Origin of the sequence: Streptomyces kunmingensis, from assembly GCF_039533535.1 — a bacterium.
In the GTDB taxonomy this organism is placed as follows: Bacteria; Actinomycetota; Actinomycetes; order Streptomycetales; family Streptomycetaceae; genus Streptomyces; species Streptomyces kunmingensis.
The window spans coordinates 479017-522087 of record NZ_BAAATS010000030.1 but is presented as its reverse complement, the minus strand read 5'-3'; the positions used below and the strand labels follow the sequence as shown (position 1 = coordinate 522087).

Here is a 43071-nt window from a genome sequence, read left to right as displayed (position 1 = left end):
CGCCTCCCCCCCATCGGCGTACAGGCGGGCAGGCGAGGTGCGGCTAGCCGAGCGCCTTGCCAGGGAGTTCGACCTTCGCGCCGAGCTCGACGAGCTTCTCCATGAAGTTCTCGTAGCCGCGGTTGATCAGGTCGATGCCGTGCACCCGGGACGTACCCTGCGCCGCGAGCGCCGCGATCAGGTACGAGAAGCCGCCGCGCAGGTCGGGGATGACCAGGTCGGCACCCTCCAGCTTGGTGGGCCCGGAAACGACCGCCGAGTGCAGGAAGTTGCGCTGGCCGAAACGGCAGTCGGAGCCGCCCAGGCACTCACGGTAGAGCTGGATGTGCGCGCCCATCTGGTTCAGCGCGGAGGTGAAGCCGAGGCGGGACTCGTACACCGTCTCGTGCACGATCGACAGGCCCGTGGCCTGCGTGAGCGCCACGACGAGCGGCTGCTGCCAGTCGGTCTGGAAGCCCGGGTGGACGTCCGTCTCCAGCGCGATCGACTTCAGCTGGCCGCCGGGGTGCCAGAAGCGGATGCCCTCGTCGTCGATCTCGAAGGCGCCGCCGACCTTCCGGTACGTGTTGAGGAACGTCATCATCGAGCGCTGCTGGGCGCCGCGCACGTAGATGTTGCCCTCGGTCGCGAGCGCGGCGGAGGCCCAGGACGCCGCCTCCAGGCGGTCGGAGAGCGCACGGTGCGTGTAACCGCCGAGGCTGTCGACACCCGTGATGCGGATGGTGCGGTCGGTGTCCATCGCGATGATCGCGCCCATTTTCTGCAGGACGCAGATCAGGTCCTCGATCTCCGGCTCCACGGCCGCGTTCGAGAGCTCCGTCACGCCCTCGGCGAGCACCGCGGTGAGCAGCACCTGCTCGGTCGCGCCGACCGAGGGGTAAGGCAGGGTGATCTTGGTGCCGCGCAGCCGCTGCGGGGCCTCCAGGTACTGGCCGTCCGCGCGCTTCTCGATCGTCGCGCCGAACTGGCGGAGCACCTCGAAGTGGAAGTCGATCGGCCGGCCGCCGATGTCACAGCCGCCGAGCCCCGGGATGAACGCGTGCCCGAGCCGGTGCAGCAGCGGGCCGCACAGCAGGATCGGGATGCGGGAGGAGCCCGCGTGCGCGTCGATGTCCGCGACGTTCGCCGACTCCACGTGCGAGGGGTCCATCACCAGCTCGCCCGGCTCCTCACCGGGGCGGACCGTCACACCGTGCAGTTGCAGCAGGCCACGTACGACCCGGACGTCGCGGATGTCCGGGACATTGCGCAGCCGGCTCGGAGCGCTGCCGAGCAGCGCGGCGACCATGGCCTTCGGCACGAGGTTCTTCGCGCCTCGGACACGGATCTCGCCCTCCAGCGGGGTTCCGCCGTGGACAAGCAGTACGTCGTCAATGCCGGTGACGGTCATGGATCTCGCGTTCCGTGGAGGGGGGGCAGGGCCAAGGGACAAGGGTAAGGGCCGCCTCCCCCTGTTCTGTAAGCCCGAGGACACCTTGGACCGTCATGACTTCGCTACAACACGAACTGTTGCGAACCGGACACCTGGGGTGACGAGGGGGAGCGGGGATCGTGCGCCCCGGCGCGTTCTTTCGATCCGCGCTGAGCTGCGTTCTTCCCGTTCTTGCGCTTGCCTCCCCCCGCACGGGGAATGTGCGGGATCATGTCTGCCATGACCGAGGTGTCCTCGCTCACAGGGCGACTACTAGTGGCCACACCCGCCCTCGCGGACCCGAACTTCGACCGCGCGGTCGTGCTGCTCATCGACCACGACGCGAAGGGCTCGCTCGGTGTCGTCCTCAACCGGCCGACCCCGGTGGACGTCGGCGACATCCTGGAGGGCTGGGGCGACCTCGCCGGAGAGCCGGGGGTGGTCTTCCAGGGCGGCCCCGTCTCGCTCGATTCGGCGCTCGGCATCGGGGTGATCCCCGGCGAGGAAGGCCCGCTCGGCTGGCGCCGGGTGCACGGCGCGATCGGCCTCGTAGACCTGGAGACGCCGCCGGAGCTGCTCGCGGCGGCGCTCGGCTCGCTGCGGATCTTCGCCGGTTACTCGGGCTGGGGCCCCGGCCAGTTGGAGAACGAACTGTCCGAGGGGGCCTGGTACGTCGTCGAGTCGGAGCCCGGCGACGTCTCCGCCACGCGCCCCGAGGGCCTGTGGCGCGCGGTGCTGCGCCGCCAGCGCAGCGAGCTGGCGATGGTGGCGACGTATCCCGATGATCCCTCGCTCAACTGACGGCACCGACGGCCCTTCGCCCAGTGGTCGGGCTTCAGTACCCTTGGCTCTTATGAGCACTCTTGAGCCCGAGCGCGGGACAGGTACGGGGACCCTGGTAGAGCCGACGCCGCAGACGTCGCACGGTGACGGCGATCACGAGCGCTTCGCCCACTATGTCCAGAAGGACAAGATCATGGCGAGCGCTCTCGACGGCACGCCTGTCGTCGCGCTCTGCGGCAAGGTCTGGGTTCCGGGCCGTGACCCGAAGAAGTACCCGGTCTGTCCCATGTGCAAGGAGATCTACGAGTCCATGGGTGCCGGCGGCGACAAGGACAAGGACGGCGGCAAGGGCAAGTAGCAGCGCCCCTCTCCCGTCTCTCTCCCGCTCTTTCGAAACTCTCACGACGGCCCTCGGTGCGCGGTGGCGCGCGCCGGGGGCCGTCGTGCGTCCGTGCCCGTCTGCGGTTTTGGCTCCACGTAACCCATTGCGCCAACTGGTCCAGTCCTTTTAATCTCCGTCGTGTTGTGCACAGCGAAACAACCATTGCGTATGTTGCAACGACACTTCGGAGGCGTTTCCGATGAAGTTCCCAGCGAAGTCCCCGGCGAAGTCCCCAGTGCGGCTCTCTGTCCGAACTGCCGTTCCCCTCACGGCACTTGTGCTCGCAGCCACCGCCTGCGCCCCCGGCACCTCCGACAACAGCGGCTCGGCCAAGGACGAGAAGAGCGGCACGCTGCGCGTCTGGCTCTTCCAGGAGGTCAACAACGCGCCCAAGAAGAAGGCCGTCGACGCCGCGATCGCCGGCTTCCGAAGTGCGCACAAGGACGCGAAGGTCCAGGTCGAGTACATCCCCGTGGACACCCGCGCCGAGAAGATCAAGGCCGCGTTCAACGACCCGAAGAGCGCGCCCGACGTCATCGAGTACGGGAACACCGACACCGCCGGGTACGTGCGCGACGGCGGACTCGCCGACGTGAGCGAGGAGTTCGGCCGGTGGGCCGACGCCAAGGACACCGACCCGACCGCCAAGGAGTCCGTGACGGTCGACGGGAAGATCTACGGCGCCCCGTACTTCGTCGGCGTACGCGCCCTCTACTACCGGACCGACGTCTTCAAGGACCTGGGCATCGCCGTCCCCAAGACGCAGGACGAACTCGCCGCCACCGCCAAGAAGATCCACAAGGAGCGGCCCGAGCTGTACGGACTCGCCGTCGGCGGCGCGTACACGTACGGCGCGATGCCGTTCATCTGGGCCAACGGCGGCGAACTCGCCGAGAAGAAGGGCGAGTCCTACGTCTCCGCCCTCGACAGCCCCGCCGCCCAGAAGGGCATCAAGGCCTACACCTCGCTGTTCGGCGACGCCAACTGTCCCGCCGCCAAGTGCGCCGGCATGGGCGGCAACGACACCGTCACCGCCTTCGCCTCCGGCAAGGCCGCCATGGCGATCGGCGGCGACTTCAGCCACCAGGCCATGGAGGACGGCAAGGTCAAGGGCAAGTACGCCGTCGTACCGCTGCCGGGCGTCAAGACCGGCGACATCGCGCCCGCGTTCGCCGGCGGCAACAACATCGGCGTACTCAAGAGCACCTCGCACCGCACGCTCGCCGTCGACCTGATGCAGCGGCTCGCCGGAAAGGAAGCGCAGCGCGCCCTCTTCTCCGGGATGGGCTTCCTGCCGACCTACACCGACGTCCGCGCGGACGTCGCCCGCGAGGAGCCCTTCGTCGCCCCCTTCGTGAAGACCCTCGGCGCCGGAGCCAAGTTCGTGCCCGCCTCGCCCGCCTGGGCCAAGATCGACGCCTCGCTCGTCCTGCCGACGATGTTCCAGGAGGTCGTCAGCGGCCGTAAGGACGTCGAGGCGGCCTCCGGCGACGCGGCGAAGAAGATGGACGACGCGTTCGGAGCCGCCGGATGAGTTCCGTACGGGCCGACTCCGTACGCGCGAGACCCGTACGCAAGGGAACCGAACGAAAGGGATCCGAACGCAACGGATCCGGACGAACGGGATCCGTACGGGCCCGGGGCGGAGGATGGACGCCCTGGCTGTATCTCGCCCCCGCGCTCGTCCTCCTCGGCGGGCTGCTCGTCTACCCGATCTACCAGCTCGGCCTGATCTCCTTCCTGGAGTACACCCAGGCGCAGGTCAGCGGCGGCGAACCGACCACCTTCCAAGGACTCGGCAACTACCAGCGGCTCTTCGCCGACAGCCAGTTCTGGCAAGTACTGTTCGCCACCCTGCTGTTCGCGGCGGCCTGCGTCGTCAGCACCCTGCTGATCGGCTGCGCCCTCGCGGTGCTCCTCACCCGCGTACGGGCCGTGCCGCGCCTCGCACTGATGCTGGCCGCACTCGGCGCCTGGGCCACCCCCGCCATCACCGGCTCCACCGTCTGGGTGTTCCTCTTCGACCCCGACTTCGGGCCCGTCAACAAAGTGCTCGGACTCGGCGACTTCTCCTGGACGTACGGCAGATACAGCGCCTTCGCACTCGTCCTGCTCGAAGTGGTCTGGTGCTCCTTCCCGTTCGTCATGGTCACCGTGTACGCGGGCATCCGCGCGATCCCGGGCGAGGTGCTCGAAGCGGCGTCCCTCGACGGGGCCTCGCACTGGCGGACCTGGCGCTCCGTCATGGCACCGATGCTCCGCCCGATCCTCGTCGTCGTCACCATTCAGTCGATCATCTGGGACTTCAAGGTCTTCACGCAGATCTACGTCATGACGAACGGCGGCGGCATCGCCGGCCAGAACCTCGTCCTGAACGTGTACGCGTACCAAAAAGCGTTCGCCGGCAGCGAGTACAGCCTCGGCTCGGCGATCGGAGTCGTGATGCTCGTCATCCTCCTCGCCGTCACGCTCGTCTACCTGCGGATCATGCGCAGAGAGGGACGGGAACTGTGAGCTTTTCCGGTGTACGTGCTTCAGGCGCGGGGGCTTCCGGTCCACGGGCGGTGCGCACCCTGCGTATCCGAAAGCCCTGGCGGCTCGCCGCCGAGGCGTCCGCGCTGCTGATCGCCGTGGTCGTCGCCTTTCCCCTCTATTGGATGGTGCTCAGCGCCTTCAAACCGGCGGGCGAGATCGAATCGACCGAACCCCGGCCGTGGACGCTTTCACCGTCGCTCGAATCCTTCCGTCGCGTCTTCCAACAGGAGGAATTCGGCCGTTACTTCGTCAACAGTCTCATCGTGGCGGGCACCGTCGTCATCGTCTCGGCGCTCGTCGCGTTTCTCGCCGCGACGGCCGTGACCCGATTCCGCTTCCGGTTCCGGACGACGCTGCTCATCATGTTCCTCGTCGCGCAGATGGTGCCCGTGGAGGCCCTCACCATCCCGCTGTTCTTCCTGATGCGGGACTTCGGGCAGCTCAACACGCTCGGCTCACTGATCCTGCCGCACCTCGCCTTCTCCCTGCCGTTCGCCGTCTGGATGCTGCGCGGCTTCGTGAAAGCCGTACCGGAAGCACTGGAGGAAGCGGCGTATCTCGACGGCGCGAGCCGCTCCCGCTTCCTGTGGCAGATCCTCTTTCCGCTCGTCTTCCCCGGCCTCGTGGCGACGAGCGTCTTCTCCTTCATCTCCACCTGGAACGACTTCCTGTTCGCGAAGTCCTTCATCATCAGCGACACGTCCCAGTCGACGCTGCCGATGGCCCTGCTCGTCTTCTTCAAACCCGACGAGAACGACTGGGGCGGAATCATGGCAGCCTCGACAGTGATGACCATTCCGGTACTGGTTTTCTTCGTACTCGTACAGCGGCGCCTGGTGTCCGGGCTCGGCGGCGCGGTTAAGGACTGAAGTGTCTGACGCTCCCTTGGATCTCATTCCGGCGCCCCGCCGACTGACGCGGGACGGCGACGGCTCCTATCTGTTCGACAGCGGTACGGGCATCACGGCGGGGGAGGGCACCGAGTCCACCGCCCGCTGGCTGCGGGCCACTCTCGGCCCCGTCACCGGCCTCGCCCTTCCCCCGGGGGACGGCAGCGGCGGCATACGTCTCTCGCTCGACCCCTCCCTCGCACCGGAGAGCTACCGGCTGCGCTCCACCGGCACCGGCGTCGACATCGAGGGCGGCACCGCGGCCGGCGTCTTCTGGGGCGCCCAGACGCTGCGTCAACTCCTCGGCCCCGACGCCTACCGCCGTGCCCCCCTCGCCACCGGCCGGCAGTGGACCGTGCCGCACGTCACCGTCGAGGACAGTCCCCGCTTCCACTGGCGCGGCACCATGCTCGACGTCGCCCGGCACTTCATGCCGAAGGACGGCGTCCTGCGCTTCCTCGACCTGCTCGCCGCGCACAAGATCAACGTCTTCCACTTCCACCTCAGCGACGACCAGGGCTGGCGCGTCGAGATCAAGCGGTACCCGAAGCTGACCGAAGCCGGAGCATGGCGCGCACGCACCAAATCCGGCCACCGAGCCTCACCCCTGTGGGACGACAAACCGCACGGCGGCTTCTACACCCAGGACGACATCCGGGAGATCGTCGCCTACGCCGACGCACGGCATATCGCGGTCGTCCCCGAGATCGACCTGCCGGGCCACTCACAGGCCGCCATCCACGCGTATCCGGAACTCGGCAACACCGACGTCATCGACACGTCATCCCTCCCCGTCTGGGACACCTGGGGCATCAACGCGAACGTACTCGCCCCCACTGACAACACCCTCCGCTTCTACGAAGGCGTCTTCGAGGAACTGCTCGACCTCTTTCCGTCGACGTTCATCCACGTAGGCGGCGACGAATGCCCCAAGGACCAGTGGCGCCAGTCGCCGACCGCCCAGGCCCGCATCAAGGAGTTGGGCCTGAAGGACGAGGACGAGCTGCAGTCCTGGTTCATCCGGCACTTCGACACCTGGCTGAGCGAGCGCGGCCGGCGGCTCATCGGCTGGGACGAGATCCTCGAAGGCGGCCTCGCACCCGGCGCGGCCGTCTCCTCCTGGCGCGGCTACCAGGGCGGCATCACCGCCGCCAAGGCCGGCCACGACGTCGTCATGTGCCCGGAGCAGCAGGTCTACCTGGACCACCGGCAGGCCCCCGGCGAGGACGAGCCGGTCCCGATCGGCTTCGTGCGCACCCTGGAGGACGTCTACCGCTTCGAGCCGGTTCCGCCGCAGCTGACCGACGACGAGGCACGCCACGTCCTCGGCACCCAGGCCAACCTGTGGACCGAGGTGATGGAGAACCAGCAGCGCGTCGACTACCAGGCGTTCCCGCGCCTGTCCGCGTTCAGCGAAGTGGCCTGGAGCGAACTGCCCGCGTCCGCCGACCGCGACTACGCCGACTTCGAGCGCCGAATGACCACCCACTACCGGCGACTTGACGCGCTCGGCGTCGACTACCGCCGCCCGGGCGGCCCGTTGCCGTGGCAGCGCCGCCCCGGCATCCTCGGACGGCCGATCGAAGGAGCGCCCCCGAACGTGTGAGGGCGGCCCGTGTGTTGCCCGCCCCGGGAGCGCGGTCCCAGGATCGCGCCCCCGCGGGCGGCGCTCGGCCGACCGGGCCCCCATAGGTCACCGAAGAGCATCAATTCGCCCTCACCGGCGATCAACTGCCATATCGGTCATCTCCCAGGTAGAAGGGGTGAATGCCTCCTACCGGACCCCATCTCCGGGCGCCCGGGAAGATGTGCCAGAGTTGCCACGTCCGGCCTGTCAGCACGTACCGTACGGCGGAACAGGCGTAACGGCGGGAACGGCGGTCACGCGAGAGGCGGCAGCCCACGTGACGACCACCGTGGCCGCCGGGCGCGCGGCCGGGCATCGGGAAGGGGCAGCCGGTTTGACCACGCACGCACCGCAGGCGACACAGGCCGCGGTACTTCCGAGTTCGCTGGACGAGGCGGTCGCGGCGCTCGCGGCCATGCCCGCCGCCGTGCCCGTGGCCGGCGGCACCGACCTCATGGCCCAGGTCAACGCGGGTCAACTCCGCCCCGCCGCCCTCGTCGGACTCAACCGGATCAGCGAGATCCGCGGCTGGCAGTACCAGGACGGTCACGCGCTGCTCGGCGCCGGCCTCACCCACGCCCGGATCGGCCGCCCCGACTTCGCCGCCCTCATCCCGGCCCTCGCCGCCTCCGCGCGCGCCGCCGGCCCGCCGCAGATCCGCAACGCCGGCACTCTCGGCGGCAACATCGCCTCCGCCGCCCCCACCAACGACTCGCTGCCCGTACTGGCCGCCCTCGAAGCCACGCTGATCATCGCCGGGCCCCAGGGAGCGCGCCGGGAGGTACCCGTCTCGCACCTGCTGGCCGGCATGGAGATGCTGCGCCCGGGCGAACTCATCGGCTTCGTACGCGTCCCCCTGCTGCACGCGCCGCAGGTCTTCCTGAAGGCGACCGGCCGCACCGGCCCCGGGCGCGCCACGGCCTCCGTCGCCCTCGTCCTCGACCCCGCCCGGCGCACCGTGCGCTGCGCCGTCGGGGCCATCGCGCCGATGCCGCTGCGCCCGCTGGAGGCCGAGCAGTGGGTGGCGTCGCTCATCGACTGGGACGGCGACCGCGGCGCGCTCGTGCCCGAGGCCGTGCAGGCCTTCGGCGAGTACGTCGCCGCCGCCTGCGTCCCCGACCACGCCCCGGCCCCGGACGGCACCCAGGAGGCGCTGCCGCCCGCCGTTTTGCATCTGCGGCGCACTGTCGCCGCGCTGGCCCGACGTGCACTTGGGAGGGCGCTGTCGTGACGAACGAGTACAACGGACCCGATTCTGGCGCCGCACCGGACGCGGACGGCTGGCAGCCGCTGCCCCAGGGCGACTACGACTCGGACGTCACCGCCTTCGTGCAGCTGCCGCCGGACGGCTTCCCGGGCGCACCGCTCGCCGCGCCCGGCCACGGTTACGTACCGCCGCAGATAACGGTGAGCCCGGCCACGGGTGCCGCCGCGACAGACCCCGCGGCTACGGGCGTCTGGGTGCTGCCGCCGGACATCACGGGGATCGTGAGTGCGCCGGGTGCCCCGGGTGACGCGGGTGACTCTGCTGGTGCCGGGGGGCAGCAGGGGCAGCAGTTGGGCCACCAGGTGAGCTGGCCTGCGGCGAATCCTGAGGCAGGGGCGTATGGAGGGCCGGGGGCGTATGGGGAGCCGGGGTCTTATGCGGAGCGGGCTTCGTATGAGGAGCCGGGTTCGTATGCGGGGCCGGGTTCGTATGCGGGGCCGGGGGCGCGTGAGGCGACCGGTTCGCATAGTGTGACCGGTTCGCATGGTGTGACCGGTTCGCAGGATGTGTCCGGTTCACATGGTGTGTCCGGTTCTCGCGGTGTGCCTGATTCACATGAGGCGGCCGAGTCGTACGGCGGCGCGCACGGTGAGACGGGGCAGTGGTCGATCCCGGTCGCCGGTGGTGAACTCCCGGAGGAATCGGGGGAGTTCACGGCCTCCTCGCTGGCCGCCCAATGGGGCGACCGTACGCCTCCCGCGACGCTGCCGGGAGGCGCGCCCGCACCCTGGGCGTCGGAACCGTGGGCGCAGCAGGCACCGGCCGAGGTGGCGGAGCCCATGCCCGAGCCCATGCCTGAGCCCACGCCTGAGCCCCTGTCCCAGCTCACGTCTCCGCCCCATCTGGAGCTCGTACGGGAGCCGGAGCCTGTCGAGGTTGAGGTCGAGCCGGAAGCGGGCGTGGGCGCTGGTGCGGACGCGTACGCGGATGCGGATACGGATGTTGCGGGCGGGGCTGATGTTGTTGCTGAGCCTGCGCCCGAGCCCGAGCCTGCGCCCGAGCCCGAGCCCGAGCCTGAGGCTGAGCAGGCTGGGTCTGCGGCTGAGTCTGTAGTAGCCGCGGAGACGGAAGCAGAGGCTGCTCCGGAGGCGGTTCAGCCGGAGCCCGAGCCGGTTCAGCCGGAGCCCGAGCCCGAGGCGGTTCAGTCGGAGCCGGAGGCCGAGCGCCCGGCCTCCGAGCCTGCATCGGAGCCGGAAGCCGAGCTCCACCCGGCCCCCGACTCCGACCCCGGCTCCGACCAGGCCCCCGGCCCCGACGTGGACGCCGACCCCGCCCCGGAGGGCGAGGCGCAGGCCCCACGGACCACCGCCCCGCTCCACGACGACCACCCGGTCGCCAGCTACGTCCTGCGGGTCAACGGCACCGACCGCCCCGTCACCGACGCCTGGATCGGCGAGTCGCTGCTCTACGTACTGCGTGAGCGCCTGGGCCTGGCCGGCGCCAAGGACGGCTGCTCGCAGGGCGAGTGCGGCGCGTGCAACGTGCAGGTGGACGGCCGCCTCGTAGCCTCCTGCCTGGTTCCCGCGGCGACCACCGCCGGCAGCGAGGTGCGTACGGTCGAGGGCCTCGCCGACGACGGGCAGGCCTCCGACGTGCAGCGCGCGCTGGCCGCCTGTGGCGCGGTCCAGTGCGGGTTCTGCGTGCCCGGCATGGCGATGACCGTCCACGACCTGCTCGAAGGCAACCCGGACCCCACCGACCTGGAAGCCCGTCAGGCGCTGTGCGGCAACCTGTGCCGCTGCTCCGGCTACCGCGGCGTACTCGACGCGGTACGTCAGGTCGCCGACGAACGGCAGAACTCGCAGCAGACCTCGCCGCAGGCACCTGCGGAGGCGGCGGAGACGACCGCCGGGGACGGACCCCGCATCCCGCACCAGGGGGGTCCGGCCACCAGTGAGGACATCCGGGGCGACCGGGACACTCGGGACGGAGGCCGAGCGTGACCAACGAGACGACAGAGGCCCCCGCGGCCCCCGAGACCGAAGCGATCCCGCACGGACTCGGCACGAACCTCCCCGCGGTCGAGGCGCGCGCCAAGGCCGAGGGCACCTTCCCCTACGCCGCCGACCTGTGGGCCGAAGGGCTCCTGTGGGCGGCGGTCCTGCGCTCCCCGCACGCGCACGCACGCGTGGTCTCCATCGACACCACCCACGCGCGTGAGATGCCGGGCGTCCGCGCCGTCATCACGCACGAGGACGTCCCCGGCGGCCCGCTCGCCGGCCACCGCACGGCCGACCGCCCGGTCTTCGCCTCCGACGTCGTACGCCACCACGGCGAACCCCTCGCCGCGGTCGCCGCCGACCACCCGGACACGGCGCGGATGGCCGCCGCGGCGATCATCGTCGAGTACGAACTCCTCGACCCGGTCACCGACCCGGAGAAGGCCTTCGCGGCCGAGCCCCTGCACCCCGACGGCAACCTGGTCCGCCACATCCCGCTGCGCCACGGCGACCTCGAGGCGACGGGCGAGGTCATCGTCGAGGGCCTCTACCGCATCGGCCGCCAGGACCCGGCCCCGATCGGCGCGGAAGCGGGCCTCGCCGTGCCCCGCCCCGATGGCGGTGTGGAGCTGTACATCGCCTCGACCGACCCGCACGGCGACCGCGATGTGGCGGTCGCCCGTTACGGTCTGACGCCGGACCAGGTGAAGGTCGTGGTCACGGGCGTCCCGGGCGCGACGGCGGACCGCGAGGACCAGAGCTTCCAGCTCCCGCTGGGTCTGCTGGCGATGCGCACCGGCTGCCCGGTCAAGCTGACGGCGACCCGCGAGGAGTCCTTCCTGGGCCACCCGCACCGCCACCCGACCCTTCTGCGCTACCGCCACCACGCGGACGCGGACGGCAAGCTGGTGAAGGTGGAGGCGCAGATCCTCCTCGACTCGGGCGCCTACGCGGACACGTCGTCGGACGCGCTCGCCGCCGCCGTCGCCTTCGCCTGCGGCCCGTACGTCGTCCCGCACGCCTCGATCGAAGGCTGGGCGGTACGCACCAACAACCCGCCCTCCGGGCACGTACGAGGCGAGGGCGCGCTCCAGGTCTGCGCCGCATACGAAGCCCAGATGGACAAGCTGGCGAAGAAGCTGGGCGTCGACCCGGCGGAACTGCGGATGCGCAACGTCCTCGCGACCGGCGACGTACTCCCCACCGGCCAGACCGTCACCTGCCCGGCGCCGGTCGCCGAACTCCTCGACGCCGTACGGGACTTCCCGCTGCCGGAGCTGCCGAAGGACACCCCGGAAGAGGACTGGCTGCTGCCCGGCGGCCCCGAGGGCGCGGGCGAACCCGACGCGGTGCGCCGCGGCGTCGGCTACGGCATCGGCATGGTGCACATGCTGGGCGCCGAGGGCGCGGACGAGGTCTCCACGGCCACGGTCAAGGTCCACGACGGCGTGGCCACGGTCATCTGCGCCGCCGTCGAAACCGGCCAGGGTTTCACCACCCTCGCCCGCCAGATCGTCCAGGAGACGCTGGGCATCGACGAGGTGCACGTAGCGCCCGTGGACACCGACCAGCCACCGGCGGGTCCGGGCTGCCGCGGCCGCCACACGTGGGTCTCGGGCGGAGCGGTCGAGCGCGCGGCCAAGATGGTCCGCACGCAGCTCCTCCAGCCGCTGGCCCACAAGTTCGGCATGTCCACGGAGCTGCTCCAGATCGCCGACGGCAAGATCACGTCCTACGACGGTGTCCTGTCGACGACGGTCGAAGAGGCCATGGACGGCAAGGAACTCTGGGCCACGGCCCAGTGCCGCCCGCACCCCACGGAGCCGCTGGACGCCGCCGGCCAGGGCGACGCCTTCGTGGGCCTCGCCTTCTGCGCGATCCGCGCGGTCGTCGACGTCGACATCGAGATCGGCTCCGTACGGGTCGTGGAACTGGCAGTCGCCCAGGACGTCGGCCGGATCCTCAACCCCGGCCAGCTCGCGGCGCGCATCGAGGCCGGAGTCACCCAGGGCGTCGGCGCGGCCCTCACGGAGAACCTCCGCACCCCGAAGGGCGTCGTCCGCCGCCCGGACCTCACCGGCTACGCCCTGCCCACGGCCCTGGACACCCCCGACATCCGCATCGTCAAACTGGTCGAGGAACGCGACGTAGTGGCCCCCTTCGGCGCCAAGGCAGCCAGCGCGGTCCCAGTGGTCGCGTCTCCGGCAGCGATCGCCTCAGCGGTCCGAGCGGCAACGGGCCGCCCGGTCAACCGCCTCCCGATCCGGCCCCAGGCGGCGGTGGTGACGGATCCCGCCGCCTCCGCCATGGGGACCGCACCGGAGTCAACTGCCTGAGCACAGTGGCCAGTTCGGGCGACGCCGTCTCCCGGCGAGGGCGTACCCCACGACCCTTGTGAACTGTTACCGATCGTGTCGCCTTGTGACGTGATGTGAGTCGCCTCTGCCCTGTGGCGCCTGTGAACTGTCAGCGCGGGTGGCTAAAGTTGTCACCAGACCTAGTTGATGTAAAGGCATGTTCACGGGGGAACGGGGAGGGGCGTACGCGATGGCGGACGACAAAGGTGGCGGCGGCTCGGGGGGCCTGGGTGGCTGGGCGTTCAATGTGGTCGGGGCAGCGAAGGACGCAGTCGGGGACATTGTCACGGAGCTGGAGTCGTTCACGAAGTTCCAGCAGCGGGTGGACCAGCTGATCAAGGATCTCCAGGAATCCCAGGCCGGCCCCAAGAGGGTCGGGCAGGAGGCACTGGAGCGTACGAAGTTCGGCGGCGGCCACTCAGGCTGGTACGAAGCGCACGACGTGTTCTCCAAGTACGACACCGTCATCGCAGACCTGGAGAACCTCTCCAAGCTCCTCTCGGACTCGATAGAAGCCATGGGTATCGCCGTCATGGCCTCCCATAAGGGCTACGAGAACGTGGACGTGGATGTGCGTCGGCGCATGGCGGCGATCAGCGCGGAGACGACGGACCATTACGGCGGGGAGTACGTACCGCATGGTCCCAGGCACAAGGCTGGCGACGCCGCCGGGAAGGCCCGTGGTGACGGCGGAGAGGAGACGAGTCTCTGATGGCTGGGCAGAATAGGACGTCCTTCGACGGCATGACGCATGAGCAGATGCTGGCCTGGCTCGATGCGGCGGACGCCGGCACGGTGCAGGCGGCGGCGGACAAGCTTGCATCCGCGGCCAAGGAGATACACAGCATTGCCGATGAGCTCAGAGTCCGTCCTCAGTGGGTGAAGTGGAAGGGCGAGGGTGCCGACTCCTTCCGGGAATGGGCAGGCAAGCTGGCCAACGCGACCGTGGCGTTGGGCGACTACAGCCAGGACTCTTCGAAATGGCTCGGACACGCGGCCCAGGCGATCAGCACAGCGAAGACCTCGGTCCCGCGCGACAAGAACGTCGACGCCAACATCGACGCAGCTCGCTCCGCGCACAATGACCCGGATGCCCAGTCGATCCTCACGAAGAACATGGCCGCCCGGCAGCAGACCGCCGACGAGATGGAGAAGCTGGGGCAGGCCTATGCGCTCTCGTCTTCACAGATGGCGGCGGCACGAAAGCCGGACCTTCTGAAGTTCCCGCCGCCGCCGGTCGCCATCCAAGATCCGGATGCTGGAAAACTGCAGAGCGGAAGCGAGGACTTGGCGGCCGGTCAAGGCGTCTCGTCAGGAAAAGCTTCGTACAGTGGCGCCGCTCCGAGCCCCTCCGCCCACGCAACCCCTGTCACCTCAGCCGGCGCGACCAGTATCCACGCAACCTCCGAAGCGCCGCCGGCTCCTGCAGTCGACGACGTCGGCCGGGTCGCCCCAGTGGTGCCTGATGTTCCGACGCACATGAACGTCGACTCCGTCGAGACGCTTCCTCTGCCCGCCCAGGCTCCGCCGACCGGCACGCCGGTTGGGCAGGTGCCGCCCGGGCCTGCCGTCGGGGGACCTGCGAGTCCAGGCTTGGTGCCTCCCGCCTACGGGATCACAGGAACACCCAGGTCGGCTCCCCGGTTCACCGGCGCACCGGTGACCGGGCGGCCCAGCAGTGGTCCCGCCACCGGTGGTTCACCGGCTCGGCCCGTCGGCCCTTCGACTCCCGGCGCGAACGGTCGCCCGATGCCCGGCACACCGTCCGGGCAGGCCGGACCGAACGCAGGGGGCTCGACCGGTTCGGCGTCGGGGCGGGCACCTGCGCAGGGTGGAGTCAGCGGCGGGCGACCGCAACAGGCGACAGGAAGACCCGCGACCGGCGTACCCCGTGGCACTGTCATGGGATCCGAGGGCTCCGGTGGCGCCCGAGGCACTACAGGCGCACGAGCCACGGGCCAGCCGCAGGGAGGTGTCAGCGGCAGGCCGACCGCTACTGGTCCGACGTCACGTGGCGCGTCCGCGGGGCGACTGTCCGCGGGGGCCAGCGGTGATAAGGGTGTGGTCGGCGGGCGACCGAGTCAGCAATCGCGTGCGAACAGGAGGGCCTTCACCCAAGGCGGATCCGGCCTGCTTCGTTCCCAGGGCGTGCCGGGCACGACAGGCGAAGACCACCTTGGCGGCGGAGCGGGGCGCGGCAGCGCGACACGCAGCAGTTCACGGCCCGGCGCCCGCCAGGACGATCAGCAAGGTGAGCGACCCGACTACGTCACCGAGGACCAGGCCACGTGGCAGCCGGACAAGGATGGTCACGTGCCTCCGGTTGTCGGGGACGAGACCAAGAACGACGAGAGGTAGCCCTCATGCCCACCAACAGCATCCGCCGCAGAAGTCTGGGCGCGGCGGCCTCAGCGGCGCTCGGATTGCTCTTGGTGGGCACTGCGGTTTCGGTGCCTGCGTACGCAGATTCGTTCCGAGCCCAGCAATGGCATCTGGACGCTATGAAGGCAGACCAGATGTGGAGGACGAGCACAGGCAAGGGCATCACGGTGGCCGTGCTCGACACCGGAGTCGACGCCAACCACCCTGATCTGCGAGGACAGGTGCTGGCGGGCGAAGACCTGTCCAAGGGGCTGACCGGCAACGAGCACGCGGATTACGACGGACACGGGACAGGCATCGCCGGAGTGATCGCCGGGACCGGAGACGGCAATGGTGGAAACGGAGCTTTCGGCCTCGCCCCAGGCGCCAAAATTCTGCCCATTCGCTTGTCCGACGGCGAGAAGGCAGCCAACAGGGCAGAGTCGTCCGAGTGGCTCTTTCAGGAGGCCGCAGAAGGCATCAAGTACGCCGCGGACCACGGCGCGAAAGTGATCAATGTTTCGCAGGGCGGCACTGCAGCCAGTGAGCAGTTGAAGGATGACGTCGGACAGCTGTCGGCCGCGGTCGATTACGCCCTGAAGAAGGGGTCCCTGGTCTTCGCTGCCGTGGGTAACAGCGGAGACACGACGAACATCGTCGAGTATCCGGCCGCGACTCCCGGAGTCGTCGGGGTCGCAGCGATCGACAAGAACGGCCACCGCACAAGCGTGTCCGAGTACGGCCCGCAAGTTGACATCTCAGCCCCAGGCGAGGACATCGTCCACGCCTGCGGCGGAAAGACCGGCTACTGCAAGAGCGATGGCACCAGTGACGCGACCGCCCTGGCCTCCGCAAGCGCGGCCCTGATCTGGTCCAAGCACCCGGACTGGACGAACAACCAGGTCCTCCGAGTCATCCTGAACACCATCGGCGGCGTCAAGGACAACAACGGCAAGCGCAGCGACTACATCGGTTACGGGGCCGTCCGCCCGCGCATCGCCCTGACCGACCCCGGCAATCCAGGCCCGGCCGATAAGTTCCCCATGTCGGACTTTCCCGTAGCTGCCGAGTCCTCTCCGCCCGCGGCTTCGAAGGGCGCGGGAGCCGAGGCCGGCGATGACGCGAGCCCGGCCGCTTCGCCGGCTTCTGAGAGCAGTGACGGCGACACTCTGCTCTGGGTCGGCGTCGGTGTGGGCGCGGTGCTCGTGGTGACCGCGGCCATCGCGATTCCGGCAGCCCGGCGGCGCAGAAAGGCGAACATCCGTAACGCCTATCAGGCCGCCCCCCATGCAACCGGGCAACCCTATGGGCCAGTTGATCCTTCTCGGCACGGGGTGTACGGGGCACCACCGCGAAACGAAGGCGGGTCATAGGTGTGTGCCTTCCTCGCGGACAGGACCGGACACCTTGCGCCTGGGCGTTCTCCCGATGTGTCGACCTAAAACGGTTGAGGAGTAAGAAAGACCCATGACAGAGACAGACCGGAACGAGGGTCTCCCTGTAGGGGTGCGACTGAATCAGCTTCCTGCTGATGGTGGTGGCGCTCCCGCCGGCGGGCAGCAGCGTCTTGCGTCCACCCCGGCCGCGAAGCGAGCGGCGGCGCGAGCGATCGAAGACCACATCGAACCCGATACAAAGACGGCCGGCGACTGGGCGGACGAGGACACCTCAACGGCCGTCAAGGAGTTCGGCCCGAAGGACGGCCACGGATGGGACACGGCGACTGCGTTGAAGAGCGCGCACAAGACCTGGGGAGAGCAGGTCAATAACCTCATGCATCGACTGTCGGCGGAAAAGTCTTCACTGCGGAGCGCCAACAACATTCTGCAGGGAACTGATGCCGGCGTGCGCACGCAGGTTCGGTCGTCGTCTTCGCTCGACGGTTTCTGAGTGAGGCACCGTTCGTAAAACGGATCGCGCACCCTCCTTTCCCCTCGGTGGCCTGCTGGCCCTGTCCCTGTTGGAAGATAATGCCGACGTATCACGAGATTCTTACCACCGACCTCTCTGCACTCAACGATTCCGCTGACCGTTGGGAAAGCATGGCGGGAAAGTTCGAGAAGCAGGAAGGGGTGTATCGGGATAAAGTGTACGGAATTTCCATGGGGCAGACGTGGGAGGGGTTGAGTGCCGATGCGGCGAACGCTACTTTCAAAATCACGCTGAAAGAGTTCAAAAACGCACAAACTGAGGCCAAAGCAGTAGCTTCTTTGCTGAGAGATGCTCACACCCAGTTCGTGACGCTGAAGGGCAAGTTGCAAACTGCCCGGGACGAAGCGATTGCCGCGGACATGCAGGTGTCGGACCAAGGCCTGGTCAGGTACGACTACAGCAAACTCTCCGAGGGCGAGAAGACCGCGCTACGTCACGACCTCGACTATCAGGCCAGCATCAGTAAAGCGGTCCGCTCCTGGCAGGACCATATTGATCAGGCCGTGCGAGCCGTTACCGAGGCGGATGACGGCGTCAGGATCGCCCTCAAGGCCGTAGTCGTTGACTCCAACACGAACGATGGCACCGAAAAGGGCTTCAATGCCGACGCCAAGGGCGATATCGAGAAGTATGAAGCGGATGAGGTGCGAGATATTGCGCTGAGGATCAATCACGGCGAAAAAGTATCCGGTAAGGAACTTTCCGAATTGCAGCGGGCGTTCCGCGACAACGGTGATGACAAGGCTTTCGGGCGGACTCTGCTGGACGGTCTGGGTGCGCGCGGCACCATTCAGTTCACGAATCGTCTCAACGATCTTGCCCATGTGAGGGACACCAAGCACGCAGGCGATTACACGGCCATCGAGACGGGCCTTTCCAACTCGCTGGCGACAGCGACCAAGGACACCAAATCCAGTTGGTATAAAGACTGGCGTGCCGACATGCAGAAGGCGGGCGTGGCCCGATATGAAACCGATTCACAGGGAGCCAGGCTCGATAAGGCGCGGGGCTATCAGTCGTTGATCACGCTGATGCAGCACGGGGGCGGCTACGAGGGGCAAGTCCTGCAGGACCTCAGTGACGACATGATTGAAGCCGAGAAGAAGAATCCCGATATCTGGGATCTCAAGCATGAATATGCGGGAAAGCGGGATGGATGGTTCGCCAATGACCCGGTGGACGGGGCCCTTGGGCTGATGAGTCATGATCCCAAGACGGCCGCTGACTACCTCAGCGACGACCATCGCATGAAATACCTCATGCACGATCGTGACTGGAATGTCACGATCCATGGAACTGAGGCGGCTAAGGCCACGGTCTACAGCCAGGGGCTGGATGCTGATGACCGCGTAGGACTGGGAGCCGCACTGCAGGCGGGTGCCACAGGAATGGACCCGTCTGATGAGCATGCAAAGTATGTCGAGCACTCGGACGACAACAAGCATATTTTGAAGTCGTCCGTTAAATACCTCGCTGATGAAGGGGATAAATTCCCTCCTTCTTTGCGGGATCCGATGGCCAAGGTGTTTGCGAATCATGGCTCTACGATCCATGAAGCGATGAGTTCTGCCAATATGGCGCATTCGCCAGTGCCGCAGGATGAGCTGTACGAGGTGACGAAACAGATCTCCAAGAGCCAGGATTCTTACGCCGATCTAAATTCTGGGCTCAACCATGCCATGGTGAATGGGGTTCATGAGTCGGGCCAGCAGGATCCGAAAGATTCGCTGACCAGGGCCGGCAGGACGGTCGGTTTCCTTGAACAGGCCCGGGTAGACGCGGCAGGTGATCCAGAGGTGGCAGAATTCAAGAGCAAGTGGATCGTGGACAAAGCCGTCAGCTATATCCCTGTCGCCAGTGATGATGTTCAGGCCGGCGTGGACTACGTGACCGACAAGTGGCTCGCTGACGAGCAGCAGAAGCTGGACGACAAAGCTGCCGATGAAAATGTTGCGCATTATGAGAACAGAAATGAGCAATTGATGGCTCTCGCCGAGGAGTGGCGCAAGTCGCACGGGTCCGACTCGAGCTCCGAGTACGGTCCTGAAGACGCCATCGATCAAGCGGCAACGGCGGGCATTGAACGAGCGCGCGGAGTCTCGGGAGAGAGCGCCAAGTGATCATTCACCGAGCGAGGGTGTGTTCCCCGCTACTCGTGGGTGCACTGTCTATCCTTGCGCTCTCCAGCTGCAGCGACAAGGAGAGCGAAATCCCTCAGTCCATCTGCGGCGTCACCGTAGAAGAAAACGTGGTAGCTCCGCTGCTGAAAGCTGATGGAAAGGTCAGTGAATGGCGGACCGCCGATTGGGGAGGTAAGGGAACAGGTGTCTGTCGGGTTTCCGTCGATGACAAAGAGGCCATTCGAGTAAGGGTGTCTTGGCATGAGGATGCAATTGACCTCATGCAGTACTCGTCACCCGATAATTCCATCACGGGGCTCTGGGAGGCGACGCGCCTCTCTGGTCTTGCGGATGACGCGACCCTCGGGGACGACGGCGCTATGGCGACTGCCCGTTGCCACGGCCCGAGTGCCGAGTATCTTACGGTTGCGTTCCGTGTCAGGCATGACGGACAGGTTGTCCATCAGCGAGACGAGATCAAAAAGTTCGCCCGCTCCTTCGTTCCTGGAATGATCAAAGAATTCGGCTGCAAAAACACCGGCTGAAATTCTCGTTGCTTGCTCGGCTGCCGTAGGCGCGGGTTCGCTGGAAGATGCCGATGAGTCAGCGCGGGGCCAGGCCCGTGGTGCCGTCCAGGAGTTCGCGGGCTGTGTCGAGGTGGCCGAGGTGGCGGGCTGTTTCTTCGATCATGTGCAGGATGATTCAGCGCAGGTCCGTGATGTCGTCTTCGATGTCCTCACCGTGGCGGCCCAAGGGGCGGGCGTCCAGAGGGGTGGAGGCGAGGACGGCGTCGGACAGTTCGCACTGCGCGCGGTAGAAGGCCAGCACCTCCGCGGGGGCGAGTACGTCGGGTCCGGACAGGGGCACGGTTCTGCCCACGGCCACCTCCCGGAACCAGTGGTGTTCGGCATCGCCGAGATGTTGTACGAGTCCCAGCGGGGTCCATCCCGACGGTAGGACCGGTGTGCGCAGTTGGGCCTCTGTGAGGCCGTCGAGGATCGCCGGTACGCCGGCTCGTTGGGCTTTGAGGAAGTGGCGTAGGGCATCTGCTTCGCGAGGCATGGAGGGGGGACTTCCGGTCTGGCCCGAAGTCATCGACTGTGGGGTGGCCGAGCCGCCCGATGGTGCGAGACGTACGGTGATGTCGGATTTGCCGTCGTGGGAGAGGAAACCAAGGTGCCATCTTCCGAGTCCGACGAGTCGCGAGAGGCCGTGTCGCCGACCCGCGCCTACCAGCCCGCGCCCTCCGCCGGGAAGCTGCTGTTCTTTGCGCTCGCGTTCGTCGGCTTTGCCGTGCTCGTTGTCGGCGGAGGTGTCGTTCTGGTCGGCGCCGGGTGACGACGCCGAAGGGGTGTTCCGCGTGTGCGGAACACCCCTTCGTAAACGTGCAGCCCAGCGCCGTTGGGCTGCCAGAGGCCGTGACCGGAATCGAACCGGTGTGCTTCGCTTTGCAGGCGAATCCCTAAACCACTCGGGCACACGGCCAGGTCTTGTTCGTGTTCTTGCTTGCTGTTGTGTCGACCGTAGGGTGCCGGACGCGGGTCCTCAAGAGCCCGGGCCGGGACGCAATCCGACTGCCATACGCCGTTCATGATTCGGGCGGGCGCTCTCGTGAGGCGTACGACCAAGGGACCAGTGCGGTCCCGTCCTCCGACAGGGGTCAGGGTGCGCTATGCCCCTTACTCTGAAGCGCATGGCAGCCCTCGAAAACGACAGAGAGATTGATGAGAAGGACCTAGGGGTCGGGCCGGGGGTCGCTCCCGGGCCGGATCTTGCCGCGCTTGCGGAAGTCGAGGGTGTCCTCGGGCGTACCTATCGTGCGCTGAGCGTCGGCATTGTGACCGTCGTACTGCTTATTGCCTTTGAAGCGACTGCCGTCGGGACCGCGATGCCCGTCGCCGCACGGGAGTTGGACGGGGTGTCGCTGTACGCCTTCGCGTTCTCCGGGTACTTCACCACCAGCCTCTTCGGCATGGTGCTCGCCGGGCAGTGGGCCGACCGGCGGGGGCCGCTCGGGCCGCTCGCGGTCGGGATCGGCGCGTTCGCCGCGGGGCTGGTGGTGTCCGGGACCGCTGGTGGCATGTGGCTCTTCGTGGGCGGGCGGGCCGTGCAGGGGCTCGGCGGTGGGCTGGTCATCGTGGCGCTGTACGTCGTCGTCAGCCGGGCCTATCCGCAACGGTTGCGGCCCGCCATCATGGCCGCGTTCGCGGCGGGATGGGTCGTACCGTCGATCGTGGGGCCGCTGGCGGCCGGCGCCGTGACCGAGCACCTCGGGTGGCGCTGGGTGTTCCTGGGCATCCCCGTGCTCGTGCTGCTGCCGCTCGCGCTCGCGCTGCCGCAGATCCGGAGGCGGGCCGCCGGTCCCGCCCCGGGCGCCGTCGGTGAGGCCAGTGGCCGGGCCGGCGGCGGGGCCTTCGACCGGCGGCGGATCCGGCTCGCGTTCGCCATCTCTCTCGGCGCCGGGCTGCTGCAGTACGCCGCCCAGGACCTGCGGCCCCTCGCCCTGCTGCCCGGCGTCCTCGGCGTGATCCTTCTCGTGCCGTCCGTGCGCGGGCTGCTGCCCCGCGGCACGTACCGGGCCGTGCGCGGGCTGCCGTCGGTGGTGCTGCTGCGCGGGGTCGCGGCGGGGTCGTTCGTCGCCGCAGAGTCGTTCGTACCGCTGATGCTGGTCACCCAGCGGGGGCTGTCACCGACCCTCGCCGGGTCCTCGCTCGCCGCGGGCGGGGCGACCTGGGCCCTCGGCTCCTGGATCCAGTCCCGGCCCCGGCTCGACCCGTACCGCGAACGGCTCGTCGCCGGGGGCATGGTGCTCGTCGCCGCGGCCATCGCGGCCGCGCCGAGCGTGCTCATCGCCGCCGTGCCCGTGTGGGTGGTGGCCGTGGTCTGGGGCTTCGGGTGCCTCGGGATGGGGCTCGTCATCTCCTCCACCAGCGTGCTGCTGCTCCAGCTCTCCGCGCCCGAGGAGGCCGGGACGAACTCCGCGGCCCTCCAGATCTCCGACGGCCTCGCGAACGTCGTCCTGCTCGCCGCCGGCGGCGCCGCGTTCGCCGCGCTGGGCGGGGGAGCTGTGGGGCAGGGGCACGGCGTCGTCGACGGCGCGGGCGGCTCGCATCCGGCCGCCTTCGTCGCCGTGTTCCTGCCGATGGCGGGCGTCGCGTTGGCCGGGGCATGGGTGGGGACGCGGCTGCGGGAACGCTAGCGCCGGCGTCGCGGGGGAGCAGTGGGGGCGGGCGTGGTGCGTCCCGCCGGCCATCTGTGGATGTGGATGCGAATGCGGATGCGGGGGCGCGACGGGCGCGGTGGGCCGCGGGTCGGCTACGGCGGTGCCGGGCAGGCGCGGTGGGCCGCGGATCGGCTACGGCGGTGCCGGGCGGACGCGGTCGGCTACGGCGGGGCGGACGGGCGTGGTGCGTGCAGCCCGACACTCGCGGACCCGCATGTGGGTGCGGACCCGCATGTGGATGCGGAGGACCCTGCCCCCGGAGGCCTGCCCCCGGAGGCCCGGACCCGGAGGCCCGGACCCGGAAGCCCGGACCCGGAGGCCCGGAGGCCCGGACCCGGAGGCTCGGACCCGGAAGCCCGGACCCGGAGGCCCGGAGGCCCGGACCGGGAGGCTCGGACCCGGTAGTGGTCGGCCCAGCCGCGCTCCCGCCCCGCCCGCCCCCGGTGACGCACCCGCGACTCCCCGTACACGCAACGCCAGTTGATCTGTGACGCGCGTCCCACCGGACGGTCGCCCGGCCTCGTCCGACGGGTTCGTCAACTTCGTCACCGGTAGGGTGGCCCGGTTGTCATACGTAGCCGCGTACGTACGTAGCCGTGCCGTCGAATCTCGAGTAATCGGAGACCGTGACTACCACCGCCGCCACCAACTCCTCCTCCCACCACCTTTCCCCCGCCTTCCCCGGCCGCGCCCCCTGGGGCACCGCCAACAAGCTGCGTGCTTGGCAGGAAGGGGCGATGGAGAGGTACCTCCAGGAGCAGCCGCGCGACTTCCTCGCGGTCGCCACCCCGGGGGCCGGCAAGACGACCTTCGCGCTGACCCTCGCGTCGTGGCTGCTGCACCACCACGTCGTGCAGCAGGTGACCGTCGTCGCGCCGACCGAGCACCTGAAGAAGCAGTGGGCGGAGGCGGCCGCGCGCATAGGGATCAAGCTGGACCCGGAGTACAGCGCCGGTCCGCTCAGCAAGGAGTACCAGGGCGTCGCCGTGACGTACGCGGGTGTCGGCGTACGGCCGATGCTGCACCGCAACCGCAGCGAGCAGCGGAAGACGCTGGTCATTCTCGACGAGATTCACCACGCCGGTGACAGCAAATCGTGGGGCGAGGCCTGCCTGGAGGCGTTCGAGCCGGCCACGCGGCGGCTCGCGCTCACCGGTACGCCGTTCAGGTCCGACACCAATCCCATTCCCTTTGTGCAATATGAGGAAGGGAATGATGGGATTCGGCGGTCCTCCGCCGATTACACGTACGGGTATGGAAGCGCGCTCGGCGACGGTGTTGTGCGGCCCGTTATTTTCCTTTCCTACAGCGGCAATATGCGGTGGCGGACCAAGGCCGGTGACGAGATCGCCGCGCGGCTCGGCGAACCCATGACCAAGGACGCCGTCAGCCAGGCCTGGCGCACCGCTCTCGACCCGCGCGGCGAGTGGATGCCGAGCGTGCTGCGCGCCGCCGACGCCCGGCTCACCGAAGTCAGGAAGGGCATCCCGGACGCGGGCGCCCTCGTCATCGCCTCCGACCAGGAATCGGCGCGCGCGTACGCGAAGCTGATCCGGGAGATCACGGGCAGTAAGGCGACCCTCGTACTCTCCGACGACACCGGCGCCTCGAAGCGGATCGACGATTTCGCGGCGAGCGAGGACCGGTGGATGGTCGCCGTGCGCATGGTGTCGGAAGGTGTCGACGTGCCGCGGCTCGCGGTCGGGGTGTACGCGACCACCATTTCGACGCCGCTGTTCTTCGCTCAGGCCGTCGGGCGTTTTGTGCGCTCCCGGCGGCGCGGCGAGACCGCGTCCGTGTTCCTGCCCACCGTTCCCGACCTGCTCGGCTTCGCCAACGAGATGGAGGTCGAGCGCGACCACGTGCTCGACAAGCCGAAGAAGGAAGGGGAGGAGGACCCCTACGCCGAGTCCGAGAAGGAGATGGACGAGGCGAACAAGGAGCAGGACGAGGACACCGGCGAGCAGGAACAGTTCTCGTTCGAGGCGCTGGAGTCCGAGGCTGTTTTCGACCGGGTGCTCTACGACGGTGCCGAGTTCGGGATGCAGGCCCATCCGGGGAGCGAGGAAGAGCAGGATTACCTCGGGATTCCCGGACTTCTCGAACCCGATCAGGTGCAGTTGCTGCTCCAGAAGCGGCAGGCACGGCAGATCGCCCACAGCCGTAAGAAGCCCGACTCCGACGCCGATCTCCTCGAGCTGCCCGCCGAGCGGCGGCCCGTCGTCTCCCACAAGGAGATGATGGAGCTGAGGAAACAGCTCAATACACTCGTCGGCGCCTACGTTCACCAGAGCGGCAAGCCGCACGGCGTCCTCCACACCGAACTGCGGCGGGTGTGCGGGGGGCCGCCGAGCGCCGAGGCGACCGCGGGGCAGCTGCGGCAGCGCATCGAAAAGGTCAAGGAGTGGGCTACCCGCATGAAGTGACATGGGTACCAAGTGCGGGCAATCACCAATAACTCAGGCCACGGGCTGACCGGATTCTGGACGGAGTCTTCCGCTCAGCGGGACGACCTCGCTACATTCCCGGCAACGAACACGCCCCGTGGCAGCGCCGCCGCGGAGCGCAGCCGGTACGCACGAACACAGTCGTATGCAGCCGTATGCGGCCCAGCGCCTGATCACCGACCGGCGGCTCTGACGCGCGTCGCCCAAGGGACAGGTGGCGCAACCGCCGCGTAGAGACCGCCGACCCTCACTAATAAGGAGTGGGCGTCGTGACCGCGGAGACCTCCCAGACGCTCGACCGGGGACTGCGCGTCCTCAAACTGCTCGCCGACACCGACCACGGGCTGACCGTGACCGAGCTCTCCAACAAGCTCGGCGTCAACCGCACGGTCGTCTACCGACTGCTCGCCACGCTTGAGCAGCATGCGCTCGTACGCCGTGACCTGGGTGGCCGTGCCCGGGTCGGGCTCGGGGTGCTGCGGCTCGGCCGGCAGGTGCATCCGCTGGTGCGCGAGGCCGCGCTGCCCGCGTTGCGCTCGCTGGCCGAGGACATCGGGGCGACGGCGCATCTGACGCTGGTCGACGGGTCGGAGGCGCTGGCCGTGGCCGTCGTCGAACCGACCTGGACCGATTACCACGTGGCGTACCGGACCGGGTTCCGGCATCCGCTCGACAAGGGGGCCGCGGGGCGGGCCATTCTCGCCTCCCGGCGGGGGGTGCTGCCCGAGCCCGGGTACACGCTCACGCATGGCGAGCTCGAGGCCGGGGCGAGTGGGGCTGCGGCTCCTCTGCTCGGGGTGAGCGGGCTCGAGGGGAGCGTGGGTGTGGTGATGCTGGCCGATGCGGTTCCTGAGCGGGTGGGGCCTCGGGTTATGGATGCGGCTCGGGAGGTCGCCGACGCGTTGCGCTAGCCGCTGGGGGGATGGGAATGGGTGGGGCTGGGTTTGGGTGCCTGGGGTTGGCCGCGTCCCGTGGGGTCGGGTGATTGGGTGGGCGCGGCGCCGTCGTGGCTGGTCGCGCAGTTCCCCGCGCCCCTTCAGGGTCCGGCTTCGCCGTGGGGGTTCTGAGCGTCGCGGAGAGCGGCTTGCGTCGTGGTTGCTCGCGCAGTTCCCCGCGCCCCCGGAGCGTGCGGCTTCGCCGCAGCTCCATGGGGCGCGGTCCTGAGACGGCGCACGTAGTGCGCCTTTCAGGGGCGCGGGGAACTGCGCGAGAAGCCCCACCGGCCCGCAGCCGCGAGACAACCCATCCCGGCACACGCCGCCGCCAGCACGAAGCGCCCCCGGTGCACGCGGTCGCCGCGCGCGAAGCGCACCCGGTACATGCCGCCGCCGCGCGCGAAGCGCAACCGGCGCACACGCCGCCGCCAGCACGAAGCGCCCCCGGTGCACGCGGTCGCCGCGCGCGAAGCGCACCCGGTACATGCCGCCGCCGCGAGCGAAGCGCAACCGGCGCACACGCCGCCGCCAGCACGAAGCGCCCCCGGTACACGCGGTCGCCGCGCGCGAAGCGCACCCCGGTACATGCCGCCGCCCCGCGCGAAGCGCAACCGGCCCACACGTCGCCGCCAGCGCGAAGCGGATCGGCGCGGACGTGGCCGCCCCCCGGGTACAACCCCCGCCGCGTTAGATTGGCCCCGTGCTCAACCGTCTCAGCCGTCGCGCTGCCCTCGCCCTCTGCGCGCTTCCGGTGATCGCGCTGCTCGCGGTCGCGGGGTTCGCCCCGTTGCCGTTCTCGGTGGCGCAGCCGGGGCCCACCACGAACGTGCTCGGTGACGACGACGGGAAGCCCGTCATCGAGGTCACCGGCGCTCCCACCAGGGACACCAGCGGGCAGCTCCGCGCGGTGACCATCGTGGCGACGGGGCCCGAGGCGCCCGTACATCTCGGCGACGTACTCGACGGCTGGTTCGCGGAGGACCGGGCGGTCATGCCGCGCGACTCCGTCTACCCGTCGGGGAACTCCACCAAGGAGATCGAGGCGCACAACAAGAAGGAGATGAAGGGCTCCCAGGACGCCGCCACCGAGGCCGCTCTCGCCTACTTGAACGACGAGGGACGGACCACGGACAAGGTCCGGGTCTCCCTTCAGCTCGGGGACGTCGGCGGCCCCAGCGCGGGCCTGCTCTTCTCGCTGGGCATCATCGACCTGCTCGACGGCGACGGCAGCGGCGGTGAGCTGACCGGCGGGAAGTCGATCGCGGGCACCGGCACCATCGACGACGACGGCAAGGTCGGCGCTGTCGGCGGGGTCTCGCTCAAGGTGCAGGCCGCCGACCGTGACGGCGCCACCGTCTTCCTCGTACCGAAGGCGGAGTGCGCGGACGCGAAGGCGTCGGCGCCGAAGTCGATGCGGCTGATCCCGGTGAGCACGCTCCGGGGAACGGTGACCGCTCTGACGGACCTGGAGAAGGACTCCGGTTCCGTACCCTCCTGCTGAGCGCCACCCGAAGCCCCGCCCGGCGCCTCACTCCTTGACGAAGCCCTCCCGCACCAGCCAGTCCTTCGCGACGTCGTGCGGGTCCTGCCCGTCGACGTCCACCTTCGCGTTGAGTTCCTGTGCGACGGTGTTGTCGAGCTTCTTCGTGATGGGGTCCAGGACCTTCGCCATCTGCGGATACTTCTCCAGCGACTTCGTGTTGATCTCGGGCGCCGCGTTGTAGTTGGGGAAGAAGCGCCGGTCGTCCGCCATGACCTTCAGGTTCATCGCCTTGATGCGGCCGTCGGTCGTGTACACCTCGCCGTACGTGCAACTGCCCTTGGCGGCCTGCGTGTAGATGATGCCGCTGTCCATCTGCGTGATCTTCCCGGCCGCGATCTTCATCCCGTACGCCTTCTCCATACCGGGCAGCCCGTCCGCGCGGTTGGCGAACTCGCTCTCCACGCACAGGGTGACGGCGCCCGGGTCCGACTTGGACAGGGCGGCGACGTCGGAGAGCGACTTGGTGCCGTACTTCTTGAAGTTGGCCTTGTTCATGGCCAGTGCGTAGGTGTTGTTCAGCGCGGACGGCGCCAGCCAGGTGATGCCGTTCTTCCGGTCGGCGTCGCGCACCGCCTGCCACTGCTTGTGCGGGTCGGGGATCGGTTCGGAGTTGCCGAGGTACGTGATCCAGGCCGTGCCCGTGTACTCGTACATGGCGTCCGCGTCACCGGACTTGATGGCTTCTCGAGCGCCGACGGAACCCTGGATCCCGGTCCGGTCCAGGACGTCCGCACCGGCCGCCTTGAACGCGATGCCCATCATCGCGCCGAGGATCAGCTGCTCGGTGAACTCCTTCGACGCGACGGTGATGCTCGCGCCCTTCAGCGGCTCGCCCCGCCCGACCGTGCCGGGCCGTACGTCGTCGACCAGAGGGCTGCCGCTGGTCAGCCCGCACCCGGCGAGCAGTGCGAGCCCGCAGGCGAAGGCCGCCGCCGAGCGTGTCCGGTACCTCGCGAACCCCGCGTACCTCATGAGCGCACCTCCAGCCCGCGCGGCCGCAACAGGAGTTCGGCGAGCGAGGCCAGCCAGTCGACGAGCAGCGCGAGGGCGATGGTCAGGATGGAGCCGAGCATCAGGACCGGCATGCGCTGATTGGTGATCCCGGTGGTGATCAGGACGCCGAGGCCGCCGCCACCGCCGAACGTGGCGAGGGTGGCGGTGCCGACGTTGAGGACGAGCGCGGTCCGTACGCCGGCGAGGATCAGCGGGACGGCGAGGGGGAGTTCGACCTTCCGCAGTACGCCCATCGGTGACATGCCGATGCCGCGCGCGGCCTCCAGGAGTGTCGGGTCGTTGGCCTTCAGCCCCGCGATCGTGTTGGAGAGCACGGGCAGGATCGCGTAGATGATGATGCCGATCAGGGCGGTCTTCTGGCCGATGCCCAGCCAGATGACGAGCAGCGCGAGGAGACCGATCGCGGGTGTCGCCTGCCCCATGTTGGCGAGGGTGAGGGCGAACGGGGTCGCTTTGCGGAACGCCTTGCGGGTCAGCAGGATGCCCAGCGGGATCGCGATGATCAGCACGAAGAACGTCGAGATCACCGTCAGGGTGATGTGCTGGCGCAGCGCCTTCCACACCTGCCCGCCGGAGATGGCGTTCTCGGAGATCGAGTCGAGGTCGGCGCTGCGGAACCAGAGCCAGGTCACCAGCAGCAGCACCACCAGCACGACCGGCAGGAGCGTCGCCTTCTGCCAGGTGATGCGGCGCTCCTGCCGGGCGGCGGACCGTGACGGAGGCACTTCCGTCTCGCCCCCGCCCTCGTCGCGGAACGCGAGCCCTTTGACCTCGTGCTCACCCTCGGGCCGACCGCCATCACGCCTGCCATCGGTCCGGCCGCCGTCGCGCCTGCCCTCGGGCCGGCCGCCATCACGCCTACTCTCGCCCCGGCCGCCGCCGTGCCGTCCATCGGGCCGGTCACCTCTACGCTCTCCGTCGGGCCCGTCGGGTCCGTCGTCCCGCCTCAGGGGAGTGCTCACGCCTTCGCCCCTCCGTCGCCGGTCCCCGCGCCCTCCTGCTCCGCTTGCGTCTGCTGGGCCCGGTGCTCCTCCAGGTCGTGCTGGTGCTCGGCCGCTTCGAGCCGGTCGGCCTCGAGGAGTTCGTGCACGGAGTTCATCAGGGTCTCCATGTCGACGACGCCCTCGTACTCGCCGCGCCGGCCGGTGACCGCGACGCGGCCCGCGTTGTCGGTGAGGACCGCCTCGAGCGCGTCGCGCAGGGTCGCGTCGTAGGTGACGGTGTCGTGGACCAGGGTGCCCGCGCGGGCCAGCGAACCCTTGGCGCGCATCAGGTCGCCGCGGCGCAGCCACTTGTAGGGGCGGCGGCGCCGGTCGAGCAGCAGGAGCTCGTTCGTGCCGCCGGCCCGCAGCTTGTCGAAGATGTCCTGAAGCGGGTCGTCGACGCTCACCGTCGGATAGTCGGTGACCTCGACGTCGCGTACGCGGGTGAGGTTGAGCCGTTTGAGCGCGGCGCCGGCGCCCACGAAGCCGGAGACGAAATCGTCGGCGGGGTTGGTGAGGATGGCTTCCGGGGTGTCGAACTGGGCGATGTGAGAGCGCTCGCGGAGCACCGCGATCCGGTCGCCGAGCTTGATGGCCTCGTCGAAGTCGTGCGTGACGAAGACGATCGTCTTGTGCAGCTCGTGCTGGAGCCGGATCAGCTCGTCCTGGAGGTGGTCGCGGGTGATCGGGTCGACGGCGCCGAACGGCTCGTCCATCAGCAGCACGGGCGGATCGGCGGCCAGCGCCCGTGCCACGCCGACGCGCTGCTGCTGACCGCCGGAGAGCTGGCGCGGGTAGCGGTGGTGGAACTCGCCGGGGTCGAGCCCGACCAGGTCCAGCATCTCCTCGACCCGCGACCTGATCCTCGACTTCGGCCAGCCGACCATCTTCGGCACGAGGGCGATGTTCTGCGCGACCGTCATGTGCGGGAAGAGGCCCGAGGACTGGATCGCGTAGCCGACCTTGCGGCGCAGCTTCACCGGGTCCATGTCGGTGACGTCCTCGCCGTTGATGCGGATGCGGCCGCCTGTCGGCTCGATCAGCCGGTTGATCATCTTCAGGGTCGTCGACTTCCCGCAGCCCGACGGGCCGACGAAGACGATCAGCTCGCCCGCCTTGATCTCCATGTTGACGCTGTCCACGGCCGGGTCGGACGAGCCCGGATAGCGCTTGGTGAGGTTCTCCAGCTCGATGGTGGCGCCTGTGGTGCGCTCGTCCACGGGGACGGGCCCCGGCTCGGGCGTGGGCCTCGTGGTGGTCTCAGACACGGATCCCCCTCGGAATGGTCAGCCGTCCGATGACGACGTACGCGGCGTCGAAGAGCAGGGCGAGAATGATGATGCCGAGGGTGCCCGCGAGCACCTGGTTGAGCGCGTTGGCGCTGCCCAGCGAGGCGATGCCGCGGAAGATCTCGTTGCCGAGGCCGGGCCCCGAGGCGTACGCGGCGATGGCGGCGATCCCCATCAGCATCTGCGTGGAGACTCGGATCCCGGTCAGGATCGGCGGCCAGGCCAGCGGCAGCTCCACCCGGAACAGGCGGGCGGCGCGCGACATCCCGATGCCCTTCGCCGCGTCGATCAGGGTGGGGTCGACGCCGCGCAGGCCCACGATCGCGTTGCGCACGATCGGCAGCAGCCCGTACAGGGTCAGGGAGATCACGGTCGGTGCGACGCCGAGCCCGACCAGCGGGATCAGCAGGCCGATCATGGCGAGGGAGGGGATGGTGAGGATGGTCGAGGTGGCGGTGGTCGCCAGGTTTCCGGCCCAGTCGCTGCGGTAGGTGACGACGGCGATGACGATGCCGATGAGGGTGGCGACGACCATGCACTGGAAGACGGCGCTGGCGTGCTGGTAGGAGTCGGCGAGCAGTTGCTGGTGCCGGTTGACCAGGTAGTCCCAGAAGTTCATCGCACCTCGCTGCCGACGTGAGCTACCTGCCGGGCGTGAGCGCCCCACCGGCCCGGGGCCGGCGTCAGGTGCCGAATGTCAGACGTCAGGTGTCTCCCGACGCCTGTTCCACCAGCGGGATGATCCGCAGCGGAACCGGATTTTCCATGACGATCGCCGTGGAGGCCCGGACGATGCCATCAAAACCGACAACCAGGTCGATCACACGTTGAAGATCGGCGTTCGAGCGGGCCACGAGACGGCACAGCATGTCGCCGCCGCCGGTCGTCGTGTGCAGTTCCAGGACCTCGGGGACACCGGCCAAATGGGCTCTGACGTCGGCTCCTTGGCCCTGCCGGATCTGCAGCGTCGCGAACGCCGTGACCGGGTAGCCGAGCGCCGCCGGGTCCACCTGAGGGCCGAAGCCGCGGATGACTCCGTTCGAGGTAAGCCGGTCGAGACGGGCCTGCACGGTGCCGCGCGCGACCCCGAGCCGCCGCGACATCTCCAGGACTCCTATGCGCGGCTCGCGGGCCAGGAGCAGGATCAGCCGCCCGTCCAGATGATCGATCGGCATGCACGCCTCCGGGGTGGTCATCCTGTGCAATCAGTCTGCCGGAACCGGCGGGTCACTGATCAGATTGTCCAGCGGATACGCGAACTGTTGCGCACCTTGTGGAACGGCGGGAGCCTCCCCACATGACGCAGACCACACACTCGTCCTCGCAGAGCGCCCCTGACACCGCCCGGCAGGCAGACCCCTTCCCGGTCAAGGGGATGGACGCGGTCGTCTTCGCCGTGGGCAACGCCAAGCAGGCCGCGCACTACTACTCCACCGCCTTCGGCATGAAGCTCGTCGCCTACTCCGGACCGGAGAACGGCAGCCGCGAGACCGCCTCGTACGTCCTGACCAACGGCTCCGCCCGTTTCGTGTTCACCTCCGTCATCAAGGCGTCCACCGAGTGGGGCCACTTCCTCGCCGACCATGTCGCCGCCCACGGTGACGGCGTCGTCGACCTCGCCATCGAGGTGCCGGACGCGCGCGCCGCCTACGCCTACGCCGTAGAGCACGGCGCCCGGGGCGTCCAGGAGCCGTACGAGGTGAAGGACGAGCACGGCACCGTCGTCCTCGCGGCCATCGCGACGTACGGCAAGACCCGCCACACCCTGGTCGAACGCTCCGGATACGACGGCCCGTACCTGCCTGGCTTCGTGACCGCGGACCCGATCGTCGAGCCGCCCGCCAAGCGCACCTTCCAGGCCATCGACCACTGCGTCGGCAACGTCGAACTCGGCAAGATGAACGAGTGGGTCGCCTTCTACAACAAGGTCATGGGCTTCACGAACATGAAGGAGTTCGTGGGCGACGACATCGCGACCGAGTACAGCGCGCTGATGTCGAAGGTCGTCGCGGACGGCACGCTGAAGGTCAAGTTCCCGATCAACGAGCCCGCCGTCGCCAAGAAGAAGTCCCAGATCGACGAGTACCTGGAGTTCTACGGCGGCGCCGGCGTCCAGCACATCGCGCTCGCCACGAACGACATCGTCGCCTCCGTACGGGCCATGCGCGCGGCCGGCGTCCAGTTCCTCTCCACCCCCGACTCGTACTACGACACGCTCGGCGAGTGGGCGGGCGAGACCCGCGTGCCCGTCGAGACCCTGCGCGAACTGAAGATCCTCGTCGACCGCGACGAGGACGGATACCTCCTGCAGATCTTCACCAAGCCGGTCCAGGACAAGCCGACCGTCTTCTTCGAGATGATCGAACGGCACGGCTCCATGGGCTTCGGAAAGGGCAACTTCAAGGCCCTCTTCGAGGCGATCGAGCGGGAGCAGGAGAAGCGCGGAAACCTGTAGGCGAGCGGCCTGGCGGGGTTGTTCGCGCAGTTCCCCGCGCCCCATGGGGCTGCGGCGAAGCCGCATGCTCCAGGGGCGCGGGGAACTGCGCGAGAAGCCCCACCGGGCCCGCAGCCGACCACGCACCCAAAAACGCGGGGAACTGCGCGCTCAACCCCCGCCGGGTCGCAGCGTCACGTGTCGCTTCGGCGGGTCCGGGGTCACATCTGGGCGGGGCCGCCGGGCACTGGCTCTCCGAGTGCGGCCAGTTCCCTCCGAGCCCGTGGAGCGAACAGCGGGGAGAACGTCGGGTTGATACGCAGCGCCTCACCGAGATGCCGCCGCGCCGCCCCGGTGAGACCGAGCGCCCGCTCGACCTCACCCCGGTGATACATGATCAGGGCGCTGCGCAGAGACCCGCCCTTCGCCCGGTCCGTGGCCCGCCGCAAGAGCCCGATCGCCTCCGCGTCGTCCCCGGCCCGATGCAACGCCCAGCCGAGCGCGTCCGCGGCCTGGACACCCGGCGCCCGCCTCCACTCCGCCCGCAGCCGCGCCACCGCCGCCGCCGGGTCACCATGATCCGCCTCGTACCGGCCGAGCACGAGCGCGTCGTCCACTCCGTGCGCCCCCTGCGCGGCGGCCTGGGCCCGCAGCACGCCGTACTGGGCGCGGGCCGCCGCGTTCAGGGGCAGGGACTCGTACAACTCCCCGAGTTCCAAGGCGTACTCGGGCGCGGGCCGCTTGGCGAGAGCCCGCTCGTAGGCCCGTACCGCCTCCGACGTACGGCCGAGCGAGGCGAAGGCCCGGGCCTGACCCGCGAGCGCGGCGGGGTACTGCGGATCCGCGGCGAGCGCCGCGTCGAAGTGGCGCAGGGCGTCCGCCGCGTCGCCGCGCTCCCAGGCCAGTTCTCCGCTCCGGTGCAGCAGCGCCGCCCGTTCGGTGGGTGTTCCGGCGCGGGCCGCCGCGTCGCTGAGTACCGCAGCCGCGTCCTCCCGCCGGCCCCGGTCCCGGTACACGGCCGCGGTCCGCAGTGTCACCGCCGTGCCCGTCGCGAGCGTGGACAGCTTGTCCAGGGTCCGCCCGGCGGCCTTGTAGTCGCCGACGCCCTGGTAGGCGTCGACCAGTGCGGCGTACGCCGGCCAGCGGTCCGGCGCCAGTTTCACCGCGACCTCGCCCCACTTCCGGGCGCCGTGCCAGTCGCCCCGCGCGGCGGCAAGCGCGGCGAGTCCGTCGAGGGCCGCCACGTTCCCGTGCGGCCGCGCCCGGAGCGAACTGCGCAGTGCCTGCTCGGCCCTGGGGTAGTACGCCGAGTCGGCCGTGCGCGTACCGCGCTCCACGTAGGCGGCCCCGAGCGCCGCCCACGTCCGGTCGGACCCGGGGTTCTTGCGCAGCTCGGCCTCCCGCTCGCCGATCAGCGCGGTCAGGTCGGGCAGGGAGGCGGGCGCCCCGGCCGCGGCCGCGATCCCCGCCCGTCCGGCGGGCCCCGGCAGCGCGGGCGGCGCCGCCGGTCCGTCATCGTCCGGCCGCAGGACGAGCACCCCGCCGAGGAGCACGCACCCGGCGACGGACGAGATGACCGCGCGCCGCAGCTTGGGGGAGAGGCGGCGGCGCCTCGGCGCGGTGAAGGCGGGCGGCACACCGGGCCCCAGCGCACTCTCCGGGAAATCCGGCTCCGGGGAATCCATGGAGGTCCTCATGGCGCACACTGTGCGTCAATACGAAGAGCACATCCGTGCGCCATCCCGGCACGGGACCGACCCCGCAGACGGGTTCACACCGATGGCCCCGAGTGCCAGGCTGTGATCATGAGCCGCACCCTCATCGAACTGCTGGGCGACGAGCTGCCCGCCGAGGCGCTCGTCACCGATCCCGACGTCACAGCCTCCTACGCCCACGACATGGCGAGCTTCTGCGACGCGGGCACCCCGGCCGTCGTCGTCCTGCCCCGCACCGTCGAACAGGTCCAGCACGTCATGCGCACCGCCACCGCGCTGCGCGTTCCCGTCGTCCCCCAGGGCGCCCGCACCGGCCTGTCGGGCGGCGCCAACGCCACCGACGGCTGCGTCGTGCTCTCCCTCGTCAAGATGGACCGCATCCTGGAGATCAACCCGGTCGACCGGATCGCCGTCGTCGAACCGGGCGTCATCAACGCCACCCTCTCGCGCGCTGTCAACGAGAAGGGCCTGTACTACCCGCCCGACCCGTCGAGCTGGGAGATGTGCACCATCGGCGGCAACATCGGCACGGCCTCCGGCGGCCTGTGCTGCGTCAAGTACGGCGTCACCGCGGAGTACGTGCTCGGGCTCGACGTCGTCCTCGCCGACGGCCGCCTGCTGTCCACCGGCCGGCGCACGGCGAAGGGCGTCGCCGGCTACGACCTCACCCGCCTCTTCGTCGGCTCGGAGGGCAGCCTCGGCGTCGTCGTACGGGCGACGCTCGCGCTGAAACCGCAGCCGCCGCAGCAGCTCGTCCTGGCCGCCGAGTTCGCGTCCGCCGCCGCGGCCTGCGACGCCGTCTGCAAGATCATGGAGGGCGGCCACGTCCCCTCGCTCCTCGAGCTGATGGACCGGACGACCGTCAAGGCCGTCAACGACATGGCGCACATGGGCCTCCCCGAGACCACCGAGGCACTCCTCCTCGCCGCGTTCGACACCCCCGACCCGGCCCAGGACCTCGCCGCTGTCGGCGCCCTGTGCGAGGCCGCGGGCGCCACCCAGGTCGTGCCCGCCGAGGACGCCGCCGAGTCCGAACTGCTGCTCCAGGCGCGGCGGTTGTCCCTCACCGCCCTCGAAGCGGTCAAGGGCACCACGATGATCGACGATGTGTGCGTGCCCCGCTCCAGGCTCGGTGAACTCCTCGAAGGCGTCGAGCGCATCGCCGACAAGTACGCCCTCACCATCGGCGTCTGCGCCCACGCCGGCGACGGCAACACCCACCCCACCGTCTGCTTCGACGCCCAGGACGCCGACGAGGGCCGCCGCGCCCGCGAGTCCTTCGACGAGATCATGGCGCTCGGCCTGGAGCTCGGCGGCACCATCACCGGCGAGCACGGCGTCGGCGTCCTGAAGAAGGAGTGGCTGGCGCGCGAGCTCGGCCCGGTGGGTGTCGACGTACAGCGGGCGGTCAAGGCGACCTTCGACCCGCTGGGCCTGCTCAACCCCGGAAAACTGTTCTGAAGACCGCTGCCGGGGGTCACCGCTCGTCGGACGACGACGACTCGTCCGACGGCCACGGGTCGCGCAGGTAGAGGTCGTCGGCCGGGGTGGTGGCCAGCAGCTCGGCGAGGCCGTCGTCGATGCCGAGCTGCTCGGCCTCAGAGCCCGGAGGGACCACCCGCAGCGTCCGCTCCAGCCAGGCCGAGACCGGCACGGTCGGCGCTTCGAGCAGCGCGTCGCCGTCCGGTGAACTCAGCGCCATCAGGACGACACTGCGCCCGTCCGTCTTCGTCGGCCAGACCCGCACGTCCCCGTGCCCGCACGGCCGGAACACCCCCTCCACGAGCAGCTCGCGCGCGAACGTCCAGTGGACCGGGTGCTCCGAGCCGAGATGGAACGTGACGTGGACGGCGTACGGATCGTCGGTCCGGTAGGTCAGGCGGGCCGGTACGGGGATGCTCCGCTCCGGCGACAGCACCAGTTTCAACTCGAGTTCGCGTTCCACCACGGTGTGCATGACGTGCGCTTCCTTTCCTCTGTACGGGTCCCGGGAGCGGGCCCGTACAGGGAGAGAGCGCGATGTCCGGGCAGCATTACGCGAGTTCGCCGAAGTTTTTTCGCGGACTTGCGAAGCCGCCCATCTCGTCCGGCGTGTTGCCCGGAAAGTGGGGCGTACCGGCGGACCGGCGCGGGCGGGGGCGGCCGTCTGATAGATGTGGAGGCCACAACAAGACCCCCGAGCAGATACGGGACGACGGACATGAGCGCCCCAACCCCGGCCCCCGGTGACGACAGGCCCCGCGAAGGCTACTACCCCGACCCGTCCATTCCCGGATATGTCCGGTACTGGAACGGTGCCGCCTGGGTCCCCGGTACCAGCCGCCCCGCCCCGTCCGAGGGCGAGACCCTGCCGACCCCGGCCGGTTCGGCGCCCGCGACGCCGGCGCCCGCCTCCGCGGAGGAGACCGGACCGGTCTTCCTCGACGAGGAACCTTCCGTACGTACGGAGACGGGCCCCGACGAGCCGGTCTCGCCCGAGCCCGCCTCCGCCTGGGCCGCCGACACCGCCCACCAGACCGGCTTCGGCGGCGAGCAGGACCGCCGGGTCTCCTGGGGCGCGGACGCCTCCGGCGGTGACGCGGAGGAGCGCCCCGACGCCCCGGCCGCCGCCGCGCCCGAGGCGCCCGCCGCCCCCGAGCGCACGGACGGCACCGTCGCGATCCGCGCCGTGCGGCCCGGCGCCGGCACGTCCCCGCGCGCCGACGGCACGATGACGATCAGAGCCGTACCGCAGCAGGGCACCGCGCAGGGCACCGCTCAGCAGAGCGAACCGCAGCAGCCGCCCAGCCCGGCCCAGACCCCATCCCTGGCGCAGACCCCGGCCCAGACCCCCTCGCGAGCCCAGCCCCCGGCCCAGCAGCAGGGACCGGCACAGGCACAGCCCCCCGTTCAGCAGCAAGGGCCCGCACAGGCACAGCCCCCCGTTCAGCAGCAAGGGCCCGCGCAGGCACAGGCCCCGGCTCAACAGCAGAGGCCGGTACAGGCACAGGCACAAGCCCCGGCCCAGCCGCGGCCCGCGCCCAGCGCCCCCGCCCCGAACCAGCCCGGGTACGGGTACCCCCAACCCGCCGCGCAGCCGACGCCGGCCCCGGCACCCACCACAGCACCGAACCCGAGCCGGCCCGGATACGGATATCCGCAACCGGCCCAGCCCGCCCAGCCCGCGTACGGCTACCCCCAGTCCGCGCAACCCGCGACGCCCGCCGTGTCCACGCCCGTCACCCAGGGCCCCGGCGGCGGTTCGCCGTCCTGGGCGCAGCAGGTGCACCAGCTGGCGTCACCGCAGCAGGCCGCGGAGCCGGAGGGCCCGGTCACCCCGTTCAAGCCGGTGGCCGAGGACCCGTTCCTCGCCGCCGCGCAGGCGCAGGCCTCGGCGCGTCCGGCGGGCCTCGGCAAGAGGTTCGTGGCACGGCTCATCGACACGCTCGTCCTGGGCGCCGTCACCGCGGCGGTCGCCGTGCCGCTCGGCACCCGCGCGTTCGACCACATCGACGGCAAGATCGACGCGGCGAAGGCCTCGGGCCGGCAGGTCACGGTCTGGCTGCTCGACGGCACGACGGCGACGTACCTCGGCATCGTGCTCGCCGTGCTGCTCCTCTTCGGTGTCCTCTACGAGGCGCTGCCGACCGCCAAGTGGGGCCACACACTGGGCAAGAAGCTCATGGGCCTGAGCGTGCGGGAGATCGAGGGCAGCGACTCCCCGACGTTCGGCGCGGCCCTGCGCCGCTGGCTCGCCTACGCCGTGCTCCTCGTACTCGGCATCGGCGTCCTCGGCGTCCTGTGGGGCGCGATCGACCGCCCGTGGCGCCAGTGCCTGCACGACAAGGTGGCACGCACGTTCGTCGCGGGCTGACGGCACCGAGGACGGAACGGAACAGGGACGGGGCGGGGACGGAACGGGCACGGGGCGGGGCCCCGGCCGGATCATGGCCGGATGGCGCCGTCCCGGTCATCCGGACGGCGGCCCGCCGGGTGCGTGGTGACGGTGTTCGCGGTCCACTCGGGCCATGAGTACCGAACCGCCGCCCAACGGATCCGGCCGACCGCCGGACGACGACCCGTTCCGCAAGCCGCCCCCGGCCTCCCCGGGCGGCGGCTCCCCGTACGACGGTCCGCAGAACCCCCAGGGCTCCCCGGGCCAGAACCCGTACGACTCCCCGCAGAACCCCTACGGTTCGGCGCCCCCGCCGGGCGGCGGCACCCCGCCCCCCTACGGCGGCGGCACGCCCCCTCCGTACGGCGGTGACCCGTACGGACCCGGGGGTGGTTACGGCGGTCAGGACCCGCTGGCCGGGATGCCTCCGCTGGCCGACAGCGGCAAGCGCGTCCTGGCCCGCATCATCGACCTGGTCCTGGTCGGGATCGTCGTGGGCCTGCTGTCCTGGGCGTTCGGGACCTCCGAGTACGAGACCGACCCCGACAAGATCCAGTACGGCAGGCAGTTCGGGCAGTCGCTGCTCGCGGCCGTGCTCTACGTCGGCTACGACACGATCATGATGGCGAAGACCGGCCAGACACTCGGCAAGAAGCTGCTGAAGCTGCGCGTCGCGAACCTCGACAACGGGGCGACGCCCAGCGTCCAGGCCAATCTGATGCGCGCGCTCGTGCTGTGGATTCCCGCCGTGTTCTGCTGCGCCTGCATTTGGACGGCGATCTGCGGCGGCTGGAGCTTCTTCGACAAGCCGTACAAGCAGGGCCTGCACGACAAGGCCGCGAAGACGGTGGTGGTCAGCAGCGCCTGACCGAGCACGGCGCAGCTACAGCTACAGCTACAGCCGCAGCGAACATGGCTGCATCGGCGGGTCCGTGTCTCACGGGCCCGCCGGCTCGCGTTCCCGCACCCTGCGCGCCTTGCTCGCGTGTGCCGGGGTCCGGACGCCCTGCGCGGGCACCCGCTTCGCCGCTTCTCCGTCCGCGTGAGCCTGATCGTCCGCCTCCGCGGCCGTCGGTTTGCGTACGGGTACCCACAGCGCCACGAGGAGCCCCAGGCAGAGGGCCGACACGGCGATCACGCCCACTCCCGGGCCCGAACTCGTCTGTGACAGCAGCAGCATGGCGAGGGTGGAGAAGACGACGGTGGCGGCACCGTAGAGGAGCTGGGCGACAGTCGGGCGAGGCATGGCGGTATCCGTCCTCGTGACATCGGGGGAGCGCGAGAAGGGCGAACCGGTGGATCGCACCGTGGGCCCGAACTCTAATCCGACGTGTGCCCGAGTGGAACCGCCAGTAAGCATGACCTAACCCACAGTGCAGGTGCATGGGGGGCGCACGGAGTCACCCGGTCCAAATCGTGGACAGCCGGCGCGCCGTCGCGAATAGGGGCGCTTGTCCGGATTCCGGATCCGCCCCCCTGCATAGTGCAACGGAAACGTCACAGTCAAGGACTGTTATTTCTCCTCTACCTCCGGTCAAATGGCGTCACTTGTGACACGTGGCGATTGCGCCACGGAAGAGGGGACCACTCAAGTGACCACCAAGAGACGGGCGTTGAGATCCGCCGCCGTGCTCGTGACCCTGGCCGCCACCGCGGCCACCGGTTCCATAGCGGCGACGACCGCCCAGGCCGACACTCCGGCCGCGACGAGCACGACCTCCGGCAAGACGTACGGGGGCAAGGGCCATGTCATGGACGGCCCGTTCACCAAGCAGCAGGAGCAGCAGCGCCAGACGGCCCTGCAGAACGTCCTCCAGGGCAGGTCGAAGGTCCAGGAGAGGCACGGCTCCAAGGTCGTCGACCTCGGCAAGGGCAAGTACGTCGAACTGGGCCGCGAGCGCACGGACAAGATCTTCACGATCCTGACCGAGTTCGGCGACAAGGTCGACGACACCACGCTGGTGGACCGCGCGGACGACAACACCCCGGACCTGAAGCCGAAGTACGGCGGCACGCCGGGCCCGCTGCACAACCAGATAGCCGAGCCGGACCGCTCCACGAACAACAGCACGGCCTGGAAGAAGGATTACGACTCCCAGCACTACCAGGACCTGTACTTCGGTTCCGGCAAGGGTGTCGACTCCCTCAAGACGTACTACGAGAAGACGTCCTCGGGCCGGTACTCGGTCGACGGCGAGGTCTCGGACTGGGTCAAGGTCCCCTGGAACGAAGCCCGTTACGGCTCCAACTACTGCGGCGCCGACAACTGCCCGAACGTCGAGGACCTGGTCCGTGACGGCGTCACCGCGTGGGTCGAGCAGCAGAAGGCGGCCGGCAAGTCGGACGCCGACATCAAGGCCGACCTCGCCCAGTACGACCAGTGGGACCGTACGGACCACGACAACGACGGCAACTTCAACGAGCCCGACGGCTACATCGACCACTTCCAGATCGTCCACGCGGGCGAGGACGGGTCGGCCGGCGGCGGCGCGCAGGGCGGCGACTCCCTGTGGGCGCACCGCGGTTACGCGTACAGCCGCGACGACGGCGACACGGGCCCGTCCGGCTTCAAGGCGGGCGGCACCCCGGTCGGTGACACCGGCATCTGGGTCGGCGACTACACGATGCAGCCGGAGAACGGCGGCCTGGGCGTCTTCGCCCACGAGTACGCCCACGACCTGGGCCTGCCCGACCTGTACGACACCTCGAACGCGGCCGAGAACTCGGTCGGTTTCTGGTCGCTGATGTCGGCCGGCTCCTGGCTCGGCACCGGCAAGGACTCCATCGGTGACCTGCCGGGCGACATGACCGCCTGGGACAAGCTCCAGCTGGGCTGGCTCAACTACGACAAGGCGAAGGCGGCGACGAAGTCGACGCACAAGCTGGGTGTCGCGGAGTACAACACCAAGCTCAAGCAGGCGCTCGTCGTCGAACTGCCCGAGAAGAACGTCACGACCGACATCGTGCAGCCCGCGCAGGGCTCCAAGCAGTGGTGGTCGGACTACGGCGACGACCTCGACAACACCCTGGCCCGGCCCGTCGATCTGACCGGCAAGGCGAAGGCGTCGCTCGAGCTCGACGGCTGGTGGAACATCGAGAAGGACTACGACTACCTGTACACGCAGGTCTCCACCGACGGCGGCGCGAGCTGGAAGACGATCGACGGCACCGCCGACGGCGTCACCATCCCGCGCGACGGCGGCGACAAGCCCGCCCTGACCGGTGACTCCACCAAGTTCCAGCACCTCGTCTTCCCGCTCGACGAGTACGCGGGCACCAAGATCGACGTCCGGTTCCGCTACAAGACGGACGGCGGCGCGGGCGGCCTCGGCTTCACCGCCGACAACCTCTCGGTGCAGGCGGACGGTTCGGCGATCTTCTCTGACGACGCCGAGGGCGACGACAACGGCTGGACCGCGCGCGGCTTCTCCCGCGTCGGCGCCTCCATCAGCGGCGACTTCCCGCAGTTCTACATCGCCGAGAACCGCCAGTACGTGTCGTACGACAAGACCCTCAAGGTCGGCCCGTACAACTTCGGCTGGCGCGACGGCGGCGCGAAGAACGACTGGGTCGAGCACTACCAGTACCGCCCCGGCCTGATGGTCTGGCAGTGGGACACCTCGCAGCGCAACAACAACGTGGGCCAGCACCCCGGCAAGGGGCTGATCCTTCCGATCGACGCGCACGCCAAGCCGCTGAAGTGGTCCGACGGCAAGCTGATCACGAACAAGATCACGCCGTACGACGCTGCCTTCGGCTGGTACCCGGTGCCGGGCATGAAGCTCCACAAGCTGGGCGCCGAGACGAAGATCCCGGCCCAGCTCGGCGTCCCGGTCTTCGACGACCACAAGGGCACCTACTGGTACAAGGAGAACCCGACGGGCAGTGTCCAGACAACTGACACCAACACCCGGATCTCGATTCTGAGCCAGCCGCTCGACGGCTCCTCGATGACGATCAAGGTCGGCCCCTCGGCGAAGTAGTCGATAGAACCGCAGGTCAGAAACGT

The 43071-nt window shown here is 69.4% G+C and carries 33 protein-coding genes, 1 tRNA gene and 1 pseudogene; 24 read left to right on the top strand and 11 right to left on the bottom strand.

From position 1 onward, the window contains the following. Nucleotides 1-43: 43 nt before the first annotated feature. Nucleotides 44-1390: a UDP-N-acetylglucosamine 1-carboxyvinyltransferase gene (gene murA / locus ABD366_RS35705; protein WP_324774146.1), complete on the bottom strand. Its 1347-nt coding sequence runs from the start codon at nt 1388-1390 to the stop codon at nt 44-46. A 261-nt stretch (nt 1391-1651) separates the two neighbouring features. Between murA and ABD366_RS35700 the strand changes: the two genes are divergently transcribed. From ABD366_RS35700 to ABD366_RS35635, 14 genes are all read left to right on the top strand, one after another. After that, nucleotides 1652-2212, top strand: a complete 561-nt coding sequence (locus ABD366_RS35700; RefSeq protein WP_324774145.1) for a YqgE/AlgH family protein — start codon at nt 1652-1654, stop codon at nt 2210-2212. A gap of 52 nt (nt 2213-2264) precedes the next feature. Beyond that, a complete protein-coding gene (locus ABD366_RS35695; RefSeq protein ID WP_324774144.1) occupies nt 2265-2552 on the top strand; it encodes a DUF3039 domain-containing protein in 288 nt (95 codons plus the stop codon). Between the two features lie 259 nt (nt 2553-2811). Then, nucleotides 2812-4110, top strand: a complete 1299-nt coding sequence (locus tag ABD366_RS35690; protein WP_324774168.1) for an extracellular solute-binding protein — start codon at nt 2812-2814, stop codon at nt 4108-4110. After that, nucleotides 4107-5090 (top strand): carbohydrate ABC transporter permease, encoded by a 984-nt coding sequence (locus ABD366_RS35685; RefSeq protein ID WP_324774143.1) that lies wholly within the window; start codon nt 4107-4109, stop codon nt 5088-5090. Before ABD366_RS35690 ends, ABD366_RS35685 begins: the two co-directional genes overlap by 4 nt. A gap of 50 nt (nt 5091-5140) precedes the next feature. After that, entirely contained in the window at nt 5141-5980 is an 840-nt protein-coding gene (locus ABD366_RS35680) for a carbohydrate ABC transporter permease (protein WP_324774142.1), read from the top strand. Nucleotide 5981: 1 nt separating this feature from the next. Further along, nucleotides 5982-7607 carry a beta-N-acetylhexosaminidase gene (locus ABD366_RS35675; RefSeq protein ID WP_324774141.1) on the top strand — a complete coding sequence of 542 codons (1626 nt, stop codon included), beginning with the start codon at nt 5982-5984 and terminating at the stop codon, nt 7605-7607. A gap of 355 nt (nt 7608-7962) precedes the next feature. Further along, complete coding sequence (locus ABD366_RS35670) at nt 7963-8859, top strand: FAD binding domain-containing protein (RefSeq protein WP_324774140.1); 897 nt, start codon at nt 7963-7965, stop codon at nt 8857-8859. Next, a complete protein-coding gene (locus tag ABD366_RS35665) occupies nt 8856-10838 on the top strand; it encodes a 2Fe-2S iron-sulfur cluster-binding protein (protein WP_411293848.1) in 1983 nt (660 codons plus the stop codon). The genes ABD366_RS35670 and ABD366_RS35665 overlap by 4 nt, the downstream gene beginning before the upstream one ends. Continuing rightward, nucleotides 10835-13171, top strand: coding sequence for a xanthine dehydrogenase family protein molybdopterin-binding subunit (locus ABD366_RS35660; RefSeq protein WP_324774138.1), 2337 nt, complete (start codon nt 10835-10837; stop codon nt 13169-13171). Before ABD366_RS35665 ends, ABD366_RS35660 begins: the two co-directional genes overlap by 4 nt. Before the next feature lie 211 nt (nt 13172-13382). Beyond that, nucleotides 13383-13904, top strand: coding sequence for a hypothetical protein (locus ABD366_RS35655; protein ID WP_324774137.1), 522 nt, complete (start codon nt 13383-13385; stop codon nt 13902-13904). Between the two features lie 1651 nt (nt 13905-15555). Beyond that, nucleotides 15556-16926, top strand: coding sequence for a type VII secretion-associated serine protease mycosin (gene mycP, locus ABD366_RS35650; protein WP_324774136.1), 1371 nt, complete (start codon nt 15556-15558; stop codon nt 16924-16926). Between the two features lie 94 nt (nt 16927-17020). Next, nucleotides 17021-17443 (top strand): hypothetical protein, encoded by a 423-nt coding sequence (locus tag ABD366_RS35645; protein ID WP_324774135.1) that lies wholly within the window; start codon nt 17021-17023, stop codon nt 17441-17443. A gap of 80 nt (nt 17444-17523) precedes the next feature. Beyond that, nucleotides 17524-19605, top strand: coding sequence for a hypothetical protein (locus tag ABD366_RS35640; protein WP_324774134.1), 2082 nt, complete (start codon nt 17524-17526; stop codon nt 19603-19605). Then, nucleotides 19602-20150, top strand: a complete 549-nt coding sequence (locus ABD366_RS35635) for a hypothetical protein (protein ID WP_324774133.1) — start codon at nt 19602-19604, stop codon at nt 20148-20150. The genes ABD366_RS35640 and ABD366_RS35635 overlap by 4 nt, the downstream gene beginning before the upstream one ends. 58 nt (nt 20151-20208) lie before the next feature. Here the strand turns inward: ABD366_RS35635 and ABD366_RS35630 are convergent. After that, nucleotides 20209-20667, bottom strand: a pseudogene (locus tag ABD366_RS35630) (DinB family protein). A gap of 114 nt (nt 20668-20781) precedes the next feature. Between ABD366_RS35630 and ABD366_RS35625 the strand changes: the two are divergent. After that, complete coding sequence (locus ABD366_RS35625) at nt 20782-20943, top strand: hypothetical protein (RefSeq protein ID WP_324774132.1); 162 nt, start codon at nt 20782-20784, stop codon at nt 20941-20943. A gap of 75 nt (nt 20944-21018) precedes the next feature. On the opposite strand, the gene ABD366_RS35620 is transcribed toward ABD366_RS35625, so the two are convergent. Next, nucleotides 21019-21090: transfer RNA gene (locus ABD366_RS35620), tRNA-Cys, on the bottom strand. 187 nt (nt 21091-21277) lie between these two features. Here ABD366_RS35620 and ABD366_RS35615 point away from each other — a divergent pair. The 4 genes from ABD366_RS35615 (at nt 21278) to ABD366_RS35600 (ending at nt 27711) form a co-directional block, all read left to right on the top strand. After that, complete coding sequence (locus ABD366_RS35615; protein WP_324774131.1) at nt 21278-22804, top strand: MFS transporter; 1527 nt, start codon at nt 21278-21280, stop codon at nt 22802-22804. 650 nt (nt 22805-23454) lie between these two features. Beyond that, a complete protein-coding gene (locus tag ABD366_RS35610) occupies nt 23455-25254 on the top strand; it encodes a DEAD/DEAH box helicase (protein WP_324774130.1) in 1800 nt (599 codons plus the stop codon). A 290-nt stretch (nt 25255-25544) separates the two neighbouring features. Then, on the top strand, nt 25545-26186 hold the full coding sequence (locus tag ABD366_RS35605) for an IclR family transcriptional regulator (RefSeq protein ID WP_324774129.1): 642 nt from the start codon (nt 25545-25547) through the stop codon (nt 26184-26186). A 724-nt stretch (nt 26187-26910) separates the two neighbouring features. Beyond that, nucleotides 26911-27711: a S16 family serine protease gene (locus tag ABD366_RS35600; RefSeq protein WP_324774128.1), complete on the top strand. Its 801-nt coding sequence runs from the start codon at nt 26911-26913 to the stop codon at nt 27709-27711. A gap of 27 nt (nt 27712-27738) precedes the next feature. On the opposite strand, the gene ABD366_RS35595 is transcribed toward ABD366_RS35600, so the two are convergent. The 5 genes from ABD366_RS35595 to ABD366_RS35575 form a co-directional block, all read right to left on the bottom strand. Further along, on the bottom strand, nt 27739-28725 hold the full coding sequence (locus tag ABD366_RS35595) for a glycine betaine ABC transporter substrate-binding protein (protein WP_324774126.1): 987 nt from the start codon (nt 28723-28725) through the stop codon (nt 27739-27741). Then, a complete protein-coding gene (locus tag ABD366_RS35590; RefSeq protein ID WP_411293847.1) occupies nt 28722-29729 on the bottom strand; it encodes an ABC transporter permease in 1008 nt (335 codons plus the stop codon). The genes ABD366_RS35595 and ABD366_RS35590 overlap by 4 nt, the downstream gene beginning before the upstream one ends. Further along, nucleotides 29726-31018 (bottom strand): ABC transporter ATP-binding protein, encoded by a 1293-nt coding sequence (locus tag ABD366_RS35585; RefSeq protein WP_411293846.1) that lies wholly within the window; start codon nt 31016-31018, stop codon nt 29726-29728. Before ABD366_RS35585 ends, ABD366_RS35590 begins: the two co-directional genes overlap by 4 nt. Then, nucleotides 31011-31658, bottom strand: coding sequence for an ABC transporter permease (locus ABD366_RS35580; protein WP_324774124.1), 648 nt, complete (start codon nt 31656-31658; stop codon nt 31011-31013). The genes ABD366_RS35585 and ABD366_RS35580 overlap by 8 nt, the downstream gene beginning before the upstream one ends. 85 nt (nt 31659-31743) lie before the next feature. Continuing rightward, the gene (locus tag ABD366_RS35575) at nt 31744-32214 is read right to left on the bottom strand and encodes an Lrp/AsnC family transcriptional regulator (RefSeq protein ID WP_324774122.1); all 471 of its coding nucleotides are present in this window, start codon (nt 32212-32214) and stop codon (nt 31744-31746) included. A 122-nt stretch (nt 32215-32336) separates the two neighbouring features. Here ABD366_RS35575 and hppD point away from each other — a divergent pair, with 122 nt between their 5' ends. Further along, entirely contained in the window at nt 32337-33494 is a 1158-nt protein-coding gene (gene hppD, locus ABD366_RS35570) for a 4-hydroxyphenylpyruvate dioxygenase (protein ID WP_324774120.1), read from the top strand. Between the two features lie 200 nt (nt 33495-33694). Here the strand turns inward: hppD and ABD366_RS35565 are convergent, their stop codons facing one another. Then, on the bottom strand, nt 33695-35170 hold the full coding sequence (locus ABD366_RS35565) for a tetratricopeptide repeat protein (protein WP_324774118.1): 1476 nt from the start codon (nt 35168-35170) through the stop codon (nt 33695-33697). A 108-nt stretch (nt 35171-35278) separates the two neighbouring features. On the opposite strand from ABD366_RS35565, the gene ABD366_RS35560 reads away from it, so the two are divergent. Next, complete coding sequence (locus ABD366_RS35560; protein ID WP_324774116.1) at nt 35279-36649, top strand: FAD-binding oxidoreductase; 1371 nt, start codon at nt 35279-35281, stop codon at nt 36647-36649. A 16-nt stretch (nt 36650-36665) separates the two neighbouring features. On the opposite strand, the gene ABD366_RS35555 is transcribed toward ABD366_RS35560, so the two are convergent. Further along, complete coding sequence (locus ABD366_RS35555; protein ID WP_324774114.1) at nt 36666-37145, bottom strand: SsgA family sporulation/cell division regulator; 480 nt, start codon at nt 37143-37145, stop codon at nt 36666-36668. A 243-nt stretch (nt 37146-37388) separates the two neighbouring features. Between ABD366_RS35555 and ABD366_RS35550 the strand changes: the two genes are divergently transcribed. Then, complete coding sequence (locus ABD366_RS35550) at nt 37389-39041, top strand: RDD family protein (RefSeq protein ID WP_344443128.1); 1653 nt, start codon at nt 37389-37391, stop codon at nt 39039-39041. A 154-nt stretch (nt 39042-39195) separates the two neighbouring features. Continuing rightward, nucleotides 39196-39930 carry an RDD family protein gene (locus ABD366_RS35545; RefSeq protein ID WP_324770065.1) on the top strand — a complete coding sequence of 245 codons (735 nt, stop codon included), beginning with the start codon at nt 39196-39198 and terminating at the stop codon, nt 39928-39930. A gap of 69 nt (nt 39931-39999) precedes the next feature. Here the strand turns inward: ABD366_RS35545 and ABD366_RS35540 are convergent, their stop codons facing one another. Beyond that, on the bottom strand, nt 40000-40308 hold the full coding sequence (locus ABD366_RS35540) for a hypothetical protein (RefSeq protein WP_324770067.1): 309 nt from the start codon (nt 40306-40308) through the stop codon (nt 40000-40002). A 346-nt stretch (nt 40309-40654) separates the two neighbouring features. Here ABD366_RS35540 and ABD366_RS35535 point away from each other — a divergent pair, with 346 nt between their 5' ends. Next, on the top strand, nt 40655-43045 hold the full coding sequence (locus ABD366_RS35535; RefSeq protein WP_324770068.1) for an immune inhibitor A domain-containing protein: 2391 nt from the start codon (nt 40655-40657) through the stop codon (nt 43043-43045). Nucleotides 43046-43071 lie beyond the last annotated feature (26 nt).

Bases quoted from the DNA above. Each gene is read 5' to 3' on its own strand.
- ABD366_RS35595 (WP_324774126.1), bottom strand. From the start codon at position 28,725: ATGAGGTACGCGGGGTTCGCGAGGTACCGGACACGCTCGGCGGCGGCC.
- ABD366_RS35580 (WP_324774124.1), bottom strand. From the start codon at position 31,658: ATGAACTTCTGGGACTACCTGGTCAACCGGCACCAGCAACTGCTCGCC.
- ABD366_RS35545 (WP_324770065.1), top strand. From the start codon at position 39,196: ATGAGTACCGAACCGCCGCCCAACGGATCCGGCCGACCGCCGGACGAC.
- ABD366_RS35555 (WP_324774114.1), bottom strand. From the start codon at position 37,145: ATGCACACCGTGGTGGAACGCGAACTCGAGTTGAAACTGGTGCTGTCG.
- ABD366_RS35615 (WP_324774131.1), top strand. From the start codon at position 21,278: ATGCCCCTTACTCTGAAGCGCATGGCAGCCCTCGAAAACGACAGAGAG.
- ABD366_RS35695 (WP_324774144.1), top strand. From the start codon at position 2,265: ATGAGCACTCTTGAGCCCGAGCGCGGGACAGGTACGGGGACCCTGGTA.
- ABD366_RS35550 (WP_344443128.1), top strand. From the start codon at position 37,389: ATGAGCGCCCCAACCCCGGCCCCCGGTGACGACAGGCCCCGCGAAGGC.
- ABD366_RS35655 (WP_324774137.1), top strand. From the start codon at position 13,383: ATGGCGGACGACAAAGGTGGCGGCGGCTCGGGGGGCCTGGGTGGCTGG.
- hppD (WP_324774120.1), top strand. From the start codon at position 32,337: ATGACGCAGACCACACACTCGTCCTCGCAGAGCGCCCCTGACACCGCC.
- ABD366_RS35575 (WP_324774122.1), bottom strand. From the start codon at position 32,214: ATGCCGATCGATCATCTGGACGGGCGGCTGATCCTGCTCCTGGCCCGC.
- mycP (WP_324774136.1), top strand. From the start codon at position 15,556: ATGCCCACCAACAGCATCCGCCGCAGAAGTCTGGGCGCGGCGGCCTCA.
- ABD366_RS35565 (WP_324774118.1), bottom strand. From the start codon at position 35,170: ATGAGGACCTCCATGGATTCCCCGGAGCCGGATTTCCCGGAGAGTGCG.
- ABD366_RS35685 (WP_324774143.1), top strand. From the start codon at position 4,107: ATGAGTTCCGTACGGGCCGACTCCGTACGCGCGAGACCCGTACGCAAG.
- ABD366_RS35560 (WP_324774116.1), top strand. From the start codon at position 35,279: ATGAGCCGCACCCTCATCGAACTGCTGGGCGACGAGCTGCCCGCCGAG.
- ABD366_RS35700 (WP_324774145.1), top strand. From the start codon at position 1,652: ATGACCGAGGTGTCCTCGCTCACAGGGCGACTACTAGTGGCCACACCC.
- ABD366_RS35645 (WP_324774135.1), top strand. From the start codon at position 17,021: ATGACAGAGACAGACCGGAACGAGGGTCTCCCTGTAGGGGTGCGACTG.
- ABD366_RS35540 (WP_324770067.1), bottom strand. From the start codon at position 40,308: ATGCCTCGCCCGACTGTCGCCCAGCTCCTCTACGGTGCCGCCACCGTC.
- ABD366_RS35640 (WP_324774134.1), top strand. From the start codon at position 17,524: ATGCCGACGTATCACGAGATTCTTACCACCGACCTCTCTGCACTCAAC.
- murA (WP_324774146.1), bottom strand. From the start codon at position 1,390: ATGACCGTCACCGGCATTGACGACGTACTGCTTGTCCACGGCGGAACC.